This window comes from Streptomyces sp. NPDC006309 (assembly GCF_040613095.1).
Taxonomy (GTDB): domain Bacteria; phylum Actinomycetota; class Actinomycetes; order Streptomycetales; family Streptomycetaceae; genus Streptomyces.
This window is the reverse complement of the sequence record NZ_JBEXRO010000039.1, coordinates 1-42,481: the sequence shown is the minus strand read 5'-3', so window position 1 is coordinate 42,481 and position 42,481 is coordinate 1. Positions and strand designations below refer to the sequence as shown.

The following is a 42,481-nucleotide window of genomic DNA, read 5'->3' as shown; positions in this document are numbered from 1 at the left end:
GGGACCGGGTGATCCTGCATCTGCGGTTCGTGGAGGAGTTGACGCAGGCGCAGATCGGTGAGCGTCTGGGTGTCTCCCAGATGCATGTCTCGCGGTTGCTGTCGCGCACCCTCAAGCGCCTGCGCGAAGGAATGCTCACGACCCGCTGAGTTCCCTTCGTCGTAGTTCAGGGGCATGGAGACCTACAAGGCGGGTATAGGCGGCCAAGTGAAGGTAGTGAAGGCGGCTTCCACGGCGTGCGGTCTCCGCGCCGACCGTGTACGGGACATGGCCCCCGAGCCGATACAGGCCAGTTCGGCGCTCGACGGAGGTCTCGGCTGCATCGCCGAGGCGCGGCGCCGGGCCGCCGCGTTCCTGACGCACGCCCAGCAGGAGTACGGGGTCCCGGTCTCCGCCCGGGCGCTCGACCTGACGCAGCTGGTCGTCAGCGAACTGGTCACCAACGCCTGCAAGTACGCGCCGGGGCCGATCCTGATGGACCTGCGCGTCACCGGTGCCCTGGTCGAGGTGTCCGTGTGGGACTCCGACCACGTGCTGCCGGTGGCCCGCGCCGCCGAGCCCGGCCGGGTCGGCCAGCACGGCCTGGAGATCGTCCTGGCCGTCGCCGAGGCCTTCGAGGCGCAGCGCGAACCGGTGGGCAAGAGGATCACCGTCCGCATCGCCCTGGCCGACGGGCCGGCCGCGGTCAGGTAGGACATCGCCGGGCGCCCATGGGCGAGGACCGCGTGCCGGCTCAGGCGCGCGGTCCTCGCGCGCACATCGAGGCGACCGGTCCGCGCTCCGCGTGAGGAATCCGCGTAGCACGCGGCCCGGACAGGAAGTTGCCCGTATTTTTCTCCCCACCGTACGGCCGCTCCCAGCAGGGATCCCGCACCGGAGCGCCGCCACCGACCGCACAGAGCGGCTTGCGCCTGACACCAGGATACGGAACTGTTGCCGTAAGGCATCTATTTCCGAAGGCAGGAAGGTGGTGGGGCGCGCACGCTGCGTGCCCCTGCTTGTGTGCGCTTTTCGCGGCTCGTCCGCCGCCCCGCGCGACGCCGCCGACAGTGTCGGTGCGACGTGGGCCGACGCCCCCTGCCCCGTCCTGGTCGTCGACCGGCACGGCGGCCTCGTGCGGCTCAACCGGGCCGCCCGGTCGCTGCTGCCGGACGCCTGCGACGGTGACCGGCTCCACGACATCGTGCCGGCCTGGCTGTCCGACGCCCACCGGCACGTCGCCGGCGAACAGCCCGACTCCCCCCGCGGCCCGTCGAGTGGCGTCATCGGCGAACGCTTTTTCGACGCCCATCCCTCGCCGTCCGCCGACGGGGACGTGGTGTGGTGGCTGGTCGACCACACCGGCCGCCGCCTGGCCGAACGGGCCCTGCACAGCGCCCAGGAGCGGTCCAACGCCCTGGCCGAGGTCTCCGGCAGGCTCCTGTCCACCCTGAACGTGCCGCGCTGCATGGAGGTGGTCGCCGACACGGCCGCCGAGTACCTGGCCGAGGCCGCCGTGCTCGTCGCCCCGCCGCATGGACGGCGCCACCACGTGACGTACGCACGGCGCGGCGGAGGCGTCACCCAGGTGACCCGGAACATCGATCCGCACGGCGTCCCCGGTCTCGGCGAGGCGCTCCAGGGCTTCCCGCCCGTCCCGGCGCGCTGGATCAACCCCGACGACATCCCGGAGTGGCTGCTGCCCGAGGGCTTCCCGGGGACGGCCGGCTCCGTGATCGTCGCCCCCCTGCCCGGCCACGGGGTACCCGCCGGAGCACTGATCCTGCTGCGTTCCGGCCCCGAGCAGTCCTTCTCCGACGGGGAGGAGGTCTTCGCCCGGCTGTTCGCCGCCCGGGCGGGCGCCGCCCTGTCCGCGGCCCGGCTGTACACGGAACAGGCCGCCATCACGGCCACGCTGATGCGGGAACTGCTCCCGCCCGCCCTGCACCGGGTGCACGGGGTGGAGTACGCCGCCGCCTACCGCCCGGCCGAGGACCACGAACGGGTCGGCGGGGACTTCTACGACTTCCACCCCGGCGCCGACCCCTCCCGGGAGAGCCTCGTCGTCCTCGGCGACGTCGCGGGCAAGGGCCTGGACGCGGCCGTACTGACCGGCAAGATCCGCAACACCCTGCACGCGCTGCTGCCCCTCGCGGCGGACCACCTCCAGGTCCTGAGCCTCCTCAACGGCGCCTTACTGACCTCGCACCACACCCGGTTCGCCACGCTGGTGCTGGCCGCGGTGTCCCGTCGGGGCGGCCGGACGCACCTGCGGCTGACCAGCGCGGGACACCTTCCGCCGCTGGTCGTCCGAAACAGCGGCGAGGTCGAGGAGATGCCCACCCGCGGCACCCTGGTCGGTGCGCTGCCCACGGTGACGGCCCGCACGGTCGGGACGACGCTCGCGCCGGGGGAGACCTGCCTGCTCTACACCGACGGCATCACCGAAGCCCGCGGCGGACCGCTGGGCGACGAGTTCTTCGGGGAGCACAGACTCAGGCGGGCACTGGCGGAGTGCGTGGGCATGCCGGCGGAAGCCGTCGTGGAACACGTCCAGATGCTCGCCACCCAGTGGCTCGGCACCGGCCACCACGACGACATGGCCGTCCTCGCCATCAGCGCCCCCAGGACCGGCCCCCTGTCGCTCGTCGACGGCAAGGCCCGGCATCCGCGTCCCAGGATGAGCGGGTGATCCGCCCCGCCCGGGCGGACGAGTGCCGCGACCGGCTGTGGGAAGCCGTCGTGGCCGGTGACGAGTACGACGCCGTGGACGCCGTCCGGCAGGCACTGGCCGACGGCCTCGACGAAGAGGCGCTGCTGCTGGACGTGATCGCCTCCGTGCAGGAGAAGGTCGGCACCGAATGGGCCGCCGACCGCCTCACCGTCGCGCAGGAGCACGCCGCCACCGCCATCAACGAACGGGTGGTGGCCGGCCTGGCCCGCCCGCCGCGGGCCGAGCGGACCGGCCGGACGTCGCGGGGCCGAGTGACCGTCGGCTGCGTGGACGGCGACTGGCACGCCTTCCCGGCCCGGCTGGTGACGGAGGTCCTGCGCCTGCGCGGCTGGCAGGTGGACCACCTCGGGGCCCGGACGCCCACCCCGCACCTCATCGCCCATCTGCACCGCACCGATCCGCAGGCGGTGCTGCTGTCCTGCTCGCTGCCCACCCACCTGCCCGCCGCCCACACGGCCATCACCGCCTGCCGGGCCGTCGGCGTCCCGGTCCTCGCCGGAGGCCGCGCCTTCGGCCCGGGCGGCCGGTACGCCAGGGCGCTGGGAGCCGACCGCTGGGCGGCGGACGCCCGAGGCGCCGCGGGCGTACTGGCGGGCGGCCTGCCCCGCCCCGCCCCGAGGGCGGTCCGGCAGGCGGTCGACGACCTGCCCCATCTGGCCGACCAGGAGTACACGATGGTCGTCCACTCCCGCGGCGGGCTGGTGAAACAGACCCTCACCGGCCTCGAGGACCGCTTCCCGGCGGTGCGCGCGTACACCGACGCGCAGCGGGAGCGGACGGCCGAGGACGTCGCCCACATCGTCGACTTCCTGGCCACCGCCCTCTACGTGGACGACCCCGAGGTGTTCACCGCGTTCCTGACGTGGACCGCCGGCATCCTGCGGGCACGGAGGGTGCCGGTGCACTCGCTGCTCGCGGGGCTGGACGTCCTGGCCGGGCAACTGCGCGACTTCCCCCGCACCCTGGGGCTGCTGCGCGAGGGGAGCCTCGCGCTACGCACCCGCTCCACCGGCCCCGCTCCCGGACCCGGCATCCGGGTATGACCGAGCATGCCGCCACCGCACGCAGCCTGGAGATCACCGGCGAGCCGGCCGTGTGACGCCCGGAGAGCCGGGGCGGACGGTGACGTCACCCGGGCCGGCGCCAGCTGAGCGGACCTCTCCCTCCCGGCGCCCGGCCGGAGCGTTCACGCTTCCGGAGCCCGGTTGCCCGGCGCGCTCGCGGGGGCGTTCGCGCCGCCCGGCCGAGAAGTGCGCCACAGGTACCGCAGATCGTCCGGAGCTCGGGGTACACGGATGACAGGACGACTTCTGTACGTCCGCCGATGGCCGATCCGGCGCACACAGTTGCCGTTTGACAACTATAGCCAGGAGGCAAGAAAGTAGCCGTGTCGTATGTACACGGGGAAGGATGTGGGATGCTCCGGTCAACGGAGGCCGCTCCGTGTGCGCGCCACCGTCCAAGAGAAGCGGTGCCGGCCGGCCGGCCGGTTCAGGCGGTCCGGCTTCCGGGCCCCTGCGCGTCGTCGTGTATCTGCTCGGCGGCCACGGCACAGAACGCTTCCAGCCCCTCCGCGAGCGCGGTCCGCTTCGAGACCGGCATGAGGCCGAGGACCGCCCTGAGTTCCGCCTCCCGGCGGGAGCGCAGATCGGCGAGGAAGGCGCGGCCCCGGCCGCTCAGGCGCAGCCGCACCTCACGCCGGTCAGCCGGGCTGTTCTCACGCTCCACGAAACCGGCCGCCTGCAACCTGTCGAACAGCCGGCTGGTCGACGGCGGCGTCGAGGCCAGTGCCTCGGCGAGCGTGCGCATATTGATGCCGTCGTGGTGCTCGAGGATATGCAGCAGGCGCAGCTGGGACGCGGAGGCCGGCGCGGTCGACGCCCGGCCCCACAGGACTTCCAGCAGCTCCGCGGCCGTTGAGGTCACGCGTGCGATCTCGTCGGGCTCCGGTCGGCGGTGGAAGGAAGTCACAGTCACACTCTCGCAGGCACTGGGGTGCCCGCCAGCGTACTAGGTGCGGGTGCCGGCGACGGATGTCCGGCGCGACCGGCCCACGGTACGCGAGAACTTCGCCTCCGCAGGAGGCTCACACTTTGTCCGGCGAAAGATTGGTTCACTTCCCATCGTGAAGAGATTCGTCGCCGCTGTACGCGCTCTGCGGACAGCGGCTCCCCATGAGTTGCTCGACGCCGCCCGCCGTGTACTGGTCGAACAGTACGCGGCCGAGGCCGTCGAGCTGTTCATGGCCGACTACGGTCTGACCGTGCTCCAGCCGGTGTCCGTGCTGCCGCACACGCTGGAGCCGGTGTCGGTGCACAACAGCCCCGCCGGACGCGCGTTCGGCTCCCAGCAGTGCTACCGCGAGGACCTCAGGGACGGGCGGGCGTGCCTGCACCTGCCGGTCAGCGTGCGCGGGGACCGGCTCGGTGTGCTGTCCGTGACCCTGGCCGCGGTTGACGCCGGCCGCCACCAGACCGAACTCTGCGAGATCGCCGAGGTGCTGGGTCGCGAGTTGTTGGTCGCCGAGCGGGACACCGATCTGTATCTCCAGGCGCGGCGCAAGGACCGGCTGACCCTGGCCGCCGAGATGCAGTGGCAGCTCCTGCCCGGCCGTTCCTGCTCGCGTGCCGAGTACGACCTGGCTGCCCAACTGGAGCCCGCCTACGGCATCTTCGGCGACAACTTCGACTGGTCCGCCACCGCCGACCACCTGATGCTGTACGTCACCAACGGCATGGGCGAGGGCATAGAAGCGTCCCTGCTGACCAACCTCGCCATCAACGCCCTGCGCAACGCCCGCCGGGCGGGCATCCCCCTCGCCGACCAGGCCGCCCTCGCCGACCAGGCCGTCTACGCCCACTACCGCGGACGCTGCTACCTGTCGGTCCTGCTCTTCGACTTCGACCTGACGAACGGTCGGGTGCGGGTGGTCGACGCCGGTTCCCCGCAGCTGCTGCGCCTGCGGCGGGGCGTCGTGGAGCGCGTCGGGTTCGAGGCCCAGTTGCCGCTGGGCATGTTCGAGGAGACCGACTACGTGGCGCAGGAGTTCCAGGTCGAGCCGGGGGACCGGCTGCTGTTCGTCAGCGACGGCGTGCACGCGGTCGCCTCGCCCAAGGGGGAGGCGTACGGGGAGGCCGCTCTCGCGCGGGCGATCCAGTCGACCCGGCTGCTGCCCGCGGCCGAGGTGCCGCGCGCCATCCTGCGCGAGCTGACCGGCCACCGGGGCGAGGCCATGCCCGACGACGACGCGCTGGTGGTCTGCCTGGACTGGCGCGGGAGGCCGGCCGAGCGGTGAGCACGGCAGCCTGACGGCCGGGTCGGCCCCGGAACCGGGCGGCCCGGCCCGCCACCCGGCCGGGCGCCCGCCACCGGCCGCACGGCGGGTGCGCGGCACCCGGTTCGCCGGCGCGGCACGCGAGTCGCCGGCGCGGCATGCCGGATCCGGATTCCCCGCGCCACGCGCGACCGGCGGCATCGTCTGCACACCGGGTTCTGTTGTGGGCGGCTGGCGCTGTGGGTTGGGTGCCGGGTGCCGGGTTCCGCTGTGCGCGGCCCGCGCTGTCGGCTGCGCACCGGGTTCCGCTGTGCGTGGCTGGCGGTGTGGGCCGGGTGTCGGGTGCCGTTGTGGGGGCTGGCCCTGTCGGCTGGGTGCCGGATCGCTGTGGGCGACCGGCGGCATCGTCTGCGCACCGGGTCCCGCTGTGTGCAGCCCGGCTGTCGGCTGGGTGCCGGAATTCTCTGTGCGCCGCCGGTGATGTCGGCTGCGCACCGAGTCCCGCTGCGCGCCGCCCGCGCTGGCGGCTGCGCGCCGCATCCCGCCGTGCGCGGTCGGCGGCGTCGCCTGTGCGTCGTGGACGGCGGCGTCCTGACCCGCGCGTCGTGCGGGGGCAGCGTCACAACCCGTGCGGGCCGCGCGGGCGCGGTGTCCGTCCGTCTGTTCCCGTCGGCCGGGGTTCTCGGCGAGCCGACGCGCCCGCTCGCCCGCCGGACCTGTACGCGGGATGCGCCGTGGTCGTCCTGCACCGGCACGCACCACTGACCGGCCGTCACTGAGGGCCCGCCGCCGCGTCAGGGTTCGCGGGTGCCGGGACCGTCGTCCCGGGCGGGCCCGTGCCGCTGTGCCCGCAGGAATGCCCGCATGCCCTGGACCAGCGCCGCGCGTTCGGCGGTCCGCATGGTGGCCAGGGGGGCGGCGAGTGCCCGTGCGCGCTCCGAGGCCACCTCGGTGAGCAGGCGCCGGCCGTGGCCCGTGAGGTTCAGCTGCACCTCGCGCCGGCTGTGCGGATGCAGCACCCGTTCCAGCAGGCCGGCTGCTTCCAGACGGTCGCACAGCCGGCTGGCCGTGGGCAGACCGATGTCCATGCGCTCCGCGAGCCCCGTCAGATTCAGCCCCGGCGTGGCCTCCAGTATCCGCAGCCCCCGCAACTGGTGCGCCGACAACCGCAGACTCGCCCGCTGCGCGGCATCCGACCACAGCTGGGACAGGCGCTCCACGGCATCGGCGATCTGCGACGCGGCGGCTTCGGGGTCGTCCCCCTCCGCGCGTGCCTGGCCGTCTCCGGCATCACCGAGACGAGTCACGAACACATCACTCTCAGGAACCCCTGGACCGGACGGATACCTACCTCACGCACACGCTGTACCCGCCCATTCGCAGGGCAACCGGTGCCGGTCCGCCCCGGTGGTCCGGGACGTGGGTGACTCCTCCCGACGGGCACCCGTGCGCGAGGGGGACGGGTGCCGCGGCCTGCTCGGGGGATTCGGCCGCGGCACGCCGCCGCCGGAGCGCGGCACGAATGCCCGGCCCCGGGTCACGTGCCGACTGCCCGGCGAGTGCCCCCGTACACGGAGCCGTCCGGGTGATCCGCGTACGAGGGCGACCGCGCCCTGTCCCGCTGGGGTCAGACGCGGTCCGCGTGGACGACCACGGCATAGGAACCGAGGCCGATCAGACGCTCTCCCGGGATGTCACCGAGCGCCGTGTACAGCGTGAGGATCTCTCCGGTCACCGGGTCGAAGCCGACGTCCCTGACGGTGCCGTGTTCGGTGCCGTACTCGGTCAGGACCCGGCTCCCGACGGCCTCGCGGTGCTCGGGCGCGTCGTCCGGCCCGGACTCCGCGGCGACGCGTGAGCGTACGATCACGGCGTCGCGCCCGACGGCCTCCACCGCCCCCCAGGCGATGACCGAGGAGCCTTTCGGCGCCCCGGACAGGCGCAGGCAGGCGACGCTCCGGGTCCGGGCGTCGATGGTCAGGCCGCTCACCGTGCCCAGGGTCGCCGCCTCCTCGGCGGTGATCACCGAAAGGCCCCGGGCCTGCGTGAAGAGGGTCATGCCGGGTCTCCTTCGGCTTCGGCGCGTGCGGGGGTGTCCGCGTGCGGCAGGTGGGCGCCCGCCTGGAAGGCCTCCACCTGACCGCCGAAGCTGGGCAGGTCCGCCGCGGCGAAGTGGCTCGCCCGCGCCGGGACGACCATGGCCTCGCCCGAGACGGCAAGGGTCTCCCCACGGGGGATGAACACATGACGCCGGTGACTGTCGAAGTGGTCGTTGGCGGCGATCTCGAAGCCGACGACGCGCCCACCGGTACCGGCTTCGACCACCACGTCACGCACGGTGCCGATCGCGGTGCCCTGGTCGGTGAGCACCGGCGCCCCGATCACCTGGCCGCTTCCGGCCGCGTGGGGCCCCACGACCGCGTCCCGGTCCGCGAGGACGGCCTCGCTCGGGATCATCACCGCCGCGGGCCCCACGGCGTGCACCGCGGAGAACGGCAGACTCCGCTTCAGCGGCCCGGCCAGCAGCCCCCGGCCACTGAGGGTGAAGCCGGTGATCCGGCCCGCCCCGGCGTCGAAGACGGTGTCCTTGATCCGCGCCACCGCGTCGCCGCCGAGGGTCACCACCTCCCGCCCGGTCAGCTCGCGAGCGAGCATCAGCGTGATCACCGCGGACCTCCTCGACCGGAGCGACGGCCCCCGCGCACCGCGATCACCGTTCCGGAACGGCGCCTGGCCTGCACCGCCAACGTCGCCGCGGCGATCAGTCCCATCGCCACGATCACCAGGACCACCCAGGCCCACCACACCATCGCCGACCTCCTCAGGGACCATGTCCCTCGTCGTACCGGGGTTCCCCTGTGCTCCCGCTTGCCCGCAGGGGAAGGGCACACGCCTGCCGTGCGCGGGGCGCGGCCCACGGCTTCCCGGAAATCACGCCCTCGCCGGCCCGCGGTCCTCCGGGCATACGGCCTCCGGCACGAGGGCACAGGGCACGCCGGCCGGTCACACGGTTGGGCCGCCCGTCCTCGGGCACCCGGTGACGGCCGTCGGCAGTCCACTATCCGGAGGCACCTATGGCAGTTCGTCATCGTCTGATCAAGGCCGACCCGGCCGCGGTGTGGGAAGTCCTCGCCGACGGCAGCCGATACGCCGACTGGGTGGTGGGCACCGGCGAATCCCGGCCGAAAGAGGGTCAGTGGCCGCAGCTGGGCGCGTCCATCGCGTACGAGATCCGGCTGGGCCCGGTGCGGCTCGCCAACGAGACGGTCGTACGGCACTGCGAGGAGGGCTCCCGCCTGGAACTGGAGATCATGGCGGGATGGCTCGGCACGGCCCGTTTCTCGATAGAGCTGCGGGAATGGGGTGAGCACTGCCTGGTCATCGTGGACGAACACCCGTTGCAGGGGGCCGGAGCCGTGCTGCACAACATCGGCGTCGAGGCGCTGATCCAGGTGCGCCACCGCCCCATGCTCGCCCGGCTCGCCCGATGCTGCGAGGGCGGCGCACAGCGGCGTCCCACGGCCTCCGCCCGGCAGGCCCGTACCGGGGAGGCGCCCGGTCATGCCTGACGCCGTGGTGATCGGGGCGGGCCCCAACGGGCTGGTGGCCGCCAACGTGCTGGCCGACGCCGGGTGGAGCGTCCTCGTGATCGAGGAACAGCCCGAGCCGGGCGGCGCGGTCCGCCACGACCGGGGCGTCCACCCCGACTTCGTCAACGACATCTTCAGCTCCTTCTACCCGCTGGCCGCCGCGTCCCCCGTCTTGTCCACGCTCCGCCTCGAGGAGCACGGGCTGCGCTGGAGCCACGCGCCGAGCGTGCTCGCCCATCCGCTGAGCGACGGCCGGTGCGCCGTCCTCGACCGGGACATCGAGACGACGGCCGCGTCCGCCGAGGCCTTCGCACCCGGCGACGGAGCGGCCTGGCGGCGCCTGTGCGAGCTGTGGGAGACGCTGCGCCCGGACCTGCTGGGCGCCCTGTTCACCCCGTTCCCGCCGGTCAAGTCATCTCTCCGGCTGCTGCGGACGCTGCGCGCGGCGGGCGGTCTGCGCACGGCCCGCTCCCTGGCCCTGCCGGTGCGCCGGATGGGGGAGGAGGAGTTCCGCGGCGAGGGCGGCCGGCTGCTGCTGGCCGGCAGCGCCCTGCACGCCGACCTCGCCCCCGAGTCCGCGGGCAGCGGCGGCTTCGGCTGGCTGATGTCGATGCTGGGGCAGACGTACGGCTTCCCCGTACCGGCCGGCGGCTCCGGCGCGCTGACCGAGGCGCTGGTGCGGCGGCTGCGCCACAAGGGCGGGGAGGTCCGCTGCGGGGAACGGGTGCAGAACATCGTCATCCGCGGTGGCCGGGCCGTGGGGGTGCGCACCAGCGCCGGTGCGGCGGTGCCCGCGCGCAGGGCCGTACTCGCGGACGTGGCCGTGCCCGTCCTCTACCGCGAACTCGTCGGCGCCGAACACCTGCCCGCCCAGCTGATGGCGGACCTGCTGCGGTTCCAGTGGGACTTCGCCACCTTCAAGGTGGACTGGGCGCTCGACGGCCCCGTGCCGTGGCGGGCCGAGCAGGCCGCCCGGGCCGGAACCGTCCACCTGGCCGACGGCGTGGACGAGCTGACCCGCTTCGCCGCGCAGATCGCCATGCGGCAGGTGCCCGACCGCCCCTTCGCCCTGTTCGGGCAGATGACCACGGCGGACTCCTCCCGTTCCCCCGAGGGCACCGAGTCCGCCTGGGCCTACACCCACGTACCGCACGACATCCGGGCGGACGCCGGCGACGAGGGCATCACCGGCACCTGGGACACATCCGAGCAGGAACGGATGGCGGACCGGGTGGAACGCCAGGTGGAGCGCTTCGCCCCGGGCTTCCGCTCCCTCATCCGCGCCCGGCGCGTACTCGCGCCGCCCACCCTGGAGGCGCTGGACGCCAACCTGTCGGGCGGCGCCATCAACGGCGGCACGACCGCCCTGCACCAGCAGCTCGTCTTCCGCCCCGTACCCGGCACAGGACGGCCGGAGACCCCCGTACCGGGCCTGTACCTCGCCTCCGCCGGCGCTCATCCGGGCGGAGGCGTGCACGGCGCTCCCGGCGCCAACGCGGCCCGCGCCGCGCTGCGCTCCCGGCGGGCACCCGGCCTGGCCGGCGTCCAGCGTGTCCTCACCCGCCGCGACCGCACCGGACGCAAACGCTGACCACCCGACCGGTGGACGGCGCATCCGGTCACCCGGGGAAACGGGAAGAGAACCGGACACGCCATCGCATCCCAGGGGAGCACCATGCACGACCACCAGGACGGACCCGACCGCCGGCACCGGCGTCCCGAAGGCGTCGACGACAAGACCGTCGAGGCTCTCGGGGCCCTGTCGAAGGCCCTGGAGACCACCGAACGCGCCCGCGGCCATCTGTACGGCTTCCACCAGCTCACCGGCGGGGCCGACCTGGAACTGGACCGCGCGGTGCGGCTGCTGCGCGAGGCGGGACATCCCGAGTGGGCGGACAAGGTCGAGGCCGAGATCCTGGGCCGCAACGTCATCCCGGGCCACTGGACGTTCCAGATCGTCGAGGCCTACAACGACACGTACTACCGCCCGTTCCAGCAGCTCGAACGCAGTGCGGTGAGCGAACTCGCCCAGGGCCGGGACCACCTGTACGAGGCCGAGATGAAGGAGGACCGCCGCACCTGCGGGCACCCCGACCACACGGCGCACCCCCCGGCCGCCGAGGCCTGACCCGCCCCCGCCACCGGAGCGCGGCGAGCGCCCCGCCGAGAGAAAGGCGAAGCCCGTGGGAAGCAGTCCCCTGAAGGACCGGACCGTCGTGGTGACGGGCGCCGCACGGGGGCTGGGCGCCGCGCTCGTCCGCGAGGTCGCCCGGCGGGGCGCCCGGCCGGTCCTCCTCGGACACGAGAAGGACCTGCTGGACGACCTGGCCGCCCAGCTGCCGACGCGGGCACTCGCGATCGAGGCGGACGTGACCGACCTCCCGGCCCTGCGCCGGGCCGCGCGTGAGACACACCGGAGGCTCGGCACCCCGTCCGTCGTGATCGCCAACGCCGGCATCGCGGCGGGCGGCCTGTTCGCCGACACGGACCCCGCCGAGTGGCGGCGGGTGATCGACGTCAACCTCACCGGGAGCGCCCAGACCGCCCGCGTCTTCCTTCCCGACCTCCGGGCCACGGCCGGCTACTACCTCCAGATCGCCTCCCTGGCGTCGCTCGGCGCCGCCCCCCTGATGAGCGCCTACTGCGCGTCGAAGGCGGGGGTGGAGGCCTTCGCGCACGCGCTGCGCGCCGAGGTCGCCGCCCATGGCGTCGCCGTGGGCATCGCCTACCCGAACTGGACCGACACCGACATGGTGCGCGACGCCGACCGGTACGCGGTGCTGCGCGAGCTGCGCGGCCACATGCCGGGACCCGCCCGCCGGGTGTACGACGTCACGGAGGTCGCCGGCCGCATCGTCGACGGCCTGGAACACCGCCGTACCGCCGTGTACGCACCGCCCTGGCTCCGGCTCGTGCAGCCGGTGCGTGCCGTCCTGCCCCCGCTCGTCCTGCGCGCGGCCCGCAAGGGCCTGCCACGCCTGGAGGCCGACGATCGCCTCGAACCTACCGGACTCCTCGGCGCCGGAGGAGACGCCGACCGCGCGGCGAGCCGGCACGCCCCGTGAACCGCCGGGGAACACCACCGCGGCACCCGGACCGAGCCGGCGCCCCGCCCCCACCCCCCTCAGGACGGCGTCCATGCAGACGTTTCTCCCCGACCCCGACTTCCGCTGCTCCGCCCTGCTCCTCGACCGCCGCCGCCTGGGCAAACAGCGGGTCGAGGCGCTCCAGGTACTGCGGGGCCTGACCGTCCCCGGATACGGCTGGCGCCGGCACCCGGCCGTGCGCATGTGGAGCGGGTACGACGAGGCACTGGTCCGCTACGGCCTCGAGGTGTGCCGGGTTTGGCGGGAGCAGGGACACCAGGACAGCTGCGCCGCCTCACTGGTCGCCGGATACGCCGCGCACCGTCCGGGCGCGCCCGTGCGTGACCAGGCCGCCCTCGCCGCCGCCGGGGAACTGCCGCCGTGGCTCGGTGACGAGGCCTTCCACCGCAGCCACCGGTCCGCGCTCGTCCGCAAGGACCCGGAGACGTACGCGCCCGCCTTCCCCGGCGTCCCGGACGATCTGCCCTATGTGTGGCCGTCGTCCGACCGGGAGGGACGCGACCTGTCCCAGCATCCCTGACACTGGTTGGGGGGCCGCATCTGGGGCAGGCGCCCATTTCCGGGACGCGGTCCGCGTTCCGGGCGGTGTCGGGAGGGCTGGTGTCCAACGTTCCTACGGTGGTGAAGACCCGTTCGGGCCAGGCCCTGGTGGCCGTGTTCCACGGGGAGATGGATTACCTGACCGGGCCCATGTTCCGCACGGAGTTCCTGGACCTTCTGCATTCCGGTGACCGGTTCGTCGTACTGGATGTCGCGGGGGTGCCGTTCTGTGATTCCGCGGGACTGAACGCGCTGCTGGCGGCCTATCGGTATGCGAAGGAGATCGGTGCCAGGCTGGTGCTGGCCGCGGTGCCCGACCAGCTGCGGCAGTTGCTGAGAATCACCGGGGTCGACGAAATCCTCGACATCTACGACTCCGCCCAGGATGCCGCGGCGTCGTGCGACGGATTACCTCGTTCCGGCATCCGTCACCCTGATCCGTCACTCTGATGGCCGTATCGGACGCATTTCCCCGCTCGACTACCCCAGTTCAGCACCCTTTCGAACGCACGGGCGGGTCTGATGCGTCATCAGGTGGGTAAGCGCCTGTTCTCGACGGCATCAAGGAAGGGGCAAGCCATGTCAGTGGAACCCGAACCTGCCGGAGCGGAACTGGCGGCGGAACACGTTGCCGCATCGATGATCCAGTTGTGGCAGCGGGCCCATGAGGATGTCGCCCCGACGGTCGCCGAGGAGCAGATGCGCGGGCTGCTGGCCCTGGAGGGCGGGCAGGCCGGCCCGGAGCGGATCGCCAGGGACCTCGGCATCGGTCTCTCCTCGGTGCGGAGCCTGCTCGACCGGCTGGAGCAGCGCACACTCGTGCGCCGTGTCCCGCCCGGGGAGTTCTGCCTCACCGGCGCCGGCAAGTGCGTTCTGGAAGCGACACGTCAACGCCGCCGACAGCTCCTGGAGCAGGTCCTCGGGACGGCCGCGCCGCAGGACCGCCCGGTGCTGCGGGACGCCTTCAACCAGCTGTACGGCCTGGTGAGTCCGCTGGCCCGGGTACCTCGCAGCCGCTCACCCCTGTGAGCTGTCAGGCGGATATTCCGGCGGATACCGAAAAGGGGCCTTCCCGGATCGATTCCGGGAAGGCCCCTTTCCTGTGACGGGGAGAAGCGCGTCAGTGCTTGAAAGCGTCCTTGGTCTTCTCCTTGGCCTCGCGGGCGTCTCCCTTGCTCTTGGTGGCCTGCCCCTCGGCGGCCATGCGGTCATTCCCCACGGCGCTTCCTACGGCTTCCTTGGTCTTGCCCTCGGCCTGCTCGGTCTTCGCCTTGGCCTTCTCACCGGCAGTCATGGAACAGCGCCTCCTCATAGCTTGTGTGCCGCTGTCGCGGTAACCCGCTCGTGCCCCCGCTCTCCCTTCACAAACAGGGGACCGGTGAAGAATGAAGGGAGGTTCGCAGGGCATGCGGAGGTCAGGAGGTTGATACATATGGTTCCCCTGCTGCTCGTTCTGCTTCTCGCCCTGATCCTCTTCGGTGCCGGTTTCGCCATCAAGATTCTCTGGTGGGTCGCCGTCGCCGTCCTGGTGCTCTGGCTCCTCGGCTTCGTCATGCGCTCCGCCAACTCCGGCGGCGGCCGAGGCCGTTGGTACCGATGGTGAGCTGACCTGCAACACACCCACCCCGCGCGGGGCCCGGCCGGTACGACGGCCGGGCCCCGCGCGTGTGCGGTGGCGTCCCGCTCGGGCCGGCTGTCGGGTCCGAGGGGCGCACCGTTCCCGGTCCTCTACGGGTGCCGGGGGGCGCCGGGTCAATCCGTCCCGGGGCCCTTCATCCCTCGGGCGCGTTCCACAGTTCGCTGAGTTCGGCCCAGTGCGGGGCGGGTCCCGGCAGGCCGGCGGGGTCGGCGACGGCGGCCGGCGTGCGCAACCCGGCGAGGACCAGGCCGAGGTAGCGCAGGTGCAGCGCGGTGGCACGCTCACCTGCGACCGGCAGCCGCGCGGCGAGGTGTTCGAGCAGCAGCGGAATGTCGGCGGAGGTGAAATCGGTGCGCAGCACTCCCGCCCGGTGTGCGTCTCCCACCAGTTCGTCGAGGGCGGCACGCAGCCGGGCGGCCGCGGCGGTCACCTCGTCCGTGGCCGGCAGCCGGCCGCCGACCAGGGGGAGGAGCGGGCCGCCCGGCCCTTGGGCCGACAGCGCGTCCCGCAGGAAACGGGCGAAGGCGGCCCAGGGATCGGGCTCCTCGGCGAGCGCCGTACGTGCCTGGGCGATGAGCTGTTCCATCCCCGCGACACGCATCCGCTGCGCCAGCAGTTCCTTGCTCGGGTAGCGGCGATACAGACTGCCCATCCCGATGCCGGCGCGGCGGGCGATCTCCGAGACGGGGGCGTCCCAGCCGCGCTCGGCGAAGACTTCCCGGGCCGCCCGCATGAGGCGGGCGTCGTTGCGGTCCGCCTCCCGCTGCCGGCCGCGCGGTTTGCCTGCGTGCGTGTCACCCATGGCGCAGCATTCTTCCTTACGGGCGGCCCACGCCGTGCCCGCCGTCGACGGTGACGACCTCGCCGGTGAGGAAGCCGGCGTCCTCTCCGACGAGCATCGCTATGGCCCGGGCCACGTCCAGCGGTTCCGCGACCCGCCCGAGGGGGGTGCTCTCCGCCAGGCGCCGCTGGAACTCCTGCGGCATCCCGGCGCTGGCCTCGGTGCGGACGAAGCCGGGCGCCACGACGTTGACGTTGACACCGAGCGGACCGGCCTCGTAGGCGACGAAGCGGGCGAAGGTGTTCAGGGCGGCCTTGGCGGTGCCGTGCGCGGCCATTCCCACGGTGGGCGGGCCGTCGGCCACGGCGCTGGAGACGTAGACGATCCGGCCCCGGCCCTGGGCGCCCATGACCGCCAGGGCCTGCTGGGTGAGCGTGTAGACGGACGCGAGTTCGTTCGTCACCTTGGTGTGGAAGTCGTCCCACGCCAGCTTCTGGACGGGCGTCGGGGTGAAGCGGGCGCCGGCGTTGCAGACGAGGACGTCCAGGCGCCCGTCGACCGCGGAGCGCTCCAGCAGCCCGGCCGCCTGGTCGGGGTCGTACACATCGGCCTGGACGGCGAACGCCTCGCCGCCGTCGGCCTCGATGAGCGCGACCACCTGGTCGGCCGCCTCACGGTTCGAGAAGTAGTTGACGGCCACGCGGTATCCGCGCGCCGCCAGCTCACGGGAGGTGGCCGCGCCGATTCCCCGGCTGCCGCCCGTCACCAGAGCGGTCGGCCTGCTTGTCGCCTGCATGTGTCCTCCGTGTCGGCGCGATCGTGTCTGCCCCAAAATATCGGAGCGGAGCGCTCCGTTCAAATAAGGGGGACAGCGGTCTCGCCGACCCGCCGGCCGGGGCGTCGCGCGGCACGCCTCGCCCCGCGCCACCGGCACGTGCATTGCCGCACCTGCCGGTGGCGCCGATGCCGGCGCCCCTCCGGGTGTCCCCGGGTCTCCAGGCGCGCTACCGGCGAGGCGATGGCCTGCGGCGTCACGTCGAGCCGGCGGGCCGGCTCGGCACCGGTCGGCTCCGGCTCGGTGGGCACCCGCATCGGCGGCGTGGCTCGGGTGGTCGGTGGCCTGGCGCGCGCCTTCCTTATGTCAGGTAGCCTGACATTGATTCCGCACGGAACCGGAGGTTCTGCATGACCATCGAGTACGCCACCCGTTACCGGACCCGCTCCCTCATCCCGCCGGAGCCGGGCAAGCCCTACTTCGTCGAGAAGGGCCTGGGCGACCGCGCCCACCTGTTCGGCGACCTCGTCACGGTGTACGCGGGCGGCGAACAGACCGAGAACACGTTCAACTTCTTCACCTGCGAGGGCCCGAAGGGCGAGCTGATCCCCACGCACTCCCACGCGGACACGTACGAGGTCTTCTACATCACCCAGGGCGCCGTACGGCTCTTTGTGGAGGACCTCGAGGGCGAGCAGCACGAGAAGCTGCTCACGCCCGGTGACTTCGGCTTCGTCCCGAAGAACTGCCCCCACGCCTACCGCATGGAACGCCACCATTCCCAGGTCGTCGGCGTCGCCGCCGGACCCGGCGGCACCTTCGAGCGGTTCTTCGAGACCCTCGGCACGCCCGCCGACGAACTGGGGCTGCCCGCCCGTCCGTTCGTACCGGAGCCGGAGAAGTTCGGAACCGTGCCCCGGCAGTACGACGTCCGCTTCCTGCCCGGCCACCGGTGGCGCACCGGGAGCTGACACACGCACGCAGGCACCGCCCCTCCTCGTCCCGCACGGCACCCGGAACGGAGATCCGGCGGTGCTTCGCGACGACGGCCGAATTCGTCGCCCGCCGCCGCTCGGGAGGATAATCCGGCGGGTACCCCGAGCCTCCGAGGAGCCATGAGTCATCGCGCCGCCAACCTGCCCCAGCTCCTGTCCGAGGCCCGCCGCTGGTTCGAGGACGCCCTGTTCGCCAGCATGGAGGCGGCGGGCGAGCAGCCGGTGACGACGGCGCAGGCGTCCGTCTTCGCGATGCTCGACGCGGAGGGCACCACCGTCTCCGAACTCGCCCGGCGCGTCGGCGTCACCCGGCAGACGGCGCATCAGGCGGTGCACGGCCTGATCGGCATGGGGCTGCTGGAGCAGACACCCGACCCCGGGTCCGCCCGCAGGCGCCTGATCCGTACGACCCCCGAGGGGCGGCGCGTGCACGAGCGGGCGCAGGCCACGATCAGGGTGATCGAAACGGCGCTGGAGGAACGGATCGGTCCGGCTCCGGCGCGTGCACTGCGGGAGGCACTGACCTGCGACTGGGGGCAGCCGCCGCTCGTCGCCGCGCCCTGAGCGGCCTCACCCGGCCATGTGTTCCCTCCCGGCCGGCGCCGGGACCACGGTGATGCGCTGGACGGCCCGGCTGAGGACCACCACCCCCACCACGATCATGAGGGCCCCGCAGGCCTCGGGTACGAGCCACCAGCCGGTGCGGATCCGTTCGTCGAAGAGGGTGATCCCCAGGACCAGGCTCACCACCGCGTCGCCGATGGTCAGGGCGGGCTGGGCCGCGGCCAGTGGACCGGCCTGGAGCGCGTTCTCCAGCAGGAGCACGGACACGGCGCCGGCGAGCGCGAAACCGTACGTCTGCCAGGACCGCAGGAACGCGGAGAAGCCGTGGTCGGCGAACGTGCCGCTGGCCGACTTCAGGAGGGCGGCGGTCAGCGCGTTGCCCGTCGCGGAGGCCGCCGCCAGCAGCGCGGCGCGCCGGGCCGGCGGGCGTCCCCGGCCGGCCGGCAGGATCGCCGCGGCCATGCCACCGGCGCACAGGCACACGGCCGGGATCCAGCGGGAGAGGGGCGCCTGGTCGGTCGCGCCGTGCGGGGCCGCCGCGAGCAGCAGCACGGCGAGGCCCGCCACACAGCCGCCGACGCCCCACCAGCCCCAGGGCGGCAGCCGCCGGTGCATCAGCGGTGCGGCGACGAGCAGCGCGAAGGGCAGTTCCAGGATGAACAGCGGCTGGACCAGCGCGAGCGGGCCGTTGACCAGGGCCAGGCTCTGGAACAGCGCGGCGCAGATCACGCCCGCCATGCCGATCATCCAGTAGGGCTGGTGCACCAGCTCCGTCAGCAGCCGCAGCCCGCCCCGGCTGCTGGCCGACGCCGCCTTGCGCTGGAACGCGGTGCCCACCGCGTTGCTCGCCGCTCCCGCGACGGCGAACGCCGCGGCCAGTTCGATCACGACCGTCTCCTGCCTGCGGCAGAACTCCCGGAGGAGGACCGGGCCCGTCCAGCCTATGGAGGGCGGGATCCGAGTGCCGGGTCTCACCGCGGGCGGCGGGCGCCGTTCTCGCCCGGACGGGCTATACGCCCGTTTCCGGGGTATCTGCCGGGCAGAGCCGGTCCGGTGGAGCTGGAGGAGTGCATGACGCAGGCGGTCCGCGAGATCATGACCACCAATCCGGTCGCGGTGGCACCGGACACCCCGGTGTGCGAGGTCGCGGCCCGGATGCGCGACGAGGACATCGGCGCGGTCCTGGTCTGCGCCGGCCACCGGCTGCGCGGCCTGGTCACGGACCGGGACCTGACGGTGCGGATCCTCGCCGAGGGCGGGGACGTCACCGGGCGGACGGTCGCCGAGGCGTGCAGCCGCGAGCTGGTCACCGTGGCACCGGACGACGACGTGGACCGGGCCGTGTGGCTGATGCGGGGCAAGGCCCTGCGCCGGCTGCCGGTCGTGGAGGACGGGTGCGTGGTCGGGATCGTCGCCCTGGGCGATGTGGCCGTGGAGTACGACCCCGAGTCCACGCTGGGGGTCATCAGCGCGGCCGGTCCCACCCGGTGAGGACGGGCTGCCCGGCCGTACCGGTCGTGGACGTACAAGGTGACGGTGGCCGGGTCGCCGGTGGTGAACGGCACCGCCGCCCTTGGGTGTGCGACAGGTTCGGGTACAGCTCCGTGGGGGCGACGGTGGAGCAAACCGCCCGGCGTACGGCCATCGCGGTGCTGGATGGCGGGTGGAGCCGCTCGCCGCGCTGCGCGTGTCCACCGGGTTCCGGCCGACGCGCACCCTCGCCCTCCGGCCCGGTGACGACGGGGAGCGGGGTGGGCCGGCGGGCGCACGGCAGGCGGCGGTCCCGCCGGCCGTGCGGCTCACGCCGTGTCGCTGTCGTCGGCCGCGCGGCTCACGCCGTGTCGGTGCCGTTCGCGCGCAGGGCCGTGTCCACGGCGCGGATCCGCCACTCCTCCACCGTGTCCTGCTGCCGCCGGGCCCGCTCCAGGAGGGTGTCGAGCCGGCCGGGATCCAGGCGCCGGTCGGCCGTGGCGAGTCGGCGCAGGGTGCGCCATCCGGCCGCCTTGCCCTCCACCGCCAGCCGCAGCGCCTCCAGCTCCACGACCGTGGTCAGCGGAGACCGCCGTACCAGCCGGCCGTTGGTCTTCAGCCGCCCCACCTTCTCGGCCGCCCAGCCCGCGCCGACCTTGGCGCGGCGCACCGGCACGTTCAGGTCCCGCATGATGCCCAGCAGTGCCGCCCGGTCCTCGCGGATCTCCGCGGCCACCGGTCCGAGGGCCCTGCCCAGCGCCGAACCGCGGACCGACCGCACCAGGCTGCCGGCCCGCTCGGCGCCCGCAGTGGCACCGGCGAGGTGGTCGTTGAGGTAGATGCCGAGCAGCCGCGTGTCGAGGCCACCCGTGTCCTCGGGGCCGGGCGTACGGGAACGGTTCATCGCGAGCCTCCTTGATTGCTGCCGTAGCCGTCGTGACCGCCGTGGCTCCGGGGCGTCCGTGATGCCGGTGGCCCGTCGTCCGCGTCCCGGCCGCGGGCGGGCCACAGCGGGCGGGAGACGCCGAGACGCACGTTCCGCACGCCGTCGGAGAAGTGCACGGTCGGCTCGGTGTCGGACGGCGGCAGTCCCGCCGCCCGGGTGACGGTCTCCTCGACCCGGTCGAGGCGGGCCGAGCGCAGCGGCCAGGGCGCGTGCTCGACGGGCGTCTCCCAGAGCGTGCCGAGTTGCCGCGTGTAGGCCCGCCACCGCGAGGTCAGCCACACGTCCCGGGTGTCCGGCCGGATCGGCGCGCCCGGCCGGACGGCCAGGTGGTAGCGGGGGCCACCGCCGCGCCGGACCCCGGTGTAGACGAGGGTGTCTCCGTGGCGCGACACGTCCAGGCGGCCGAGGCGGTACGGCACGCCCACCGCGCGGGCCGTCAGCATCACCGGGCAGGCCACCTCGATGGAGAGGAACCACAGCCCGTCCCGGCCGTCCCGGTCACGGACGTAGGTCCGCAGGTTGGTCTCGGCGAAGGAGGGCAGGGCGACGGGGGAGCCCGGCGGACGCACGCCGGCCATGACGAACGCGGTGAGGCCCACCCACGCCGTCCCGTCGAAGGTGTCCACCACCAGACCCGCCGGCAGCAGCCGCTGGACCCGGCCGGGGGAGTACGCCCAGTGCACGAAGGTTTGGGTCAGCCACCCGGCACGCAGTACGGGGGTGTGCACACGCTGCTCCGGTCCGTACGACACCACGCCCACCGGTTTTCCCGCGCACGCCGGCCGAAACCCGGTGTGCCGGGTACACCGGCACAGCTCAGCCGCCCCAGACCGACCAGGACGCCGTGCCGTGCGCGGAGAGAAGAACGGCGAGCACGACCAGGTCGGCGATGCCCAGTCCCAGTCCCAGGAGCGCCCGGAACCGGCGAGGTGTGTCCCGGCGGAGGGCCAGGACGGCCAGCACGATGGCGACCGGGCCGAGGATGAGGTTGAGGACGAGCAGTCCGACGAGTCCGAGGACGAAGGAGGCCACGGCCATGCCTTCGGTGTCCCGCCGGCCCGTCCGGGCCGAGGGAGGCGCGGTCAGTCGCATCGTCACGCCCTCCTCGTCCGGTTGCGGCGCCGCCGTTCGCGTCCCGCGAAGACCACGAGCCAGAGGGCGATGAGCGAACCGACCACCAGCGTGACGGGCCAGGGGAGGTAGGCCGCCGACCCCACGACGATGCCCAGCAGGAGCAGGGCGGCGATCAGGAAGAGCACGGCTGCCTCCCCGGGCCGGTGACGCGGGACGCGGACTCCTGTCGGTGCACCGGCCTCTCCGGCCGTATCTTCAACGCGTTCATGACATCGCCGGTTACCCGTGAGTCGCCGTCTCACGCAGCGGTTCACCGGCCGGGCGCGTTTCCTGACGGAGCGCCAGCACACACATGGCCGGATCGGACACGTTCGCGCTCCGGGCTTCACGGACCGCGCCCGTGCCGCCCTCCGCGGGCGCTCGGCCTGCCCGTGGCCGCCCGACCGCACTCGGCCGGGTCCGCTCCACCCACTCCGATCCGCCCACTCCCGTCCGTCCACCGGCGCTCAGGTGGCGCGAGTGCCGCCTCCCCGACGGATACGGCCCAGCAGATCCCGGTGGTAGGCGGCGATCTGACCGCCCGGCACCGGTGCGGGGCTGCCGGCGAGGGTGTACCAGGTGTCGCTGCCGGACTGCTGGACGGCGACGCGCACACTGTGGCCGTCCGAGCGGAGGATGGTCGCGACGGTGAGGTCGCCGGTGATGACGCCGACCTCGTCGGTCATCGCTCCGCCGGGGCCGGCCGTGACCCGGTCGACGTAACTGTTGATGGCGGGAGGGTTGCTCATGGGGCGCAGGTTTCCATCAACCTGACCGGTGCGCCCCGCACCGCGCAGGAGTCGCGCGCGTGTTCCCCGTGTTGGGCGTGTGGCCGGGCCCGGCCGGGGGCCTCATCCGACCAGCGGGAACCGGTCCGCAGCCTGCCCGGGGGCCGTCCGTTCGGCGTCGGTGAGCGCGGCCCGCCCGGTGCCCACGCGCGCAGTGCGTGTCGCTCCGTTCCGGCAGGGCGGGCTGGCCGGCCCAGCAGACGGTCCGCCGGCCGTCAGAACGTGCCCCTGCGTGGCCACCCGCGTCCCGGGCGGCACGGTGGCCGCCGCGTGCGCGGCCGCCGCCGGCGTCTCCACGTACAAGCCGCGCGGCCGGCCGAAGTCGAGGAACATGCAGCCGTTCACCCGTACCCGGCGCCGGCCGTTCGCCGCCCCGGCCGTGTCCGGCCGCCGGTCCCGCCAGTAGGTCACCGCGTCCCGGTCGGCCGGTCCGTGCGCGGGCGTGTGCAGTACCACCAGGGCGCGCTGGGCGTCCTGGAGGCGGTGGAGGACGAGGTCGCGCACCGCCCAGCCCGTACAGCCGGTCGGCAGTCAGGACTCCTCGTCGCCGAGGTCCGCGACCGCCGCCGAGGCGGCTTCGTACGCCGCGCGCAGGACGGACGCCGGGCCGGTGCTCTGCGCTGTGCTCATGCGGTCTCCCTCTCCCGTCGCGGTCAGGACACCGGATGGTAGTCACCGTCCGCCCCGGCGCCGGGCCCGGCCGTGCGTGAGAACCGGATGTCCGGGGCCGGTCAGTCGCGTGCCGTCTCCCGGTAGGGCACCCGGGCCAGCTCGTGGACCTCGCCGACCGTGCCCCACTCGTTGCCGCCCAGCCGGGACAGCGGACGCAGCAGCCCGATGTCGGGGCGGCCGGCCACCAGCGCGTCCTCGCGGACGGCGGCGTACACGACCCGGCCGAACACGACCGTCGAACCGCCCAGCCGCAGCGTCGAGTGCAGGGTGCATTCCAGGGCGACCGGGGAAGCGGCCACCCGCGGGGGCCCCACCCGCAGCGAGGGTTCGCGTTCGATGCCCACGGCGTCGAACTCGCTCCGGTCCCGGGGGAAGTCGGTCGCCGTCGCGTTGACCTCGGCGAAGAGCGGCTCGGGCGCGAAGTTGACGACGAACTCGCCCGTCGCCTCCGCGTTGCGCAGCGAGTCCTTGCGGCCCACGGAGGTGAACTGGACGATGGGCGGATCGGTGCAGGCGACGGTGAAGAACGAGTGGGGAGCCAGGTTCGCCGTCGCGCCGTCGGGCGTGAGGGTCGAGACCCACGCGATCGGCCGGGGCACGACGACGGCCGTGAGCAGGCGGTAGAAGGATCCGGGATCCATGGCATCCGGTGAGTAGTCGACACGCATGACAGCACGCTAAGCGGTCGCCCGCGCAGGTCACCGCCGGCCCCTCCACATCGTGCGCGCCCACACGGCGAAGTGCGCCCGCCGGGGGCCGCCACGCCGCCGGAGCTGCCGGTGCCGTCCTGAGCGGGACCCTCCACGCCGATGTCGACGAGGCGGTGGCCGACGCCCGCGACCACGTCCGCAACACGGCACGGAGCGGCCCCGGACCGTCGTATGCCGGTCCGGGGCCGCTCACCCGGGTGCCGCCCGGTATCCGGGCCGTCGGTCCGTCAGACCGCGAGGCGCCCCGCGAGCTGCTTGGCCCTGGCGGCGGCGGCCTCGAAGGCCTGGTCACGGGAGGCCTCGTACAGCGGGACCAGGTCGGCCATCGCCGGGTTCTTCGACGCCATCGTCAGCTCCGGCACGATGAACTCGAGGTCCAGGCCGAGGGCGTCGGCGAGGACGGCCTTGAGGTAGTTCTGCACGTACTCGTACGGCTCGCGCGGGGTGCCCGGCGCGTAGGAGCCGCCCCGGCTGGCGACGACGGTCACCGGCGTGCCCTTGGCGGACGGGTCCGGACCCCCGGTGCGGCCCATCAGGACTATGTTGTCCAGCCACGCCTTGAGGGTCGACGGAATCGTGTAGTTGTACATCGGGGCGCCGATCAGCACGGCGTCGGCCTGCTCCAGCTCCTCGATCAGCTTCACGCGCTCGGCGAAGACGGCGGCCTGCTCAGGCGTGTGCGTGGCCGGGTCGGTGAAGCCGGCGAGGTGCGACTCGGCGGTGATGTGCGGGACGGGCTGCGCCGCCAGGTCGCGGTAGATGACCGTGCCCTGCGGGTGCTCCTCCTCCCAGTGCTTGCGGAAGGCCTCCGTCACGGCGCGGGAGGCCGACGCCTGGGTCGGGAAGACGGATGAGTCGATGTGCAGCAGGGTGGCCATGAAGGTCTCCAGTAAGCGAAGCGAGGCAGCAATGAGCGAGGCAAGGCAGCCGGACACGCAGCGCCGCGGCTGACGATTCGTACGAGACTATTTCTAACACAGGGACTTACTTTTTCTCACCTCCCTACGGAGGAGTAGTACTCTGAGGTCATGGCGGACGAGAACCACGACAGTGCGGCCTGCAAGCGGGTGGACGACGGCATCACCCGCGTCTTCCAGTTGCTCGGCAAGCGCTGGAGCGGCCCGATCGTGGCCGTTCTGGTGGAACAGCCCGCGTACTTCACCGACCTGCGCCGGGCCGTCCCCGGCATCAGCGAACGCATGCTGTCCGACCGGCTCGCCGAACTCGGCGCGGCCGGACTCGTGCTGCGCGAGGTCGACGAGGGCCCGCCGCTGCGCGTCTCCTACCGGCTGACGACGGCGGGCGCGGCCCTGGAGCCCGCGCTGCGCGAGCTGGCCGAGTGGGCCAAGGTCCACCTGCCGGAGGCGTCGGCGTGCCCGGAGACCAGCCTGGAGCGGCCGTCCCGCACACGGGCCTAGAAGGCTCCTGAAGATCTTGCGGTTCCGCCCTCAGTCGACCGGCCAGGTGTGCACCGGTGCGTTCAGGTGCATGTAGTCGATGTACAGCTGGGCCATCCGCCGCAGCGCCTCGTGCCGGCCGGCGTGCGTGGCGGTGTCCAGGCGGTGGAACATCTCCTTCTGCCACACCGCCCCGTTCCGTGCCGTCACACAGCGCTGCTCGATGATCCCGAGGAGCGGCTCCCGCCACGCGTCGTCCATGCCGGAGTGCTCCAGCCCGCGGTGCGCGAGCGGCAGCAGCCGGCGCAGGACCAGCTCCGGCACCGGCACCTCGCCCATCCCGGGCCAGTACAGCAGCGCGTCGATGCCGTGCCGGGCGGCGGCGTGCAGGTTGTCCTCGGCGGCCGAGAAGGACATCCGTGACCACACCGGCCGGTCCTCCTCCACCAGGGCCCGGGTGAGCCCGTAGTAGAACGCGCCGTTGGCGAGGGTGTCGGCGACGGTCGGTCCGGCCGGCAGCACCCGGTTCTCCACCCGGATGTGCGGTACGCCGTGGGTGACGGCGTAGACCGGGCGGTTCCAGCGGTAGATGGTGCCGTTGTGCAGGGTGAGTTCGCCCAGCTCGGGGGTGTCGCCGCGGTCCAGCGTCTCCGCCGGGTCCTGCTCGTCGCACAGCGGCAGGAGGGCCGGGAAGTAGCGCAGATTTTCCTCGAACAGGTCGAAGACGCTGTTGATCCAGCGTTCCCCGAACCACACCCGGGGCCGTACCCCCTGCACCCTGATCTCCTCCGGGCGGGTGTCGGTGGCCTGCTCGAACAGCGGGACACGGGTCTCGTGCCACAGCTCCTTGCCGAACAGGAACGGGGAGTTCGCCGCCAGCGCGACCTGCACGCCGGCGATCGCCTGGGCGGCGTTCCAGTAGGGGGCGAACTCATCCGGGGACACCTGGAGGTGGAACTGCGTGCTGGTGCAGGCCGCCTCCGGGGTGATGGTGTCCGCGTAGGTGCGCAGCCGGTCGACCCCGTCGATCTCGATGCGCAGGTCCTCGCCGCGCGCCGCGAAGACCTGGTCGTTGAGGAGCCGGTAGCGGGGGTTCTCCGACAGCGCTCCCTCGCCGATGTCCTCCTGGCGCAGCGTGGGCAGGATCCCCACCGTGATCAGACGGGCGCCCACCGACCGGGCCCGCTCGTCGGCGTGGTTCAGCGCCGCCCTGATCTCCGACTCCCAGGCGTCGGGGCCGCCCGCCGTCAGCCGCCGGGGCGGGACGTTGATCTCCAGGTTGAACCGGCCCAGCTCGGTGGACCAGGCGGGATCGGAGATCGCCTCCAGCACGTCGTTGTTGCGCATCACCGGCTCGGCGCCGTCGTCCACCAGGTTCAGCTCGATCTCCAGGCCGACCTGCGGCCGCTCCGACTCGAACCGTGCCTCGCGGAGCATCAGCGCCAGCGCGTCCAGGCAGGCGTGCATCTTGATCCGGTACCGGCGGCGGTCCTCGCGGGTGAAGACGAGCGCCGGGACGTCACGCCCCATCGGCCCTCCTGGGTCCCCTCGACGGACACCTCTCCCCCCAGCCTCGCATCCCCGCGCGACCCGCACCAAGCGGGTCGCCGTCGAGCCCGCTGCCCGTCACCGCGGTTCGCCCGCCCTGGAGGGACCCGTACCGGCGGCGCCGCGCGGTTCCGTCTCACCCGCCCGGCCCTCTCGGATGGCCCGCGGGCGCCCCGCGGCGGAGGGTCTGAACCAGACCGGTCGGGTCGTTGGACGGCCGGTCCGAGGCGGGGAACGGTGCATCCATGCGCTCGGGCCGTTCCCCGCCGTTCTCCGCAGCGCGGTTCCTGCCCGGCTGTTCCCGCCCGGCCGTTCCCGCTCAGGCGTTCCTGCCCGGCTGTTCCCGCCCGGCTGTTCCAACTCAGCCGTTCTCCGCCCGGCCGTTCTCCGCCGCGCCGGGCCGCCGGGCCCCGGCCCGCGCGGCCGGTGTCGGCTCCGCTCCGCGCGCGGCGTGCGCGAACGCCGGCCGGTTGACGCTTGCAGCCGGAAACCGATCGGTTTACCGTAGCGGAAACCGATCGGTTTCCACTCGGGAGATGCACATGACTTCGATCAAGGGCTCGGTCGCCCTCGTCACCGGCGGCAGCCGCGGGCTGGGCAAGGCGCTGGTGGAGGAGCTGTACGCCCGCGGCGCCGCCAAGGTGTACGCGACGGCCCGCGACCCGCGCAGCGTCACCCACCCCGACGCCGTACCCCTGGCCCTGGAGGTCACCGACCCCCGGTCCGTCGAGGCCGCGGCGCAGCAGGCGCAGGACGTCACCGTCCTGGTCAACAACGCCGGGGTCCTGCTCGGCGCCACCTCCTTCCTCGACGCCCCGGTCGACGACGTACGCCGGGAGTTCGAGACCAACTTCTACGGCCCCCTCCTGGTCACCCGGGCCTTCGTGCCGGTCATCGAGCGCAACGGCGGCGGCCACCTCCTCAACGTCCACTCCGTGCTGTCCTGGCTCGGCGTCGCCGGCTCCTACAGCGCCACCAAGGCGGCACTGTGGTCCCAGACCAACTCCCTGCGACTGGAGCTGAGTCCGCGGGGCATCGGCGTCACCGGACTGCACGTCGGCTACCTCGACACCGACATGGCCGCACACGTCGACGCGCCCAAGTCCAGCCCCCGGGACGTCGCCGCACTGGCGCTGGCCGGCGTCGAGTCCGGGGCGTACGAGGTGCTGGCGGACGATGTCAGCCGACAGGTCAAGGCTGCCCTCTCCGGCGATCTGGCGGCGCTTTACCCGCAGTTGACGGACCAGGGCGTCTCGCGAAAGTGAGGAGCGTTCACAACGTCCATGAAGTCGCGGGAAGGCCAAGGGCATCGCTCACGGCATGACGCAACGACCCGCGCCTTGCCCACTGTCCGACGACGACCTCTCCAACCTGCTCGGCAAGCAGCAGTTCGGCACGCTCGCCACCGTCAGGCCCAGTGGCCACCCCCACCTGACCACCATCGTGTACAGCCGGCACCCCGAGGCCCGCGTTCCGCGGTTCTCGACGCCGGCCGACCGCGTCAAGGCCGGGCACCCGCGACGCGACCCGCGTGCGGCGCTGCACGTCCAGGGCGGCGACGTGTGGTCGTTCGCCGTCGCCGTGGCCGAGGGCGAGGCCGGGGTCTCCGGGATCACGACGGTTCCCGGCGGCGCGGTCGGTCGGGAACTGCTCGAAAGGGCCGTGGGCGACGTCGGACGCGTCGAGCCGGTGCGGCCCACGGGGCGGGGTGATTGTCAGTGGGGCCCTCTACCGTGTGGAGCAGTGAGGACCTGCGGGAACGGCCGCGGTCCGTCCTGGGGGAGGGGGCTGCCATGTCCACGGCGTGCACCGTGTCGACGACGTATCTGGAGCTGTCGCAGGAGGGCGAGGGTGCCCACAAGTTCTACGAGGTGACCGTCGACGGACTGGTGGTGACCGTGCGGTACGGCCGGATCGGCGCCGCCGGGCAGACGCAGACGACGGCGTTCGCGACGGCGGAGAAGGCGCGGGCCGCCGCGGCGAGGAAGGTGGGGGAGAAGGTCCGCAAGGGATACGCCCCGGCCGTACCGGGACAGCGCGCCCCGCGCGCGGTGACCCGCCGTCAGGTCAGCTCGGCCCCGTCCACGGCGCGGGCGGTGGCGCCCGTGCTGTGGCGGTTCCGCACCGGCTCCGCCGCGTTCGGCATCCATGTCGACGACGAGCGCTGCTGGGTGGGCAACCAGGCGGGTGACGTCTACACGCTGGACCACGAGGGCGCAGTCCTGGCCCGGTTCGGCCTGCCGGACGGCGTCAAGTGCCTGGTCGCCGACGACTTCTGGATCTACGCGGGCTGCGACGACGGCACGGTGTACGACCTCTCCTCGAAACTGCCCTTCGCCGCCTATGACATAGCCGCCGACGTGGACATCTTCTGGCTGGACATCCACGAGGGCGTCCTGGACGTCTCGGACCGCGCGGGCAGACTGACGGTCATCGACCACGAGGACGAACACCAGTGGTCCCGCCGCAGCCAGGGCGAGCACGCGTGGATGGTCCGGGCCGACGACCGGGCCGTCTACCACGGCCACCAGCGGGGCGTCACCGCCTACGCGCCCGACGGCGGCGGGGAACTGTGGCACACCCCCACCCGGGGCGGCGTGCTCTTCGGCTGGCAGGAGGAGCACGCCGTGTACGCGGGCACCGCGCACCGGGTGGTCCAGCGGCTGTCCAAGGAGACCGGCGCCATCGAGGCGACGTACGCGTGCGACGGCAGCGTGTACTCGTGCGCCACCTCGCCCGGCGGCCGGTTCGTCTTCGCCGGTGACGCCGCGTCGTCCGTGTACTGCTTCGACCAGGACGGCAGGCGCCTGTGGAAGCTGGGCACGGGCAGCGGTTCGGCGCTGTCGATGCAGTACCACGACGAGCGGTTGTACCTGGTGACCACGGACGGGTCGCTAGTCTGCGTGGACGCGAGCGAGGCGGCGGTCTCCGCGGCCCAGCAGGGCACGGTGCCGGTGGTCCGGGACGTCAAGCTCGCCGCCGCCCTGCCGACGTACGCGCCGGCCACGGCCGTGAGCGCGGTGGCCACGGTCGCCCAGGCGCCGGCCGGTGCGGTGGTGGTCGAGTGCGTGCGGGAGGCCGGCCGGGTCCGGGTCCACGTGCTCTCCGACGGCTACGACTCCTCCTGGAACGTCCAGTTCCCCCGCGCGATACGGGAGCCCGGCGCGCGGTACGTCGTCGACGCCCTGCACCCCGCGGCGGGCGGCTTCTACCGGGTCCGGGGCGACATCCGGCGCCTGCTCTGACAGCCCCGGCCGTACCGGGCCGGGTGCCGGGCCCGCCGGGTCAGGGGCGCGTGGTCGCCGTCCGTTCCAGGATCTCCCGTGCCACGGGGAGCGCGTCGGCGCGGTCCGCGGGGACCAGGCCGATGCGGGTGCGGCGGTCCAGCAGGTCCGACTCGTCGAGGGCCCCCTCGTGCTCGACCGCCCAGCGCAGCTCCGCCCGGGTCACGGGATGGCCGGGCAGGACCGGCTCGGCCAGGCCGGGGTCCCGCACGGCGAGGGCGTGCACGGCCGCGGCCTCGGTGCCGTAGCGGCGTACCAGGTCCGGGGGCGCGGACAGGGCCCGCAGCCGGCCGGGGGCGGCGGCGCCGACCAGCGGCAGCCCGGCGGTGGGGGAGGGGCCCGTACGCAGCCCGCGCGCCGCCACCGCGGCGTCCACCGCGTCCTGCGCCATCCGCCGGTAGGTGGTGAGCTTGCCGCCGACCACCGTGGTGACACCGTCGGCCGAGGTCAGTACGGCATGCCGGCGCGAGATGTCGGAGGTGCGGGCCGGTGCGCCGTCCCGGCCGCCGGATTTGGAGGTGTCCAGCAGCGGGCGCAGTCCGGCGAACGCGCCGACGACCTCGTCCCGGGCCACGGGGGTGTCCAGGACGGAGCCGAGCACGTCCAGGAGGAAGCCGATGTCGGTCTCGGGGACCTCCGGCACGTCCGGGATGCCGCCCTGGACCGGCTCGTCGGTGAGGCCGACGTAGACCCGGCCGTCGCCCTGGGGCAGGACCAGCACGAAGCGGTTGGTCTCCCCGGGGACCGGGACGTGCAGGCCGGCCGGGAGGGCGCCGAGCCGCTGCGAGCGCAGGACCAGGTGGGTGCCGCGGGACGGCCGTACGCGGATGCCGTCGGCGAGGGTGCCCGCCCACACCCCGGTGGCGTTGATCACGGCGCGGGCCCTGATCTCGCCCTCCTCACCGGTGCGTTCGTCCCGGATCCGGGCGCCCGTGCCGGTCAGCTCCAGCGCCCGCACCCGGGTCAGCACCCGGGCGCCGTGCGCGGCGGCCGTGCGGGCCAGGGCGGTCACCAGGCGGGCGTCGTCGGTCACCCTGCCGTCCCAGGACAGCAGTCCGCCGCGCAGTCCGGCCGCGCGGACCGAGGGCGCCAGGTGCCGGGCCTCCGTCCCCGACAGCCGGCGGGGCGCGGGCAGCACCTGGCGTGGGGTCCGGGCGGCCAGCCGCAGCACGTCCCCGGCGCGGAACCCGGCCCACGCCAGCGAGGCCTGGGCCCTGGACACCAGTGGGGTGAGCGGCAGCACGAACGGCTGGGCGGCCACCAGGTGCGGGGCGGTGCGGGTCATCAGGATGCCGCGTTCGACCGCGCTCTCGTGCGCTACGTCGAACTGGGCGGAGGCGAGGTAGCGCAGCCCGCCGTGGATGAGCTTGGAACTCCAGCGGGAGGTGCCGAAGGCCAGGTCGTGGGCGTCGACCGCGACGACGTCCAGTCCGCGGGCCGCCGCGTCCAGGGCGGCTCCGGCCCCGGTGGCGCCCAGCCCGACGACCAGGACGTCGGCCGTCCGGCCGTCCGCGGCCTCGGCCAGTTCCCGGCCGCGCCGGTGTGCACTCAGGGACGAGCCGGGCGCGGCCTCGGTGTGGCTCATGGCGTCAGGGTCCTCTCCAGGAGGGTGCGCAGTTCACCGAGGAACGCGGCGGAGTCCAGCTCCGGGTCGTCCTCGTCGGTCATCGTGCGCAGGGACAGGGTGAAGGACTGCACGGTCAGCAGCAGGGCGCGGGCCTGCCGTTCGGTGTGGCCGGGCCGGACGGACCCGTCCGCCTGCCCCTCGCGCAGGGCGTCGGCCAGCAGCGCGAGCAGTGCTTCCTGGCTGGCGCCGCGCCGGTCGAGCACGTAGGGGAGGAGCAGTTCGGGGTCGACGTCGATGATCTTCCGGAAGAGGGGGTGCGCCCGGAAAGCCTCGACCCCCCTCACCAGTCCGTCCACGATCCGGGTGCGGGTGGCGGTGCCGGGGGAGGGCTCCGGCATCGCCCGGCCGGCCACGTCGATCCACTCGCGGGTCATCAGGTCACCCACCAGGCTCCGCAGGTCGGGCCAGCGCCGGTAGAGAGTCATCCGGGAGACGCCGGCGCGCCGGGCGACGTCGGCGAGGGTGGTGCGCCGTACCCCGACGGCCAGCACACAGTCGCGTACCGCATCGAGGACGTGATCGCTGTCCGAACCGTTGTGACGAATAGGCGTCATGTGTCACAGTGTAACGCCCCGGGGGTCGGACGGAGGCGGTCCGTGCCCCGGGACGGCGGCCGAGCCGCGCGAACCGAGCACACCGACCCGTGAGGACGACCGATCAATGGACATGCTGTGGAACGGCTGGGGCGATCCGGCCAAGGCGGCACCGCTGCCCGAGACGGTGACCGGCCTGCTGCGCGACCTGCTCGGCGTCACACCCCGCACCACACCCGCCCCCGCCCTCGCGGACGTCCGTCCGCCCGCCCCCACGGCCGCCCCCGCCGCGCTGCGGGCGCTCGCCCGCGCTGCCGGCGGCGAGGAACACGTCCGCACCGATGCGGAGACCCGCGTCCGCCACACCCGCGGCAAGTCCACCCCCGACCTGCTGCGCGTCCGCGCCGGCGACCTCTCCGACATCCCGCAGGCCGTCGTCCTGCCGGGCAGCCACGACGAGGTCCTCGCCGTGCTGCGCACCTGCGCCGCGCACGGCCTGGCCGTCGTCCCCTTCGGCGGCGGCACCTCGGTCGTCGGCGGACTCGCCCCCCAGCGCAGCGCGTTCGTCGCCCTGGACCTGCGCCGCCTGAACCGCCTGCTCGACCTGGACCCCGTCTCGCGCACCGCCGTCCTCCAGCCCGGCCTGCGCGGCCCCGAGGCAGAGGCGCTCCTCGCCGGACAGGGCTTCACCCTCGGCCACTTCCCGCAGTCCTTCGAATGGGCCACCATCGGCGGTTTCGCCGCCGCCCGCTCCAGCGGCCAGGCCTCCGCCGGCTACGGCCGCTTCGACGAGATGGTCCTCGGCCTGACCCTGGCCACCCCCGAGGGCACCATCGAGACCGGCCGCGCCCCCCGCTCCGCCGCCGGACCCGACCTGCGCCAGCTGATCCTCGGCTCCGAGGGCGCCTTCGGCGTCATCACCTCCGTCACCGTACGGATCCGCCCGCTGCCGCAGACCCGGGTGTACGAGGGTTGGCGCTTCCGCTCGTTCCAGGAGGGTGCCACGGCGCTGCGCCGGCTCGCCCAGGACGGCCCCCGCCCGACCGTGCTCCGCCTGTCCGACGAGACCGAGACGCTCATCGGGCTCGCCCAGCCCGACGCGATCGGCGCCGGCCCGGGACACAGCGACGCCGGATGCCTCGCGATCACCGGCTACGAGGGGACGGCCGAGGACACCGCGTGGCGCCGGGAGCGGGCGGCGGCCGTCCTGACGGACTGCGGCGGCTCCCCCGCCGGCACCGAACCCGGCGACCGCTGGGCGCACGGCCGCTACTCCGCGCCCTACCTGCGCGACGCCCTGCTCGACGCCGGCGCCTTCGCCGAGACGCTGGAGACCGCGGCGTTCTGGTCCCGGATCCCCGGCCTGTACACGGCCGTCCGCACCGCCCTCACCGACACCCTCACCCAGGCGGGCACCCCGCCCCTGGTGATGTGCCACATCTCCCACGTGTACGAGAACGGCGCCTCGCTGTACTTCACCGTCGTCAGCGCCCAGGGCGAGGACCCGGTGGCGCACTGGTCGCCCGCCAAGCACGCCGCCAACGAGGCCGTACTCGCCGCCGGGGGCACCATCTCCCACCACCACGGGGTCGGCACCGACCACCGCGACTGGTACGTCCGCGAGGCGGGCCCCCTCGGCGTCTCGGCCCTGCGCGCCGTCAAACACCGCCTCGACCCCGACGGGGTCCTCAACCCGGGTGTCCTGCTGCCCACCGACTGACCCCACCGATCCGACCGCCTGCCTCGAAAGGCACACCGATGCGACAGTTCACCGCCGTCGTCAATCCCACCGCCGGCGGCTCCACCGGGGCGGCGACCCTGCTCCACCTGGCCCGGCTGCTCCGCGAGGCCGGCGCCGGCCTGGACACCGAGTACAGCCACAGCCTCGCCCACGCCCAGGACATCGCCCGCACCGCCGGTGAGCGGGGCCGCGTCGTCCTCGCCGTCGGCGGTGACGGCATCGCCGGCGGCATCGGCGGCGCGCTCAGCGGCACCGGCACCGTACTGGGGCTCGTCCCCGCCGGACGCGGCAACGACTTCGCCCGCGCGTTGCGCCTGCCCGCCGACCCGGCCGCACTCGCCGGCATCCTGCTGCACGCCGAACCCCGGCCCGTCGACACCATCGAGGTGGAATCGGCCGTCCACCAGCGCACCGTCGTCCTGGGCAGCGTGTACGCCGGGGTCGACGCCGAGGCCAACCGGCACGCCAACAACGCCCGGCTGCTGCGCGGCGCCGCCTCCTACTACGCCGGAGGCCTGCGCGCCGTCACCACCTGGCGGCCGGCCGGCTTCCGCGTCACCGTGGACGGCACCGAGCACATCCACCGCGGTTACACCGTCGTCGCCGCCAACTCCCCCTACTACGGCTCCGGCCGGCTCATCGCGCCGGACGCACGGGTCGACGACGGGCTGCTCGACATCGTCATGATCCGCGACGCGCCGCGCCGGCTCTTCTTCACGCTCATGAACGAACTCAGGACGGGCGCCCACGTGCACCGCCCCGAAGTGCGCGTCCTGCGCGGCCGGGAATTGCGCATCGAGGCCGACCGGCCCGTCCCCTACGGCGCCGACGGCGAGGTGGAGGCCGTCCTCCCGGTGACGCTGCGGGTCCGCCCTGCGGACCTGCGGGTGCTGTACTGACTCCCGTCCCGACCGGCTTCCGCGCGAGTGGAGTCGAGCGGGCCGCGGGCGACCGCCTCCGGCCCGGCCGGCGCCCCGCCCGTCCCGGCGTCGTTCAGTCTTGTAGGGCGTCGCTGACGCTCGGGTAGCAGGGGATGAGAGTGGTCAGGCCCACGATCTCCAGGGTGCGCAGGACGGTGCTGCGGACGCCGGCCAGGCGCAGCCAGCCGACCGGTTCATGGGCCTGGTGGGCGCCGATGAGGACGTTGATGCCACTGGAGTCCATGAACGCCACGCCGCTGAAGTCCGCGACGGTACGCGCCGGCTCAGCGGGGTCCTCGGGCGTCAGGGCCCGGCGGAGCACGCCTGAGGTGTGATGGTCGACCTCGCCGCGCACCGTGACCACGGTGACACCGTCAACGGCGGCCCGATCGACCGACAACCGGTCCGCTTCCGTCTCTTCGTTCGTGTCTGCCACGTGTTCCTCGTCCACGCTCGCCGATCCGTGCCCAAAGCTTTTCTCTCCCGAGGCTGCCCCGGATCGCACAGAGGATGCGGGCCGGCCCCCCGGCCGTCCGGCGCCGAGGTGCCGAGTCCCCTACAACCTCGGGAGTCTCTGATGTGTCCAGCACACGACGACCGGGCCCACGCGGCCCGGGCACCGCCTTTTCCCGTCCTGACGAGAGGCCCCACCGTGCGCTCACCCCTGCGCCCCGCGGCAGCGGCGATGACCGCCGCGATCGCCATCGGCGTCCCCGCCCTCGCCGCGCCCTTGGCGCACGCCGACGACCTCGCCCCCGACCTGGTGGTCTCCACCTTGCCGGCCGCATCTCCCGAGCCCGGCGAGGTCTACGACCGGAGCGTCACCGTCACCAACAAGGGCACGGCCCCCGCGGACGGTGTCACCTTCCGGATCCGGCTCACCCGCGGCCTCGACTTCCCCCAGCACACCGACGGCTGTACGTACTCGACCGTCACCGACCACGTCCGGCAGGCCCTGTGCGAACTGGACGCGGTCGTCCAGCCCGGTGCCACCCTCACCACGCCCGTGCGCTTCAAGGCCCTGCCCGAGGCCCTGATGGAAGCCGTCGAGTACGGCACCGGCCCCACCGGCGAGGCCCCGGGCGAGGGCTTCGGCGACAGCTACCGGCGGCTGACCCTGACCGCGGACAACACGGCCGACCTGGCGGCGCGGGGAGAGCGCGTGACGGGCGCTCGAGGCAGCCGCGTCACCGTCACCGCGACCCTGCGCAACAACGGCCCCGGCTGGATCCAGAACCAGGACAGCGACGACCAGCCGGCCCTGATGGTGCGGATCCCGCCGGGCACCGTCGCCAGGGAACTGCCCGGGGACTGCGCGCCGTTCGGGATCGACGGCCCGACCGGTCCCTCGGAGCCGGGCCGCCCGCGCTACGTGTGCCGGCCCGCCGGCCACACCATCGACGTCGGCCGGCCCCTCGACTACACCTTCGTGCTGGAGATCGGGAAGACGGCACGGGACACCCAGGGGGAGGTGACGGCAAGCTCGGTGTACGGCATCCACCCGGCGTTCGACAAGAACCCCGCGAACGACACCGCACTCCTCGCCGTCGACGTACCCGGCGGCGGTGAGCCGGGCACGAGCACCTCCGGCGGCACCACGACCGGTGCCACCGCGTCCGGCGGCACGACGTCCGGCGGCACCGCGTCCGGCGGGGACGCGGGCAGCGGCGGCACCGGCACGGGGGGCCAGGGCAACGACCCGCACGGCTGGTCGACCGGCACCACCGGCACGTCCGGTACCTCGGGCAGCTACGGATCGGCGTCGACGACCGCCGGTACGGGTGCGGGGACCGGCGGCACCCTCGCGGCGACGGGCAGTGACGGCATGCCGCCGCTGGTCACCGCCGCGGTGGGTGCGACCGCCCTCGGCGGCCTGGTGCTGGCGGCCGTACGCCGCCGGAACACCACCAGGTGACCGCTGCCGCCCCGACGACTGCCTCCGGTGCCCTCTCGACAGCCAGTACCGCATGACGGAATATGGCTGCCGCACAGCGGAAAGAGAGGGTGGGGCGTGCGGCGGTCTGACGTTGTCCGATGGTGGGGTCGGAAGCACGGTGCGGGCATGTGGCGGTCGCTGCTGCGCGGCCCGGCGCAGGTGCTGTTCCTGGCCGACGCGCGCACGGGCGCCGTCGTCTGTCTCGCCCTGGGCGCGGCGGACTGGCGGTACGGCGCCTACGCGCTGGGCGGCGCCGCCCTCGGTACCGGCACCGCACGCCTGCTCCAAGTGGCCCGCGACCGGGTGGAGACGGGTCTGGAGGGCTTCAACTCCTGTCTGGTCGCGCTGTGTTTCGCGGTGCTGCTCGAACCAGGCCGGCTGTCCTCGGTGCTGCTCGCCGCCGCGGGCTGCGCCGTCGTCACCGTCGTCACCGCGGCCGTCGTGCGGCTGCTGCGCGTCGGGCACCTGCCGTCGCTGACCCTGCCGTACTGCCTGCTGGCGAATGCGGTGACCGTCGCCGCGCCGGCCTTCCGGCGGATCTGGCCGCACGGCGACAGCCTCGCCGCGCTGCCGCGCGCCGCCTCCGGGCCGACCGCGCTGCGCCCGGGCGACCTGTGGCGGGGGTTCTTCCGCAACCTGTCCCAGGTCTTCCTCCTCGACGAGTGGTACGTCGGAGCGCTGCTCCTGGCCGGTCTCTTCCTGGCGAGCCGGCTGCTGGGGCTGGTGGCCTGCGCGGGCAGCGCGACGGGCATCCTGACGGCCTGGGCGCTCGGGGCACCGGCACCCCGGATCGCCGACGGCACGATGGGCTACAACGCGGTACTGGTGGCCCTCGCCCTGTGCGGCGTGTTCCTGGCCGCGGCCCCGGCCACGCTGCCGTACGCGCTGCTGGGCGCGGCCACGGCGACCGCCCTGACGCCGGCCGTCGCCCATCTCCTCGCCCCGTCCGGCGGTCACGTGTTCACCTGGCCGTTCGTGCTGACGACGCTCGCGTTCCTCACCGCCGCCCGTTCCTTTCCCCGGCTGACCGGCGGGGCCGCCCAGGCCGGCGAGGCCGCTCTGCGGCGGAGGGGGAGTCCGGCGCCGGCCGCGTGAGCGAGCGCCGATCCCGGCCCGGGTGCGCGCGGGGCCGACGGCGCCGCGCCGGCCTGCGGACGGGGCGGGGCGTCGTGTGCCGAGTGCGGCGAGGTGCCGGGCTCGGGTTGTCGGGGGCTGGTCGCGCGGTTTCCCGCGTCCCTTCGGGTCGGGCGCGTTGTGCCGCCTACACTGGGTGTGCGGGCGGACGTCGGCTGTGACGGATGCGGGACGGAGCGGGCTGTGACGGAGCGGGCCGGGGGACACGACGATCCGCCCGCGGACGTGCTCGCCGAGGCCGCCGCCGCGTTCGGACTCCTCGCCTCCCCGTCCCGGCTGCACCTGATGTGGGCCCTGTCGCAGGGCGAGAGCGACGTCACGCGTCTCGCCCGCCGGGTGGGCGGAGCGCTGCCCGCCGTCAGCCAGCACCTGGCGAAGCTGAAGCTCGCCGGACTGGTCCGCGCACGCCGCGACGGCCGGCGGCAGGTCTACTACATAGACGATCCGGACGTGGTGACCCTCGTCCGGGTCATGCTGGGCCAGCTGACCGCACGCTCGCGGCCCGCCTCCGCCCCGGTGTCCCGCCTGCGCCGCACCGGCGGCTGAGCATCCCGCCCCTCGCCGGATGGGGCGGTGCCATGAGATGCCTCACCTGTGAATCGCGTGTGGATCTGTGCGGTTCCGGCCACGGCTTTGTTAGATTGCGCAACTACGCAATCGAGAGGGCACAGCACCTCTCGCCTGCCCGTACACCGCCGCGTACGCCCGGCCGTCCCCAGGACGGACCGGCCCGCGACAGGCCCGACCGTTCAGGGGAGTGGGAAATGAGCGACCCGTGGGACGGGCCGGCCGGCCAGGCCACGCGCCGCCGCGGCGACGGGGTGCCCGGGCAGCGCACGGCCGGACCCGACGCGCCGGGCGGCCGGGCCGCGGTCCGGGCGGCCGCCTCCGGCCCGCGCGAGGGTACGCGCTCCCGCCGCGTCCGCCCGGTGCGCCGCGGCCGACGGGCCCTGAAGATCCTCGGGGTCTGCCTGTCCACCCTCATCCTGATCACCGCCGGTGCCGGCTGGTGGTTCTACCAGCACCTGAACGGCAACATCCACAGCATCGCCCTGGACGGCAAGGGCGGCGCCGAGCAGGCCGACGCCTTCGGCCGGACGCCCATCAACATCCTCGTCATGGGCTCCGACGGCCGGACCAGCAAGACCGACTGCTCCCTGGGCGGCGGCTGCTCCCGAACGGGAGTGCAGACCGGCAGCAACGCCGACGTGGAGATGGTGCTGCACATATCGGCCGACCGCTCCAACGCCACCGTGATGAGCATCCCCCGGGACACCATCACCAGGGTCCCGGCCTGCAAGGACAGCGAGACCGGCAAATCCACGTCCGGGTACTACGGGCAGGTCAACAGCGCGCTCCAGTACGGCCCCGCCTGTCAGGTGGCCACCGTCCACCGGCTCACCGGCATCCCCGTCGACCACTTCGTCAAGCTCGACTTCTCCGGCGTGGTGAAGATGTCCGACGCGGTCGGCGGTGTCTCCGTCTGCGTCAACGCCGACGTCTACGACACGTACTCCCACCTGAAGCTCTCCAAGGGCACGCACACCCTCAAGGGTGTCGCGGCCCTGGAATTCGTCCGCTCCCGGCACGGCTTCGGGGACGGCAGTGACCTGGGCCGTACGATCTCCCAGCACATCTTCCTCAGCGCGATGATCCGCAAGTTCAAGAGCGCGGGCACCCTCACCGACCCCAGCGCGGTGTACGGGCTCGCCGACGCCGCCACCAAGGCGCTGACCGTGGACGACGGCCTGGGCTCCGTGAAGAGGCTGATCGCGCTCGCGGGCGACGTCAACAAGGTCCCGGCCAAGCGGATCACCTTCGCCACGATGCAGACGGCACCCGACCCGGACGACGACAACCGGGTGGTGGTCGGCCCGGGCGCGAAATCCCTGTTCGCCAGCATCGCCCATGACCAGTCCCTCAGCACCGGCTCCGGCGGCAAGTCCGCGGTGGCCCCCGCGACCGCCACAGCCACAGCCACAGCCACGGCCTCCGCCGTACCCGCGTCCGACATCGCCGTGACGGTGGAGAACGGCACCCGCGTCACCGGCCGCGCCTCCGCCGTGGCGGACGCCCTCACCGAGCAGGGCTTCGGCACCGGTACGACCACGGGCAACGCCCCGACCCCCGCCACCAGCACCACCCTCACCTACGGCACCGGCCGGAAGGCGGCCGCGCAGACCGTCGCCAAGGCACTCGGCCTGCCCGCCTCCCACCTCAAGCAGGGCACGGGCAGCGGCCTGACCCTGGTCGTGGGCGCCGACTGGACCAGCGGCAAGGACTACCCCGGCGGCTCCTCCGCGCCCGCCGACACCGGCGCCGCCGTCTCCCACGCCCACGCCTCCACCGCCGACCAGGCCAAGACCTGCGCCAAGGTCAGCCCCTACAGGACGGTCACCCTGCACGGCGTCTCCATGACGCCGTCCCAGGCGTACGCGGCGGCCCGGAACAAACCCGACTCCGACGGCTGAGCGGCACGCAAGGACGCGTCGCGGTCGTCGTGGGTCTGTTCCGGGCCGGCGGAGATGTTCGGCCGGGCAGGGCCCGGCGGGGTCAGATCCTGCGCCAGCGGGCCACGAACCAGGAGAAGACGCCGAAGGCGGCCAGGCCGAGCGCGATCAGGGCGAGGAGCCACGGCCCGGCCGGCAGATCCCGGAACGAGCGCAGGGTGTCGTCCATGCCCTTGGCCCTGCCGGGCTGGTGCTGGACGGCCGCGACGATCGCGAACACCCCGGCGACGGCGAAGACGATGCCGCGTGCCGCGCCGCCCGTGACCCCCAGGACGTCGGTCACCCGCTCGGTCCGCTGCGACATCTCGCCGGTCCGCAGCCGCTTGCGGAACTTCTTCCGCACGGCCTGGACGGCGATCCACAGCCCGGCGATCACCACGCCGACGCCCGCGATCCCGACGAGCCACTCACCGGCCGGCCACTTCAGCACCATCGCGGTGACGTCGTCGGTGTGCTGGTCGGAGGAGCCGCTGCCGCTGCCCTTGTCGCCCGCCGCGTAGGACAGCACGGAGTAGGACACGAAGGCGTAGAAGACGAACCGGCCCGCGGACGCCGCCCGCTTGGTCAGCTTCGTCCCGTCCGGACCCGCCGCGCCGACCACCGCCTCGGACAGCCGCCACAGCGCCATGCCGGCGAGCGCGATGCCCACGATCCACAGCATCGCCGAACCGAGCGGCTTGCCCGCCAGCTCCGTGAGGGCACCCCCGCGGTCGGCCTGTTTCCCGCCGCCCCCACCGCCGAAGGCGATCTGGAGCGAGATGACGCCCACCAGAACGTAGATGAGCCCACGGGCGGCGAAGCCTGCCCGGCCCGCCATGGCCATCGCCGTACTGTCGGCCGCGCGCCGGGCCCCGAACCGTCCATGCACTGCCCACGAGTGTGTCCCCATACATCGCCGATGCCCCCGCGTCCCGGTACGACACCTGACACCTGGCCGCCGCCCCCGGCGGTGGGGGGCGGCGCTACTTCGACCGCTGCGAGGCGGCGGCGGCGGGCCGCAGGTCGGCGAGAGTGAGGGGACGGGCCGGTGGGTCGGACAGCGCGGTCCGGGACGTGATCCGCCCCTGCCCGTCGACGTGCAGCAGCTCGCCGGGGTCCATGAGCCGCCAGTGCGGGTTCTCGTCCATGGGCTCGCTCGCCACGACGACGGAGGGCCGGTCGCTCAGGGCCGCCGAGTGCACGCGCAGCCGGCCGTGGCGGCCGGAGTGGTCGAGATGCCGCGACCCGTGACGCCCGCCGGCCGCACGTGGGAGGACGTACAGCTCGTGGGTGGCCGGATAGCGCAGGGCCCACAGCTCCTCAGCGGTGACGACGATGATGTTGAGGGCGTACAGGGGGAGGTGCCCGGCCGCCCAGCGCGCCGCGGAGACGATGCCGGCGGACACGTCACCCCCGTGCGCCGCGGTCTCCCGGGTCACCAGCGCGAAGAAGCGCTCGGAGTCGGTGTCGCCGTGCACCAGGGAACGGTCCTCGCCCAGGTGCCGGTCGAGTTCCTCGAGGCCCTCGATCACGCCGTTGTGCGCGAACAGCCGCCCGTCCTGTGCGAAGGGGTGGGTGTTGCGCACGTCCAGGCCCCCGGTCGAGGCGAAACGGATGTGGGCGAGGAAGGTGGCCGACTCCACCTCCCGGGCCTCCTGGGCGAAGACCCGGTCCTCGTAGGCGGCGATCGGTGCCTTGTGCACCTTCGGCGTGCCGTCCCCGGCGAAGTAGCCGAGACCGGTGCCGTCGGGTTCCCGGTGGCTCTGCGCGTCGAGGCTGTCCGGCGCGTCCAGCAGCCAGAACGTGGCGTTCGTGCGCGCGGGGGAACTGCTCAGCCCGAAAAGGCGGCACACGGCACCCTCCTCCGTCTCGTCCCGCCCGGGAGATCCACGGCCGGACGGCCATGGTCCCGCGCCCGGCGCCGCCCCGCACGCGACGCGCGCGGCGGACGGTCCGCCGGCATCGCGCAAAAAAAACAGGTGTGTATGCCGAGCGACCGGGTAGACGCGGCTTCGTCGACCGGTGACCAGCACCTATGGAACGATTCGGGAGGGGAACACCATGACGACGCTCACCGTGGCCCAGGACGGGAAGACGGCCGTCGGGCTGCCGGAGGTCGCGGATCCCACGGCTGTGGCTCCTCGGGATGCGCGGGAGTTGTCGAAGGTGTTCTTCGATCAGCTGGCGGTGCTGGA

The 42,481-nt window shown here is 73.6% G+C and carries 47 protein-coding genes and 2 pseudogenes; 27 read left to right on the top strand and 22 right to left on the bottom strand.

The annotated features are described in order from the left end of the window. From ABZ117_RS32355 to ABZ117_RS32340, 4 genes are all read left to right on the top strand, one after another. Nucleotides 1-149, top strand: a 149-nt coding sequence (locus ABZ117_RS32355) for a sigma-70 family RNA polymerase sigma factor (protein ID WP_356826024.1), incomplete at its 5' end; no start/stop codon positions are given. A 118-nt stretch (nucleotides 150-267) separates the two neighbouring features. Then, on the top strand, nucleotides 268-693 hold the full coding sequence (locus ABZ117_RS32350) for an ATP-binding protein (RefSeq protein WP_356826023.1): 426 nt from the start codon (nucleotides 268-270) through the stop codon (nucleotides 691-693). Between the two features lie 301 nt (nucleotides 694-994). Beyond that, nucleotides 995-2,671 carry a PP2C family protein-serine/threonine phosphatase gene (locus ABZ117_RS32345; protein ID WP_356826022.1) on the top strand — a complete coding sequence of 559 codons (1,677 nt, stop codon included), beginning with the start codon at nucleotides 995-997 and terminating at the stop codon, nucleotides 2,669-2,671. Beyond that, the gene (locus ABZ117_RS32340; RefSeq protein WP_356826019.1) at nucleotides 2,668-3,756 is read left to right on the top strand and encodes a cobalamin-dependent protein; all 1,089 of its coding nucleotides are present in this window, start codon (nucleotides 2,668-2,670) and stop codon (nucleotides 3,754-3,756) included. Before ABZ117_RS32345 ends, ABZ117_RS32340 begins: the two co-directional genes overlap by 4 nt. 448 nt (nucleotides 3,757-4,204) lie before the next feature. Here ABZ117_RS32340 and ABZ117_RS32335 read toward each other — a convergent pair whose 3' ends face one another. After that, nucleotides 4,205-4,690: a MarR family transcriptional regulator gene (locus ABZ117_RS32335; protein WP_356826018.1), complete on the bottom strand. Its 486-nt coding sequence runs from the start codon at nucleotides 4,688-4,690 to the stop codon at nucleotides 4,205-4,207. Between the two features lie 148 nt (nucleotides 4,691-4,838). On the opposite strand from ABZ117_RS32335, the gene ABZ117_RS32330 reads away from it, so the two are divergent. After that, nucleotides 4,839-6,008: a PP2C family protein-serine/threonine phosphatase gene (locus ABZ117_RS32330; protein ID WP_356826016.1), complete on the top strand. Its 1,170-nt coding sequence runs from the start codon at nucleotides 4,839-4,841 to the stop codon at nucleotides 6,006-6,008. Nucleotides 6,009-6,781: 773 nt separating this feature from the next. On the opposite strand, the gene ABZ117_RS32325 is transcribed toward ABZ117_RS32330, so the two are convergent. The 3 genes from ABZ117_RS32325 to ABZ117_RS32315 all read right to left on the bottom strand — a co-directional run bounded on the left by ABZ117_RS32325 (nucleotide 6,782) and on the right by ABZ117_RS32315 (nucleotide 8,654). Beyond that, nucleotides 6,782-7,294, bottom strand: coding sequence for a MarR family transcriptional regulator (locus ABZ117_RS32325; RefSeq protein WP_356826014.1), 513 nt, complete (start codon nucleotides 7,292-7,294; stop codon nucleotides 6,782-6,784). Between the two features lie 320 nt (nucleotides 7,295-7,614). Next, the gene (locus tag ABZ117_RS32320) at nucleotides 7,615-8,046 is read right to left on the bottom strand and encodes a PRC-barrel domain-containing protein (RefSeq protein WP_356826012.1); all 432 of its coding nucleotides are present in this window, start codon (nucleotides 8,044-8,046) and stop codon (nucleotides 7,615-7,617) included. Continuing rightward, nucleotides 8,043-8,654: a PRC-barrel domain-containing protein gene (locus ABZ117_RS32315; protein ID WP_356826010.1), complete on the bottom strand. Its 612-nt coding sequence runs from the start codon at nucleotides 8,652-8,654 to the stop codon at nucleotides 8,043-8,045. The genes ABZ117_RS32320 and ABZ117_RS32315 overlap by 4 nt, the downstream gene beginning before the upstream one ends. A 407-nt stretch (nucleotides 8,655-9,061) precedes the next feature. Between ABZ117_RS32315 and ABZ117_RS32310 the strand changes: the two genes are divergently transcribed. The 7 genes from ABZ117_RS32310 (at nucleotide 9,062) to ABZ117_RS32280 (ending at nucleotide 14,253) form a co-directional block, all read left to right on the top strand. Beyond that, the gene (locus ABZ117_RS32310; RefSeq protein ID WP_356826008.1) at nucleotides 9,062-9,556 is read left to right on the top strand and encodes an SRPBCC family protein; all 495 of its coding nucleotides are present in this window, start codon (nucleotides 9,062-9,064) and stop codon (nucleotides 9,554-9,556) included. After that, nucleotides 9,549-11,168, top strand: a complete 1,620-nt coding sequence (locus ABZ117_RS32305; protein WP_356826006.1) for an NAD(P)/FAD-dependent oxidoreductase — start codon at nucleotides 9,549-9,551, stop codon at nucleotides 11,166-11,168. Before ABZ117_RS32310 ends, ABZ117_RS32305 begins: the two co-directional genes overlap by 8 nt. 84 nt (nucleotides 11,169-11,252) lie before the next feature. Further along, on the top strand, nucleotides 11,253-11,705 hold the full coding sequence (locus ABZ117_RS32300) for a hypothetical protein (RefSeq protein WP_356826004.1): 453 nt from the start codon (nucleotides 11,253-11,255) through the stop codon (nucleotides 11,703-11,705). Between the two features lie 55 nt (nucleotides 11,706-11,760). Continuing rightward, on the top strand, nucleotides 11,761-12,642 hold the full coding sequence (locus ABZ117_RS32295; protein WP_356826002.1) for an SDR family oxidoreductase: 882 nt from the start codon (nucleotides 11,761-11,763) through the stop codon (nucleotides 12,640-12,642). A 73-nt stretch (nucleotides 12,643-12,715) separates the two neighbouring features. Beyond that, nucleotides 12,716-13,204, top strand: a complete 489-nt coding sequence (locus ABZ117_RS32290; RefSeq protein ID WP_356826000.1) for an MSMEG_6728 family protein — start codon at nucleotides 12,716-12,718, stop codon at nucleotides 13,202-13,204. A 98-nt stretch (nucleotides 13,205-13,302) separates the two neighbouring features. After that, a complete protein-coding gene (locus tag ABZ117_RS32285; RefSeq protein WP_356825998.1) occupies nucleotides 13,303-13,674 on the top strand; it encodes an STAS domain-containing protein in 372 nt (123 codons plus the stop codon). Nucleotides 13,675-13,803: 129 nt separating this feature from the next. Beyond that, the gene (locus tag ABZ117_RS32280; RefSeq protein ID WP_356825996.1) at nucleotides 13,804-14,253 is read left to right on the top strand and encodes a hypothetical protein; all 450 of its coding nucleotides are present in this window, start codon (nucleotides 13,804-13,806) and stop codon (nucleotides 14,251-14,253) included. A gap of 91 nt (nucleotides 14,254-14,344) precedes the next feature. Here ABZ117_RS32280 and ABZ117_RS32275 read toward each other — a convergent pair whose 3' ends face one another. After that, nucleotides 14,345-14,518, bottom strand: a complete 174-nt coding sequence (locus ABZ117_RS32275; protein ID WP_356825994.1) for a CsbD family protein — start codon at nucleotides 14,516-14,518, stop codon at nucleotides 14,345-14,347. Between the two features lie 138 nt (nucleotides 14,519-14,656). On the opposite strand from ABZ117_RS32275, the gene ABZ117_RS32270 reads away from it, so the two are divergent. After that, entirely contained in the window at nucleotides 14,657-14,827 is a 171-nt protein-coding gene (locus ABZ117_RS32270) for a hydrophobic protein (protein ID WP_356825992.1), read from the top strand. Between the two features lie 169 nt (nucleotides 14,828-14,996). Here the strand turns inward: ABZ117_RS32270 and ABZ117_RS32265 are convergent, their stop codons facing one another. Both ABZ117_RS32265 and ABZ117_RS32260 read right to left on the bottom strand, forming a co-directional pair. After that, nucleotides 14,997-15,665: a helix-turn-helix domain-containing protein gene (locus tag ABZ117_RS32265; protein ID WP_356825990.1), complete on the bottom strand. Its 669-nt coding sequence runs from the start codon at nucleotides 15,663-15,665 to the stop codon at nucleotides 14,997-14,999. A 16-nt stretch (nucleotides 15,666-15,681) separates the two neighbouring features. Continuing rightward, entirely contained in the window at nucleotides 15,682-16,440 is a 759-nt protein-coding gene (locus tag ABZ117_RS32260; protein WP_356825988.1) for an SDR family oxidoreductase, read from the bottom strand. Between the two features lie 389 nt (nucleotides 16,441-16,829). Here ABZ117_RS32260 and ABZ117_RS32255 point away from each other — a divergent pair, with 389 nt between their 5' ends. Then, nucleotides 16,830-17,390 (top strand): quercetin 2,3-dioxygenase, encoded by a 561-nt coding sequence (locus ABZ117_RS32255; protein WP_356825986.1) that lies wholly within the window; start codon nucleotides 16,830-16,832, stop codon nucleotides 17,388-17,390. Between the two features lie 144 nt (nucleotides 17,391-17,534). Continuing rightward, entirely contained in the window at nucleotides 17,535-17,978 is a 444-nt protein-coding gene (locus ABZ117_RS32250; RefSeq protein ID WP_356825984.1) for a MarR family transcriptional regulator, read from the top strand. 6 nt (nucleotides 17,979-17,984) lie between these two features. On the opposite strand, the gene ABZ117_RS32245 is transcribed toward ABZ117_RS32250, so the two are convergent. Further along, nucleotides 17,985-18,866: a DMT family transporter gene (locus ABZ117_RS32245; RefSeq protein WP_356825982.1), complete on the bottom strand. Its 882-nt coding sequence runs from the start codon at nucleotides 18,864-18,866 to the stop codon at nucleotides 17,985-17,987. A 183-nt stretch (nucleotides 18,867-19,049) separates the two neighbouring features. On the opposite strand from ABZ117_RS32245, the gene ABZ117_RS32240 reads away from it, so the two are divergent. Further along, nucleotides 19,050-19,469 (top strand): CBS domain-containing protein, encoded by a 420-nt coding sequence (locus ABZ117_RS32240; protein ID WP_356825980.1) that lies wholly within the window; start codon nucleotides 19,050-19,052, stop codon nucleotides 19,467-19,469. 340 nt (nucleotides 19,470-19,809) lie between these two features. Here ABZ117_RS32240 and ABZ117_RS32235 read toward each other — a convergent pair whose 3' ends face one another. The 8 genes from ABZ117_RS32235 to ABZ117_RS32200 all read right to left on the bottom strand — a co-directional run bounded on the left by ABZ117_RS32235 (nucleotide 19,810) and on the right by ABZ117_RS32200 (nucleotide 24,555). Then, the gene (locus tag ABZ117_RS32235) at nucleotides 19,810-20,352 is read right to left on the bottom strand and encodes a hypothetical protein (RefSeq protein WP_356825978.1); all 543 of its coding nucleotides are present in this window, start codon (nucleotides 20,350-20,352) and stop codon (nucleotides 19,810-19,812) included. Further along, nucleotides 20,349-21,122 (bottom strand): DUF2071 domain-containing protein, encoded by a 774-nt coding sequence (locus tag ABZ117_RS32230; RefSeq protein ID WP_356825976.1) that lies wholly within the window; start codon nucleotides 21,120-21,122, stop codon nucleotides 20,349-20,351. The genes ABZ117_RS32235 and ABZ117_RS32230 overlap by 4 nt, the downstream gene beginning before the upstream one ends. An 88-nt stretch (nucleotides 21,123-21,210) precedes the next feature. Continuing rightward, nucleotides 21,211-21,486, bottom strand: coding sequence for a DUF4190 domain-containing protein (locus ABZ117_RS32225; protein WP_356826021.1), 276 nt, complete (start codon nucleotides 21,484-21,486; stop codon nucleotides 21,211-21,213). A gap of 2 nt (nucleotides 21,487-21,488) precedes the next feature. Continuing rightward, nucleotides 21,489-21,653, bottom strand: a complete 165-nt coding sequence (locus ABZ117_RS32220) for a hypothetical protein (protein WP_356825974.1) — start codon at nucleotides 21,651-21,653, stop codon at nucleotides 21,489-21,491. A gap of 321 nt (nucleotides 21,654-21,974) precedes the next feature. Continuing rightward, a complete protein-coding gene (locus ABZ117_RS32215) occupies nucleotides 21,975-22,256 on the bottom strand; it encodes a hypothetical protein (RefSeq protein ID WP_356825972.1) in 282 nt (93 codons plus the stop codon). Nucleotides 22,257-22,358: 102 nt separating this feature from the next. Next, a complete protein-coding gene (locus ABZ117_RS32210) occupies nucleotides 22,359-22,826 on the bottom strand; it encodes a maleylpyruvate isomerase N-terminal domain-containing protein (RefSeq protein WP_356826020.1) in 468 nt (155 codons plus the stop codon). A gap of 200 nt (nucleotides 22,827-23,026) precedes the next feature. Continuing rightward, nucleotides 23,027-23,635, bottom strand: coding sequence for a flavin reductase family protein (locus ABZ117_RS32205; protein ID WP_356825970.1), 609 nt, complete (start codon nucleotides 23,633-23,635; stop codon nucleotides 23,027-23,029). A 269-nt stretch (nucleotides 23,636-23,904) separates the two neighbouring features. Then, on the bottom strand, nucleotides 23,905-24,555 hold the full coding sequence (locus ABZ117_RS32200; RefSeq protein ID WP_356825968.1) for an NAD(P)H-dependent oxidoreductase: 651 nt from the start codon (nucleotides 24,553-24,555) through the stop codon (nucleotides 23,905-23,907). A gap of 150 nt (nucleotides 24,556-24,705) precedes the next feature. On the opposite strand from ABZ117_RS32200, the gene ABZ117_RS32195 reads away from it, so the two are divergent. Further along, a complete protein-coding gene (locus ABZ117_RS32195) occupies nucleotides 24,706-25,095 on the top strand; it encodes a helix-turn-helix domain-containing protein (protein WP_356825966.1) in 390 nt (129 codons plus the stop codon). A 30-nt stretch (nucleotides 25,096-25,125) separates the two neighbouring features. Here the strand turns inward: ABZ117_RS32195 and ABZ117_RS32190 are convergent, their stop codons facing one another. After that, entirely contained in the window at nucleotides 25,126-26,604 is a 1,479-nt protein-coding gene (locus ABZ117_RS32190) for a glutamate-cysteine ligase family protein (RefSeq protein ID WP_356825964.1), read from the bottom strand. A 560-nt stretch (nucleotides 26,605-27,164) separates the two neighbouring features. Between ABZ117_RS32190 and ABZ117_RS32185 the strand changes: the two genes are divergently transcribed. The 3 genes and pseudogenes from ABZ117_RS32185 (at nucleotide 27,165) to ABZ117_RS32175 (ending at nucleotide 29,867) form a co-directional block, all read left to right on the top strand. Continuing rightward, the gene (locus ABZ117_RS32185; RefSeq protein WP_356825962.1) at nucleotides 27,165-27,887 is read left to right on the top strand and encodes an SDR family oxidoreductase; all 723 of its coding nucleotides are present in this window, start codon (nucleotides 27,165-27,167) and stop codon (nucleotides 27,885-27,887) included. Between the two features lie 55 nt (nucleotides 27,888-27,942). After that, nucleotides 27,943-28,275 (top strand): annotated as a pseudogene (locus ABZ117_RS32180) (pyridoxamine 5'-phosphate oxidase family protein); the annotation flags it as partial. Between the two features lie 140 nt (nucleotides 28,276-28,415). Further along, complete coding sequence (locus ABZ117_RS32175) at nucleotides 28,416-29,867, top strand: WGR domain-containing protein (RefSeq protein WP_356825960.1); 1,452 nt, start codon at nucleotides 28,416-28,418, stop codon at nucleotides 29,865-29,867. 40 nt (nucleotides 29,868-29,907) lie between these two features. On the opposite strand, the gene ABZ117_RS32170 is transcribed toward ABZ117_RS32175, so the two are convergent. Continuing rightward, entirely contained in the window at nucleotides 29,908-31,491 is a 1,584-nt protein-coding gene (locus tag ABZ117_RS32170; protein ID WP_356825958.1) for a glycerol-3-phosphate dehydrogenase/oxidase, read from the bottom strand. Beyond that, a complete protein-coding gene (locus tag ABZ117_RS32165; protein ID WP_356825956.1) occupies nucleotides 31,488-32,087 on the bottom strand; it encodes a TetR/AcrR family transcriptional regulator in 600 nt (199 codons plus the stop codon). Before ABZ117_RS32165 ends, ABZ117_RS32170 begins: the two co-directional genes overlap by 4 nt. 106 nt (nucleotides 32,088-32,193) lie before the next feature. Between ABZ117_RS32165 and ABZ117_RS32160 the strand changes: the two genes are divergently transcribed. Both ABZ117_RS32160 and ABZ117_RS32155 read left to right on the top strand, forming a co-directional pair. Beyond that, the gene (locus ABZ117_RS32160; protein WP_356825954.1) at nucleotides 32,194-33,786 is read left to right on the top strand and encodes an FAD-binding oxidoreductase; all 1,593 of its coding nucleotides are present in this window, start codon (nucleotides 32,194-32,196) and stop codon (nucleotides 33,784-33,786) included. Nucleotides 33,787-33,824: 38 nt separating this feature from the next. Next, nucleotides 33,825-34,706: a diacylglycerol kinase family protein gene (locus ABZ117_RS32155; RefSeq protein ID WP_356825952.1), complete on the top strand. Its 882-nt coding sequence runs from the start codon at nucleotides 33,825-33,827 to the stop codon at nucleotides 34,704-34,706. Between the two features lie 94 nt (nucleotides 34,707-34,800). Here the strand turns inward: ABZ117_RS32155 and ABZ117_RS32150 are convergent, their stop codons facing one another. Further along, entirely contained in the window at nucleotides 34,801-35,163 is a 363-nt protein-coding gene (locus ABZ117_RS32150) for an STAS domain-containing protein (RefSeq protein ID WP_356825950.1), read from the bottom strand. A 216-nt stretch (nucleotides 35,164-35,379) separates the two neighbouring features. On the opposite strand from ABZ117_RS32150, the gene ABZ117_RS32145 reads away from it, so the two are divergent. From ABZ117_RS32145 to ABZ117_RS32130, 4 genes are all read left to right on the top strand, one after another. Further along, a complete protein-coding gene (locus tag ABZ117_RS32145) occupies nucleotides 35,380-36,642 on the top strand; it encodes a hypothetical protein (protein WP_356825948.1) in 1,263 nt (420 codons plus the stop codon). Nucleotides 36,643-36,789: 147 nt separating this feature from the next. Further along, on the top strand, nucleotides 36,790-37,758 hold the full coding sequence (locus ABZ117_RS32140; protein ID WP_356825946.1) for an urea transporter: 969 nt from the start codon (nucleotides 36,790-36,792) through the stop codon (nucleotides 37,756-37,758). A 222-nt stretch (nucleotides 37,759-37,980) separates the two neighbouring features. Further along, nucleotides 37,981-38,343, top strand: coding sequence for a metalloregulator ArsR/SmtB family transcription factor (locus ABZ117_RS32135; protein WP_356825944.1), 363 nt, complete (start codon nucleotides 37,981-37,983; stop codon nucleotides 38,341-38,343). A gap of 218 nt (nucleotides 38,344-38,561) precedes the next feature. Next, on the top strand, nucleotides 38,562-40,268 hold the full coding sequence (locus ABZ117_RS32130; protein WP_356825942.1) for an LCP family protein: 1,707 nt from the start codon (nucleotides 38,562-38,564) through the stop codon (nucleotides 40,266-40,268). Nucleotides 40,269-40,350: 82 nt separating this feature from the next. Here the strand turns inward: ABZ117_RS32130 and ABZ117_RS32125 are convergent, their stop codons facing one another. Together ABZ117_RS32125 and ABZ117_RS32120 are read right to left on the bottom strand one after the other, a co-directional pair. Beyond that, nucleotides 40,351-41,130: a DUF1206 domain-containing protein gene (locus tag ABZ117_RS32125; RefSeq protein WP_356825940.1), complete on the bottom strand. Its 780-nt coding sequence runs from the start codon at nucleotides 41,128-41,130 to the stop codon at nucleotides 40,351-40,353. A 139-nt stretch (nucleotides 41,131-41,269) separates the two neighbouring features. After that, nucleotides 41,270-42,139: a class II glutamine amidotransferase gene (locus tag ABZ117_RS32120; RefSeq protein WP_356825938.1), complete on the bottom strand. Its 870-nt coding sequence runs from the start codon at nucleotides 42,137-42,139 to the stop codon at nucleotides 41,270-41,272. A 208-nt stretch (nucleotides 42,140-42,347) separates the two neighbouring features. Between ABZ117_RS32120 and ABZ117_RS32115 the strand changes: the two are divergent. After that, a pseudogene (locus ABZ117_RS32115) lies at nucleotides 42,348-42,481 on the top strand (RNA polymerase sigma factor SigF); the annotation flags it as partial.

Excerpts from the sequence above, each read along its gene's own strand:
- ABZ117_RS32320 (WP_356826012.1), bottom strand. The coding sequence starts at position 8,046 with ATGACCCTCTTCACGCAGGCCCGGGGCCTTTCGGTGATCACCGCCGAG.
- ABZ117_RS32170 (WP_356825958.1), bottom strand. The coding sequence starts at position 31,491 with ATGAGCCACACCGAGGCCGCGCCCGGCTCGTCCCTGAGTGCACACCGG.
- ABZ117_RS32140 (WP_356825946.1), top strand. The coding sequence starts at position 36,790 with ATGTGGCGGTCGCTGCTGCGCGGCCCGGCGCAGGTGCTGTTCCTGGCC.
- ABZ117_RS32310 (WP_356826008.1), top strand. The coding sequence starts at position 9,062 with ATGGCAGTTCGTCATCGTCTGATCAAGGCCGACCCGGCCGCGGTGTGG.
- ABZ117_RS32290 (WP_356826000.1), top strand. The coding sequence starts at position 12,716 with ATGCAGACGTTTCTCCCCGACCCCGACTTCCGCTGCTCCGCCCTGCTC.
- ABZ117_RS32225 (WP_356826021.1), bottom strand. The coding sequence starts at position 21,486 with ATGCGACTGACCGCGCCTCCCTCGGCCCGGACGGGCCGGCGGGACACC.
- ABZ117_RS32195 (WP_356825966.1), top strand. The coding sequence starts at position 24,706 with ATGGCGGACGAGAACCACGACAGTGCGGCCTGCAAGCGGGTGGACGAC.
- ABZ117_RS32155 (WP_356825952.1), top strand. The coding sequence starts at position 33,825 with ATGCGACAGTTCACCGCCGTCGTCAATCCCACCGCCGGCGGCTCCACC.
- ABZ117_RS32350 (WP_356826023.1), top strand. The coding sequence starts at position 268 with ATGGCCCCCGAGCCGATACAGGCCAGTTCGGCGCTCGACGGAGGTCTC.
- ABZ117_RS32260 (WP_356825988.1), bottom strand. The coding sequence starts at position 16,440 with ATGCAGGCGACAAGCAGGCCGACCGCTCTGGTGACGGGCGGCAGCCGG.
- ABZ117_RS32270 (WP_356825992.1), top strand. The coding sequence starts at position 14,657 with ATGGTTCCCCTGCTGCTCGTTCTGCTTCTCGCCCTGATCCTCTTCGGT.
- ABZ117_RS32265 (WP_356825990.1), bottom strand. The coding sequence starts at position 15,665 with ATGGGTGACACGCACGCAGGCAAACCGCGCGGCCGGCAGCGGGAGGCG.
- ABZ117_RS32165 (WP_356825956.1), bottom strand. The coding sequence starts at position 32,087 with ATGACGCCTATTCGTCACAACGGTTCGGACAGCGATCACGTCCTCGAT.
- ABZ117_RS32280 (WP_356825996.1), top strand. The coding sequence starts at position 13,804 with ATGTCAGTGGAACCCGAACCTGCCGGAGCGGAACTGGCGGCGGAACAC.
- ABZ117_RS32305 (WP_356826006.1), top strand. The coding sequence starts at position 9,549 with ATGCCTGACGCCGTGGTGATCGGGGCGGGCCCCAACGGGCTGGTGGCC.
- ABZ117_RS32250 (WP_356825984.1), top strand. The coding sequence starts at position 17,535 with ATGAGTCATCGCGCCGCCAACCTGCCCCAGCTCCTGTCCGAGGCCCGC.
- ABZ117_RS32300 (WP_356826004.1), top strand. The coding sequence starts at position 11,253 with ATGCACGACCACCAGGACGGACCCGACCGCCGGCACCGGCGTCCCGAA.
- ABZ117_RS32235 (WP_356825978.1), bottom strand. The coding sequence starts at position 20,352 with ATGAACCGTTCCCGTACGCCCGGCCCCGAGGACACGGGTGGCCTCGAC.
- ABZ117_RS32240 (WP_356825980.1), top strand. The coding sequence starts at position 19,050 with ATGACGCAGGCGGTCCGCGAGATCATGACCACCAATCCGGTCGCGGTG.
- ABZ117_RS32175 (WP_356825960.1), top strand. The coding sequence starts at position 28,416 with ATGTCCACGGCGTGCACCGTGTCGACGACGTATCTGGAGCTGTCGCAG.
- ABZ117_RS32160 (WP_356825954.1), top strand. The coding sequence starts at position 32,194 with ATGGACATGCTGTGGAACGGCTGGGGCGATCCGGCCAAGGCGGCACCG.
- ABZ117_RS32205 (WP_356825970.1), bottom strand. The coding sequence starts at position 23,635 with ATGCGTGTCGACTACTCACCGGATGCCATGGATCCCGGATCCTTCTAC.
- ABZ117_RS32215 (WP_356825972.1), bottom strand. The coding sequence starts at position 22,256 with ATGAGCAACCCTCCCGCCATCAACAGTTACGTCGACCGGGTCACGGCC.
- ABZ117_RS32275 (WP_356825994.1), bottom strand. The coding sequence starts at position 14,518 with ATGACTGCCGGTGAGAAGGCCAAGGCGAAGACCGAGCAGGCCGAGGGC.
- ABZ117_RS32200 (WP_356825968.1), bottom strand. The coding sequence starts at position 24,555 with ATGGCCACCCTGCTGCACATCGACTCATCCGTCTTCCCGACCCAGGCG.
- ABZ117_RS32130 (WP_356825942.1), top strand. The coding sequence starts at position 38,562 with ATGAGCGACCCGTGGGACGGGCCGGCCGGCCAGGCCACGCGCCGCCGC.
- ABZ117_RS32185 (WP_356825962.1), top strand. The coding sequence starts at position 27,165 with ATGACTTCGATCAAGGGCTCGGTCGCCCTCGTCACCGGCGGCAGCCGC.
- ABZ117_RS32255 (WP_356825986.1), top strand. The coding sequence starts at position 16,830 with ATGACCATCGAGTACGCCACCCGTTACCGGACCCGCTCCCTCATCCCG.
- ABZ117_RS32125 (WP_356825940.1), bottom strand. The coding sequence starts at position 41,130 with ATGGCCATGGCGGGCCGGGCAGGCTTCGCCGCCCGTGGGCTCATCTAC.
- ABZ117_RS32190 (WP_356825964.1), bottom strand. The coding sequence starts at position 26,604 with ATGGGGCGTGACGTCCCGGCGCTCGTCTTCACCCGCGAGGACCGCCGC.